Raw genomic sequence first — 56730 nt, forward strand, 5'->3', positions numbered from 1 at the left:
TGTTCCTGCTGTACGACTACTCGTTCCTGCCGTCCGGCTGCGCGACCAAGGACGAGGGACTGGAGTACGCCCACGGCACCGGTGTCGTCTGCACCGACGAGCGTCTGCTGCACCCCGACCCCTATCCGAGCCGGGAGGACTGGTGCCGGGCCCGGGTCGCCGCGACCGAGCGCCGGCTGGCCGAGGTGCCGGACGGCCTGCCGCTCGTCCTGGTCAACCACTGGCCGCTGCACCGCCATCCGACGGACGTCCTCTGGTACCCCGAGTTCGCCATGTGGTGCGGCACGGTGCTGACCGACGACTGGCACCGGCGTTTCCCCGTCCACACCATGGTCTACGGGCATCTGCACATCCCCCGCACCACCTGGCAGGACGGCGTCCGCTTCGAGGAGGTGTCGGTGGGCTATCCCCGTGAGTGGCGCAAGCGGGAACGGCCACCGGGGCGGCTGCGCCGGATCGTGCCGCGGGAGGACGGGGAGCGATGATCGAGGAACTGCTGCCGCAGACGGTGGTCTCCGTGGAGGCCTTCGGCGACGAGGGCGTCGACGCCCCGCTGTACCCCGAGGAGGAGGCGCTGGTGGCGCGGGCCGTCGCCAAGCGCCGCCGGGAGTTCACCGCCGTGCGCTCCTGCGCCCGCCGCGCCATGGTCAAGCTCGGCGTGCCCGCCGGGCCCGTGCTGCCCGGTGAGCGTGGCGCCCCCGTCTGGCCCGACGGGGTGGCCGGCAGCATGACGCACTGCCGGGGCTACTGTGCCGCCGCCCTGGTCCGCGCCGCCGACCTGGCGTCCCTCGGCATCGACGCCGAGCCCCACGCGCCGCTGCCCGAGGGCGTGCTGCCTGCGGTCGCGCTGCCGCAGGAGGCGGAACGGATCGTCCGGCTGGCCGGGGAACTGCCCTCCGTGCACTGGGACCGGCTGCTGTTCAGCGCCAAGGAGTCCGTCTACAAGGCGTGGTTCCCGCTCACCGGGAAGTGGCTGGACTTCCTGGAGGCCGACCTCGACCTCTTCCCCGACCCCGGGGAGCAGGGCCGCGGCGGCTTCCGCGCCACCCTGCTGGTGCCCGGCCCGCGCGTCGGCGGCCGGGTGGTGGACCACTTCACCGGCCGCTGGATCGCCGACAGCGGTCTGATCGCCACCGCGATCGCCGTCCCGCACAGCTGAGCGGCGACGTCCGTGGCGGCGGCGGCCGCCGCCACGGGACACCGTCTACGGCTCGGGGTGCCAGTCGCGCAGCATCCGGAAGAACTCCTCCTCGTTGCCGGTGATACCGGCCCGTGCCAGGGCGTTCTCCGCCTCGGCGAGCACGGCGGGCGGCACCATCGGGGCGCCCGGGGTGCCCGGCGGTCCCGACGGGGTGTCGAAGGCGGCGCGCACCGTGTGCAGCAGCCGCAGATAGGCCTGGACGGCGGTGCGCTCGCGGTCGGTCAGTACGGCGGTGGGCATCGCTCGGCTCTCCCCGTTGTCGCGGTCGGTGACGGTTCACCTCCAGCTTGCCGCCCACCACTGACAATCAGGTGCCGCCGCGGGCCGGTTCGGCCGCCCGGCGGGCACGTGCGCGGGGCGTGCCGGCCGGCCCCGTGGCCGGAGCGGCGACGAACGGTCTGGTCCCGTCCGGCACTTGTGCTCACCCGATCGCCACGACGTCCTGGTCCGCCGTGCCGTGCCGGGGCCCGCTCACGGCGACGGGCGGCAAGGACCTCCGTACGCGACGGCGCGGGAGGCGCCGGCTCAGGCCTGGGGACGCTGGACGCTCTCCAGGAGCATGTCCAGCCACTCCGCGACCTTGTCGCGGTGCTGGTCGGTGGGCAGTTGCGCGGCCCGCCAGGCGATCCCGCGCACGCCGTGGTCCTGCAGCAGCCGCTCCAGCGGGTCGTCGGCCGGCGCCGCCGCGGCCCGCTCCCGGTCCGCGAGCGTCTGCAGCAGCTCCTGCTCGGTGTGCTGGAGCGCGCCCGCGAGCGCCTCGGGGTCCTCGGCGGTGAGGAAACCCGCGTGCACCCGGAAGAACCGCTGGAGGGCGTCGCAGTGCTCCATGGTGGGCCGCCGGTCGCCGTTGATCAGGGCGCCGGCCTGCTGCCGGGACATGCCCGCGCCGTCGGCGATCTCCTGCTGGGTGTACTTGCGGCCGTTCGGCTTCAGCCGGGTGCGGCGCAGCAGGTCCAGCCGCTGCAGGAACCGCGCCTGCACATCGGGCTCGCCCGCGGAGCGGCCGCTCAGCAGCGCCTTGACCACGGGCTCCGGGACCCCCGAGGCGACCGACAGCCGGCCGGTGCCGAAGACCTCGGCGTGCGCGACGCCGAGCCGGTCGGCGAGTGCGGTGACGCGGGCGACGACGGCCGGCAGCGCGGTCGTCGGCGTGGCGCCCGAACCCTCGAAGCCACCCGTCACCGAAAGATCTCCTAGGTCTCTCACAGGCTTTTCACAAGCGACTGCCGTGAACTTCACGGAGACTAGCCGCTGCTTCGAACTCACATCCAGGTCTCGCCACAACTGTGGCCAATTTCAGCCGTCAACCGGCATGAAATGCCACGATAGTTGACACACCTCGGGTGCGGCCAGCAGGATCGGGGCGCCGCGTCAGGGCCGCACAGGCAAGAGGGGTGACCTCCCGATGGCATATCAGGCAGGAGGGCGGCGGCCGGCACCGCGGCCCGCCCCCGGGACCCCCGAGGCCCAGGCCTACCTCCAGGACTACGCCGTACTCATGGAAGCGGTCCCCTTCCCCTCGCTGGTGGTCGACCACCGCTGGGACGTGCTGCTCACCAACACTGCTTTCCGGACACTTTTCCAGGACGTGGAGCCGCATCCCACCGCGCTGCCCTCCGACAACTTCCTCCGGTTCGTGCTCTTCCACCCGGACGCCGCCGCGGTGCTCGGCGACCACGAGTCCAGCTGGTGCCTGCCGATGCTGGCCCAGTTCGCCGCGGCCGCGGAACGGTACGGCCACGACCGGGGGCTGCAGGCCATCCGCCGCGACATCGGGCAGGACCCGATCATGGAGGCCGCCTACCGGCACGGACTGCCGCACTGGCTGCGGGCGGTCGGCGAGCGGGCCGCGGAACCCGACGGCGCGGTACGGCCGTTGCTGCACCCCGACCCGCGCTGGGGCGCCACCGACTGCCGCATCGTCGCCGAGACGACCCCGACCCTCGCGGACATGGACTGCGTCCGGCTGACGATGGTCGTGCGCGAGACGCGCCGTGCCCCGTCCGGCAGCCGCGCCGCCCGCCGCGCCGCCTCCCATCTCAGGGTGGTCCCCGCCGCCGACTGAGCACCACCCGCGGCGGCGGAGGATTTGCGCAGTTACGCAAGCGGCTTGCGCTTCTTGCGTTATTCTTGCGCACATGACACGACGACTTGCTGTGGTGGCGAAGAAGGTCGGGGTCAGCGAGGCCACGGTCAGCCGGGTGCTCAACGGCAAGCCGGGGGTCTCCGAGGCCACCCGGCAGGCGGTGCTCTCCGCCCTGGACGTGCTCGGGTACGAGCGGCCGACCCAGCTGCGCGGTGAGCGGGCCCGGCTGGTCGGCCTGGTCCTGCCCGAGCTGCAGAACCCGATCTTCCCCGCGTTCGCCGAGGTGATCGGGGGCGCGCTGGCCCAGCTCGGGCTGACGCCGGTGCTGTGCACCCAGACCCGCGGCGGTGTCTCCGAGGCGGACTACGTGGACCTGCTGCTCCAGCAGCAGGTGTCCGGCGTCGTGTTCGCCGGCGGGCTCTACGCCCAGGCCGACGCGCCCCACGACCACTACCGCCGGCTCGCCGAACGCAACATCCCGGTCGTCCTCGTCAACGCCGCCATAGAGGACCTCGGCTTCCCCGCCGTGTCGTGCGACGACGCCGTGGCCGTGGAGCAGGCCTGGCGGCACCTGTCCTCATTGGGACACGAGCGCATCGGACTGGTGCTCGGCCCTGGCGACCACATGCCGTCGGCGCGCAAGCTGGCCGCCGCCCGGGCGGTCGCCGGGGAGGTGCCCGAAGCCCACGTCGCCCGCGCGATGTTCTCCATCGAGGGCGGCCACGCCGCCGCCTCCCGGCTGATCGAGCGGGGCGTCACCGGCTTCATCTGCGCCAGCGACCCCCTCGCCCTCGGCGTCGTGCGCGCCGCCCGCCGCAAGGGACTCGACGTCCCGGAACGGATCTCCGTCGTCGGCTACGACGACTCGGCGCTGATGAACTGCACCGAGCCCCCGCTCACCACCGTCCGGCAGCCCATCGAGGCCATGGGCAGGGCGGTGGTGGAACTGCTGAACGCGCAGATCAACGGCAGCACGGTGGCCCCCGACGAACTGCTCTTCGAACCCGAGCTGGTGGTACGGGGGTCGACCGCCCAGGCGCCTCGTTCCTGAGATCCACTCGTCTGTCGAATAATTTCAAAGTCTGCGCGACATCTTGCGGCACGATGTCGTCGGTGCTTGAGTGTGCCCCGCCCACCGCTCCTGTTCCGAGGGGTTCACTCACTCCTGTCCCGTAAGGGGTCCACCGATGAGAAGCACCGGGATCCGTCGTACCCTCGTCGCCCTGGGCGCCGGCGCCCTCGCGCTGACCGCCTGCGGCTCGGGCGGCGACGAGGCCGCCGGCGGCAAGACCCGCATCACCGTCAACTGCATGCCGCCGCAGAGCGCCAAGGTCGACCGGCGGTTCTTCGAGGAGGACGTCGCCGCCTTCGAGAAGAAGAACCCGGACATCGACGTCGTCCCGCACGACGCGTTCCCCTGCCAGGACCCGAAGACGTTCGACGCGAAACTCGCCGGCGGGCAGATGGAGGACGTCTTCTACACGTACTTCACCGACGCCCGGCACGTCGCCGACATCGACCAGGCCGCCGACCTCACCCCGTACCTCGGGGAGCTGAAGAGCTACGACACCGTCCAGCAGCAGCTGCGGGACATCTACACCGTCGACGGCAAGGTCTACGGCATCCCCCGCACCGGCTACTCGATGGGCCTGATCTACAACCGGGAGCTCTTCGAGAAGGCCGGCCTCGACCCGGACCGGCCGCCCGCCACCTGGGCCGAGGTCCGTACCGCCGCCAAGAGGATCGCGGCGCTCGGCGACGGCACCGTCGGCTACGCCGACTACAGCGCCCAGAACCAGGGCGGCTGGCACTTCACCGCCGAGCTGTACTCCCGGGGCGGCGACGTGGTGAGCGCTGACGGCAAGCAGGCCACCATCGACACCCCCGAGGGCCGCGCAGTCCTCCGGACCCTCCACGACATGCGGTGGAAGGACGAGTCGATGGGCAGCAGGCAGCTGCTCGTCATCAACGACGTCCAGCAGATGATGGGCGCCGGCAAGCTCGGCATGTACCTCGCCGCCCCCGACAACATCCCGATCCTGGTCAAGGAGAAGGGCGCCGCGTACGAGAACATCGCCCTCGCCCCCATGCCCGGCGGCCAGGGCACCCTCATCGGCGGCGACGGCTACATGTTCAACAAGAAGGCCTCACCCGAGCAGATACGCGCCGGCCTCAAGTGGCTGGACCACATGTTCCTCACCCCCGGCGACGGCTTCCTCGGCGACTACGCCCGCGCCGGCGAGCACGACGCACCGGTGGGCCTGCCCGAGCCCCGCCTCTTCACCGGCGCCGCCGACGACAGGGACCAGCAGGCCAAGAAGGCCAACGCCAACGTCCCCGTGGAGAACTACCAGTCCTTCCTCGACGGCAACCAGGAGCTGGAGATGAAGATCGAGCCGCCGCACGCCCAGCAGCTCTACTCCGTCCTCGACGGTGTCGTCTCCGCCGTCCTCACCAAGGAGGACGCGGACATCGACCGGCTCCTGAAGGACGCCTCCGGCAAGATCGACGGCATCCTGTCCCGGAGCTGACCGGTGACGAAGACGGCTGAACGGCCGCCCGCGGCCGTGCGGGACCGTCCCGCCGGGGCGCCGCTCCCGGCAGCGGACCGGAGACGGCGCCGCCTCGCCGACCAGCTGCGCGCCTACGCCTTCCTCGTCGGTGGCCTCGTCTGCTTCGCGCTGTTCTCCTGGTACCCGGCGATCCGCGCCGTCGTGATCGCCTTCCAGAAGTACACGCCCGGCTCCGACCCCGAATGGGTGGGCACCGCAAACTTCACCCGCGTACTGAACGACCCCGAATTCGGCGCCGCCTGGCGCAACACCCTCACCTTCACCCTGCTCGCCCTGCTCCTCGGCTTCGCCGTCCCCTTCGTCCTGGCGCTCGTCCTCAACGAACTGCGCCACGCCAAGGCCTTCTTCCGGGTCGTCGTCTATCTGCCCGTGATGATCCCGCCGGTGGTCAGCGCCCTGCTGTGGAAGTGGTTCTACGACCCGGGCGCCGGACTCGCCAACGAGGCGCTGCGCTTCCTCCACCTGCCCACGTCCAACTGGACCAACGGCGCCGACACCGCGCTGATATCCCTGGTCGTCGTCGCCACCTGGGCCAACATGGGCGGCACCGTGCTCATCTACCTGGCCGCCCTCCAGTCCGTCCCCGGCGAACTGTACGAGGCCGCAGAACTGGACGGGGCGAGCCTGCTCCAGCGCATCCGCCATGTGACCGTCCCGCAGACCAGGTTCGTCATCCTCATGCTGATGCTGCTGCAGATCATCGCCACCATGCAGGTGTTCACCGAACCCTTCGTGATCACCGGCGGCGGCCCGGAGAACTCGACCGTCACCGTCCTCTACCTCATCTACAAGTACGCCTTCCTCTACAACGACTTCGGCGGCGCCTGCGCGCTGAGCGTGATGCTCCTCGCCCTGCTCGGCGTGTTCTCCGCCGTCTACCTCCGTCTCACCCGCTCCGGAGAGGAGGCCGCATGAGCACCCGCACCCTGGTGTCCCCGGCCGTCCTGGCCCGCCCGCGCGGCAGAGCCGTCTACTGGGCCGTGTTCACCGGCGTCGTCGTGCTGTTCGCGCTCGCCTTCCTGTTCCCCGTCTACTGGATGGCGAGCGGTGCGATGAAGTCACCGGACGAGGTGGCCCGCACCCCGCCCACCCTGGTCCCGGAGAGCTGGAGCACCAGCGGCTACACCGACGCCTGGGAACTGATGCGACTGCCGGTCCACCTGTGGAACACGGTGGTGCAGGCGGCCGGCGCCTGGCTGTTCCAGCTGGTGTTCTGCACCGCCGCCGCCTACGCCCTGTCGAGGCTGCGGCCCGCCTTCGGCACGCTGGTCCTCGGCGGCATCCTCGCCACGCTGATGGTGCCGGCGCAGGCCCTGGTCGTACCGAAGTACCTGACCGTGGCGGACCTCGGCCTGCTGAACGACCCGCTCGCCATCTGGCTGCCGGCCGTCGCCAACGCCTTCAACCTGTACCTGCTCAAACGGTTCTTCGACCAGCTGCCCCGGGACGTGCTCGAGGCCGCCGAGATGGACGGCGCGGGGAAGCTCCGCACCCTGTGGTCGATCGTGCTGCCCATGTCGCGCCCGGTGCTCGGCGTGGTGTCGATCTTCGCCCTGGTCGCCGTGTGGCAGGACTTCCTGTGGCCGCTGATGGTCTTCTCCGACACCGGCCGGCAGCCGATCAGCGTGGCCCTCGTGCAACTGTCGCAGAACATCCAGCTGACCGTGCTGATCGCCGCCATGGTGATCGCCAGCATCCCCATGGTCGCGCTGTTCCTCGTCTTCCAGCGGCACATCATCGCCGGGATCAGCGCGGGCAGCACCAAGGGCTGACACCGCAGCCATCCACAGAAGAGAAAGGCACGCACCGTGGGACAGCCCACCCCTGCCCGCAACGACGACTGGTGGCGCTCCGCCGTCATCTACCAGGTGTACGTCCGCAGCTTCGCCGACGGCGACGGCGACGGCACCGGCGACCTCGCCGGCGTCCGCGCGCGACTGCCGTACCTCGCCGCACTCGGCGTGGACGCCCTCTGGTTCAACCCCTGGTACCTGTCCCCGATGAAGGACGGCGGCTACGACGTCGCCGACTACCGGGCGATCGACCCGGCCTTCGGCACCCTCGCCGAGGCGGAGAAACTCATCGCCGAGGCACGCGGACTGGGCATCCGCACGATCGCCGACATCGTGCCGAACCACGTCTCCGACCAGCACCCCTGGTTCCGGGCGGCGCTCGCCGGCGGGCCCGAACGGGAACTGTTCCACTTCCGGCCGGGCCGCGGTGAGCGCGGCGAACTCCCGCCGAACGACTGGCAGTCGGAGTTCGGCGGCCCCGCCTGGACCAGGGCGGCGGACGGCGACTGGTACCTCCATCTGTTCGCCCCCGAACAGCCCGACCTCGACTGGTCGCACCCCGCCGTCCGCCAGGAGCACGAGGACATCCTGCGGTTCTGGTTCGAGCGGGGCGTGGCCGGCGTCCGCATCGACTCCGCCGCGCTGCTGGTGAAGGACCCCCGGCTGCCGGACTTCGTGGCGGGCCGCGACCCGCACCCCTACGTCGACCGCGACGAACTCCACGACGTCTACCGGGGCTGGCGCGCCGTCGCCGACGAGTACGGCGGCGTCTTCGTCGGCGAGGTCTGGCTCCCGGACACCGAACGCTTCACCCGCTATCTCCGCCCCGACGAACTGCACACCGCGTTCAACTTCTCCTTCATGACCTGCCCCTGGGACGCGGCACGGCTGCGCGCCTCCATCGAGGACACCCTCGCCGAACACGCGCCGGTCGGCGCCCCCGCCACCTGGGTGCTGTGCAACCACGACGTCACCCGCACGGTCACCCGCTACGGCCGCGCCGACACCGGCTTCGACTTCGCCGCCAAGACCTTCGGCACCCCCACCGACCTCGCGCTCGGCACCCGCCGGGCCCGCGCCGCCGCCCTGCTCTCCCTGGCCCTGCCCGGCGCGGTCTACGTCTACCAGGGCGAGGAACTCGGCCTGCCCGAGGCGGAGATCCCCCGCGACCGCATCGAGGACCCGATGCACGCCCGCTCCGGGGGCACCGATCCCGGCCGCGACGGGTGCAGGGTGCCGCTGCCGTGGACGGCCGACGCCCCGCACGCCGGGTTCGGCGGCGAACCGTGGCTGCCGCAGCCCGCCGGCTGGGCGTCGTACGCGGCCGACCGGCAGGCGGGGGACCCCGGCTCGATGCTCGCCCTCTACCGTGCGGCGATCCGGCTGCGCCCGGCCTTCGGCGACGGACCGCTCACCTGGCTGCCCGCACCCGACGGCGTGCTCGCCTTCAGCCGCGGGGACGGCGGCCACCTGTGCGTGGTGAACCTCGCGGACGAGCCGGCCGCCCTCCCCGCCCACACCTCCCGCCTCCTGGGCAGCGCCCCCCTGGACCCGGACGGGCGCCTGCCGAAGGACACCGCGGTCTGGCTGCGCGCCTGAGACCGCACCCGCCTGTTCCCGCACCCCCACCACGAAGGGACCAGCACATGAGCGCCACCGGATCTGCTGTCAGGAGCATGTCGGCCATCGGTACGGCCGTCGCCGTCGCCGCCGGCATGCTCGTCGTCCTCGCGCCCGCGCCCGCCCACGCCGCCGCGGGCGCCACCCTCCCCTTCACCTCCGTCGAGGCGGAGGCGGCCGCCGGCACCGGCACGAGGATCGGACCGGACTACACCCAGGGCACCCTGGCGTCCGAGGCCTCCGGCCGCCGGGCGGTGCGCCTCGACGCCGGCCGGCGCGTGGAGTTCACGGTGCCGCGCGCCGCCAACGCCGTGAACGTCGCCTACAGCGTCCCCGACAGCCAGTCCGGCAGCCTCGCCGTGTACGTCAACGGCCAGCGGCTCGCCAGGACCCTCCCGGTCACCTCCAAGTACTCCTACGTCGACACCCCCTGGATCGCGGGCTCCAGGACCCACCACCTCTACGACAACTCCCGCATGCTGCTCGGGCGGAACGTCCAGGCCGGCGACACGGTCGCCCTGGAGGCCACCGGCGTCCAGGTCACCGTGGACGTCGCCGACTTCGAGCAGGCCCCCGACCCCGCCGCCAAGCCCTCCGGCGCCGTCTCCGTCACCGACAAGGGCGCCGACCCCGGCGGACAGGGCGACTCCACCCAGGCGTTCCGGGCCGCGATCGCCGCCGCGCAGGGCGGCACGGTCTGGATACCGCCGGGCGAGTACCGCCTCACCTCCTCCCTCAACGGCGTCCAGAACGTCACCCTCCGGGGCGCCGGCCACTGGCACTCGATCGTCCGCGGCTCCCGCTTCATCGACCAGACGAGTTCCTCCGGCAACGTCCACCTCAAGGACTTCGCGGTCATCGGCGAGGTCACCGAACGCGTCGACTCCAGCCCCGACAACTTCGTCAACGGCTCCCTCGGCCCGAACTCGTCCGTCTCCGGCATGTGGCTCCAGCACCTCAAGGTGGGCCTCTGGCTGACCGGCGTCAACGACGACCTCGTCGTCGAGAACAACCGCTTCCTCGACATGACCGCCGACGGCCTCAACCTCAACGGCAACGCGCGCGGGGTGAGGGTCCGCAACAACTTCCTGCGCAACCAGGGCGACGACGCGCTCGCCATGTGGTCGCTGAACGCCCCCGACGTGAACAGCAGCTTCGAGAACAACACCGTCTCGCAGCCGAACCTCGCCAACGGCATCGCGATCTACGGCGGCACGGACATCACCGTCCGCGGCAACCTGATCTCCGACACCAACGCCCTCGGCAGCGGCATCGCGATCTCCAACCAGAAGTTCCTCGACCCCTTCCACCCGCTCTCCGGCACCATCACCGTCGACGGCAACACCCTCGTCCGCACCGGCGCCATGAACCCCAACTGGAACCACCCGATGGGCGCCCTGCGGGTGGACTCCTACGACAGCGCCATCGAGGCGCAGGTGAGAATCACCGGCACGACCGTCACCGACAGCCCCTACAGCGCCTTCGAGTTCGTCTCCGGCAGCGGACGCGGTTTCGCGGCGAGGAACATCACCGTCGACGGCGCCACCGTGAACGGGGCGGGCACCGTCGTCGTCCAGGCGGAGACCCAGGGCGCCGCCGTCTTCCGCGACGTCACCGCGACCGGCGTCGGAGCGGCCGGCGTGTACAACTGCCCCTACCCGTCGGGCTCGGGCACCTTCACCGTCACCGACGGCGGGGGCAACTCCGGCTGGAACAGCACCTGGTCGGACTGCTCCAGCTGGCCGCAGCCCGGCCAGGGCAACCCGGACCCCGACCCGGACCGCAACCTCACCCGGGGCCGCCCGGCCACCGCCACCGGCTCCCAGGACGTGTACACCCGCGGCAAGGCGGTCGACGGCGACGCGAACATCTACTGGGAGTCCGCCAACCACGCCTTCCCGCAGTCCCTGACCGTCGACCTCGGCTCCGCGCAGGCGGTGCGGCGGCTGGTGCTGAAGCTGCCTCCGCAGACTGCGTGGGGGGCCCGCACGCAGACCCTGTCCGTGCAGGGCAGCACCGAGGGCTCGGCGTACACGACGGTCGTCGCCCCGAAGGACTACCGCTTCGACCCGGCCACCGGCAACACGGTCACCGTGAGCCTGCCCTCCGGCACCGCCCTGCGCCACCTGCGGCTGCACGTCACCGGCAACACCGGCTGGCCGGCCGCCCAGTTCAGCGAAGTGGAGGCGTACCTCCGCTGACGTCCACCGAGAGGCCGCCGGCCGCGCCGGCGGCCCTGGCGACCCCGGCCCCCTCGCCGGCCCGGGGCGCCGCCTGGATCCGTTCCTACACCTGGGGCCGCAGCTCGTCGTCCGCCGGGACCTGCTGCCGCACCTGCCGGCGACGGTCGCCCGGATCGACGCCGACATGAGGACGACCGGTCCGGCACGGGCCGCCGGTCACGGCGGCGCGACCTCGTGGAGCAGGGCGCCCGTTCCGGCAAGGGGGCTTCCGCCGGGAGACGGTCCGGTCCCGCCCGGGAAGTTACCCGTGCGTTCCGCACGGTGTAGTGGTGACGTCGGTGACTGTGCGGGGCGGCACGCCGCGTGACAGCGTCAAGCCCGTCAGCGATCGGCGGGAAGGAGCCGGCGTGAACAAGGGCTATGCCGTGTACTGCGACGCGGACCCGTACTTCTACGAGGCACCGCACCGCACGGTCTCCCCGGCCGGCACCGGGCGCTCCCGGTACGCCGTCGCCTCGTGGCCCGTCCCGGCGGGATGGCAGCGCAACGAGAGCGGGGACTGGCTCGCCCTGCGGCCGGCCGACGCCGAACTCCCCGACCAGGGATGGAAGATCCACGTCTCCGCCTGCCTGGACAACGCCGAGTCCGTGCTCGAGCGTGTCTGGCGGCACTGCGTCGACGGCGGCACCGCCTTCAAGTTCGTCCCCAGCCGCTATCTGCTGCACCAGCGCAACGCCAAGTACGCGGACCGGGCGGGCAGCGGCAAGTTCATCACCGTGTACCCGGCGGACGAGACGCGGTGCGAACGCCTCGCGGCCGAGCTGTCGGAGCTGCTGGCGGGCGAACCCGGACCGCACATCCTCAGCGATCTGCGGCTCGGCGACGGCCCCGTGCACGTCCGGTACGGCGGCTTCACCCGGCGCAACTGCTACGACACGCAAGGGGAGCTGCGGCCGGCCGTGACCGGTCCCGACGGGGTACTGGTGCCCGACCTGCGCGGCCCCGTCTTCCGCATACCGGACTGGGTGGAGCCGCCCGCCTTCCTGCGGCCGCACCTGCGGGCCCGGGACGCGCTGACCGTGGCCGGCCTGCCCTACGCCATCGAGTCGGCGCTGCACTTCTCCAACGGCGGCGGCGTCTACCTCGCCCGCGACTCCCGCACCGGGGCACAGGTCGTCCTCAAGGAGGCCCGCCCGCACGCCGGACTGGCGGCCGACGGCGCGGACGCCGTGACCCGGCTGCACCGCGAACGCCGGGCGCTGGAGCGGCTGTCCGGCCTCGACTGCACACCCGAGGTACTCGACCACCTGACGGTGGGGGAGCACCACTTCCTGGTGCTGGAGCACATCGACGGCAAGCCTCTCAACACCTTCTTCGCCCGCCGCCATCCGCTCATCGAGGCCGACCCCGGTGAGCGGAAGCTGGCCGAGTACACGGCCTGGGCCCTCGACGTCCACGCCCGGGTGGAACGCGCCGTTGAGGCCGTCCACGACCGGGGCGTGGTCTTCAACGACCTGCACCTGTTCAACATCATGATCCGCGAGGACGACAGCGTCGCCCTGCTGGACTTCGAGGCGGCGCACGAGGTCGGCGAAGCCGGCCGGCAGACCGTCGCCAACCCCGGGTTCGTGGCGCCGTCCGACCGGCGTGGAGTCGCGGTGGACCGATACGCGCTGGCCTGTCTGCGGCTCGCGCTGTTCCTCCCGCTCACCAGTCTGCTGGCGCTGGACCGGCGCAAGGCGGCCCATCTGGCCGATGTGGTGGCCGACCAGTTCCCGGTGGACCGCGCCTTCCTGGACGCCGCGGTCGCGGAGATCACGGGCGGCACCACGGCCGCCGCTCCCTCGGCGGCGCGGACGGACGGGCCGGTGGTGCCGGTCCGGCCGGACGACTGGCCCCGCAGCCGGGACTCCATGGCCGAAGCCGTCCGCGCGTCGGCCACACCGTCCCGCACCGACCGTCTCTTCCCCGGCGACATCGCGCAGTTCGCCACCGCCGGCGGCGGACTGGCCTTCGGCCACGGCGCGGCGGGAGTGCTCTACGCGCTGGCCGCAAGCGGGGCGGGGCGGGACGAGGACGGGGAGCAGTGGCTGCTGGAGCGGACCAAGCAGCCGCCGTCGGGCACCCCGCTCGGTTTCCACGACGGACTCGCCGGCATCGCCTGGACCCTGGAGCACCTCGGCCACCGCGATCGCGCCCTCGACCTCGCCGAACTGCTCCTCGACCAGCCCTTCGACCACCTCGCCCCGGACCTGCACAGCGGCACGGCCGGGCTGGGCCTGGCCCTCGACTCGCTGGCCGCGGCCACCGGCGAGACCGCCCTGCGCGCGGCGGCGCTGCGCTGCGCCGAGCTGACCGCCCGGAGCGTACAGGCCGGCGACGGGAGCACCGGACCGGGCCGCGCGGGCCTGCTGTACGGGGCGGCGGGACGCGCTCTGCTCTTCCTGCGGCTGTACGAACGCGACCGGGACCCCGCCCTGCTCGACCTCGCGCGGGACGCGCTGCGCCAGGACCTCGCGCGCTGCGTCCGCGGCGCGGGCGGCGCGCTGCAGGTCGACGAGGGATGGCGCACCATGCCCTACCTGGGCGCGGGCAGCGTGGGCATCGGCATGGTGCTCGACGACTACCTGGCGCACCGGGAGGACGAGCGGTTCGCGCGGGCGCAGGGCGAGATCGTCGCCGCGGCGCAGGCCATGTTCTACGCGCAGCCCGGTCTGTACCGGGGAGTGTCCGGCATGGTGCTGCACCTCGCCCGCACGACGGCGGGGGTGCCCGGCACCGGCCCGGAGGCCGTCCGGCGCCAACTCGACGCGCTGTCCTGGCATGCCATGTCCTACCGCGGCCGGCTCGCCTTCCCCGGTGAGCAGATGATGCGGCTGTCCATGGACCTCTCCACCGGCACGGCCGGCTGCCTGCTGGCCGTCGCCGCCGCCCACGGCGCCCCGTCCGCGCGGCTGCCGTTCCTTCCTCCGCCGCCGCCCCCGCGGCGGCCCCACGACTCGGCCCCCGCGGGGGTCGTGAGCAAAAAAGAGAACCCGTTGTCCTACGAAGGGAAAGCATCATGAACCTGTTCGACCTGCAGTCCATGGAGACCCCGAAGGAAGAGGCCATGGGCGACGTCGAGACCGGCAGCCGCGCGAGCCTGCTGCTCTGCGGCGACAGCAGCCTGAGCATCACCACCTGCAACTGACGCCCGCGTCGACCACCGCGGTGACGCGGTGAGTCACCTGGCTCGGTTCCGGCGCCCCGGGTTTCCGCCCGGGGCGCCGGTGCTTGTTCCGGCGGACGTCCGGCCCGCCGGGCCCGTGGCCGGCGTCCGGTCACGGTGGACGTACGGAAGGAGGCCGACGGGTGGTGACGACCGGAATCCGGGTACGGCGGGAGGGCGGCGCTCGGGACGGAGCCGACGGCGCGGGGCCGGGGCGCACGCCCGAAGTGCTGGTGCTGCTCTGCTCGGTCGGAGCGGCCGTGACGACGGTGGCCCAGCCCTTCGTGCTCGGCCGCACCCTCGACCTGCTGCTGCGCGGCGGGGACGGCGCCGCGGGGCGCTGGCTGGCGCTGAGCGTCGCGCTGCTCCTCGGCGAACTGCTGCTCGACAGCCTCACCTCGCTGTTCACCGGACGCTGCACCGCCCACTGGACGGCCTTCCTGCGCTCCCGCGCCTTCGACGGCCTGCTGCGCGCCGTGCCCGAGGGGGCACGGCCCCTCGCACCGGGGGACGTCGGGACCCGGCTGACCCTCAACGCCGCCGACGCGGGCGGCGCCCCGGCGGCCCGGGCGGCGCTGGCGGCCTCGGTGGTCACACCCGTGGGGGCGCTCGCGGCGCTGGCCCTCGTCGACGTATGGGTGGCTGCCTGCGTCCTCGCGGGGCTGCCCGCCCTGGCGCTGGTGCTGCGGAGCTTCGCCCGCGACACGGGCGCCTCGGTGGCCGCCTACCAGCGGACGCAGTCGGAGCTCGCGTCCCGGCTGCTGGAGGCCCTGGAGGGCGCGGCGACGATCGCCGCCGCGGGAACCGTCGGCCGGGAACGGGCCCGGGTGCTGGAGCCGTTGGACCGGCTCGCCGCCCTGGGCCGGCAGGTGTGGGCGCTGCACGGACGCGCCCTGGCCCGCAGCGGTGTCCTGGTCCCCCTGCTCACCCTGGCCGCCACGGCAGTCGGCGGCCTGCGTCTCGCGGCGGGCGCCCTCAGCGTGGGCGAACTGCTCGCCGTGTTCCGGTACGCGCAGCTGACGGCCGGTGTCGGGGGCGCCGCGTCCCTGCTGGGCGCGCTGGTCAGGGGCCGCGAGGCGCGGAAGCGGACGCTGGCACTGGCACGCCTGCCCGCGCTGGTCCACGGGACGGAGAGTCTTCCCCCGGCCGGACCGGGCGTTCTCGAACTGTGCGGTGTGCGGGTGGTGCGCGACGGCAGGCAGGTCCTGTGCGCCGACGGGGTGCGGGTGCCGGGCGGAGCCACCGCCGCGGTGGTCGGCCGCAGCGGAGCGGGGAAGTCCGTCCTGGCCGCCGTGGCGGGGCGGCTGATCGACCCCGACGAGGGACATGTGCTGCTGGACGGCGTCCGCCTGGACCGGCTGACCCGTGAGGCGCTGCGCACCGAGGTCGCCTACGCCTTCGAACGCCCGGCGCCGGCCGAGGGCACGGTCGCCGAAGCCGTCGCCGCCGGCCCCCGGCGGGTGTCGCCCGGACAGGTCCGGGAGGCCTGCCGTGCCGCGGGCGCCGACGGCTTCGTCCGCCGACTGCCGGGCGGCTACGACACCCCGCTGCCCGAGGCGCCGCTCTCGGGCGGCGAGCACCAGCGCCTCGGCCTCGCCCGCGCGTTCGCGCACGCCGGACGGCTGCTGATCATGGACGACGCGACGTCCAGCCTGGACACCGCCACGGAGCACGAGGTCGACCGGGCCCTGCGCCACTCGGTCAGGCCCGGAACCAGGCTGGTCGTCGCGCATCGCCCGTCGGTGGCCGCCCGGGCGGACCTGGTGATCTGGCTGGAGGACGGGGGAGTGCGCGCCGTCGCGCCCCATCGCCGACTGTGGGAAGAGGCCGACTACCGGGCGGTCTTCGGCGCCGGCGGGACCCCGCCCGGGGCACCGCGGGCGGGCACCGCGCGCCGCCCCGAACCCGAGGAGGCGCGACCGTGACGGACGTCGTGAAGCCGGCTGGGCGGGACACGGACGACGGGGCCGGGGCGCTGCGCCGTGTCGCGCCGCCCGCCCGCCGCTTCCTCGCCCGCCGCACGGGCGTCCTCGCGCGGCTCGGGCTGTGGTCGCTGGCCGAGACCGGGCAGGCGTTCCTCGTCGGCTACGGCGTCGCTCAGGCCGTCGACCGGGGGTTCCTCGCCGGTGACACCCGCCGGGGCCTGCTGTGGCTCGCGGTCGCGCTCGTCGCCGTGCTGTGCGGCGCCCCGGTGATCCGGGGCGTGTTCACCCAGCTGGCCGGGCTGACGGAGCCGCTGCGCGACGGTCTGGCCCGGCGCGCGGTCGACCGCTCCCTGGCCCGGGCCGCCGCGGGCGGTTCCGCCGGGGCGGACCGGGCGGCCGTCTCCCGGCTGACGAACCAGGTCGAGATCGCCCGCGACAGCTTCGCCGGTCTCGTCCTGACCCTGCGGTCCTTCGTCTTCACCGCCGCCGGGGCGCTGCTGGGGCTGCTGTCGCTCGACCCCGCCCTCCTGGTGGTGGTGCTGCCCCCGCTGACGGGCGGCCTGGCGCTGTTCCTGGCCACCCTGCGCCCCATGGCGGCGGCCCAGCGACGGGCCCTGGCGGCCGACGAGGCGCTCGGCGACCACGCGGGCCGCTCACGGGCGGCGCTGCGGGACCTGACCGCCTTCGGAACCGGCCCCGAGGCGGCGCGGCGCGGCGCGGAGCTGGTCGACGAGGCCGCCGCGGCGGCCCGCGCCCTGGCCGGCTGGGCCGCGGTGCGGACCGCGGCGCTCGGTGTCGCGGGACATCTGCCCGTCCTCGCACTGCTCCTTGCGGTGCCCTGGCTGCGCGGGCGGGGCGTGACGGCGGGCGCGCTGCTGGGCGCCTTCACCTTCCTCGTCCAGTCGCTGCTGCCCGCCCTGCACACCCTGATGACCGCCCTCGGCGCGGCGGGGTCCCGGTTGCTGGTCGTCCTCGACCGCGTCAACGGCCCGGAGCCGGCGGGAGCCCCGGCGCCCGGACGCCGCGCGGGGCCGAAGACCGCGCCCCTCCCGGCCCCCGGCGCCTCGGACGCCGGGCCGGCCGCGGCGGTGGAACTGCGGTCCGTGACGCTGTCCTACGGCGCCCGCGCGGAACCGGTCCTCGACTCGCTCGACCTGTGCGTCGCCCCGGGCGAGCACCTCGCCGTCGTCGGACCGAGCGGGATCGGCAAGTCGACGCTCACCCGCCTGGTCGCGGGGACGCTCGCGCCGAGCGCCGGCGAGGTACGGGTGGCGGGCCTGCGGGTGGCCGGGCGGACGCCCGCCGAACTCGCCGCGCTGCGCGTACTGGTGCCCCAGGAGGCGTACGTCTTCTCCGGCAGCGTGGTCGACAACCTCGCGTATCTGCGTCCGGACGCGGACCGCGCGGACGTCGACGCCGCCGTCGGGGCCCTCGGCCTGCGGCCGCTGGTCGAGCGCCTGGGCGGCCTCGACGCACCGGTGCGGCCCGCCGAACTGTCCCCGGGCGAACGGCAGCTCCTCGCGCTGGCACGCGCCCACCTGTCCGCGGCGCCCCTGCTGCTGCTCGACGAGGCCACCTGCCATCTCGACCCGGCGTCCGAGGCGCGGGCGGAGGAAGCCCTCGCGCGGCGCCCCGGAACGCTGCTGGTGGTGGCGCACCGGCTGTCGTCGGCCGTCCGCGCCGACCGGGTGCTGGTGCTGGACGGTACGGAGGCGGTGTGCGGCACCCACCAGGAGGTGCTGGACCGCTCACCGCTCTACCGCGATCTGACGGGCCACTGGAACGGCGGCCCGGCCCGGGGGACCTGACCGCCGCGGCCCGCCCCCTGACGGGTTCACCGCGCGGGGGGCATCACGTCCATCCCGCGCTCTGGAGTATGCGTATCGCGTCGACCCGGTTACGGGCGCCCACCTTCCGGATCGCCGTGGCCATGTAGTTGCGGACGGTTCCCCGGGACAGGTGCAGCCGGGCCGCGATCTCGGCCATCGGCGCGCCCTGGGAGGCCAGGGACAGCACGCTCAGCTCACGGGTGGTCAGCGGCATCTCCGCGCCCTCCAGCAGAGCGACCGTGAGCGTCTGGTCGAGGAAACGCTGCCCCTTGGCGACCGTGTGCACCGCCGTGATCAGCCGGTGGGCCGGGGCGTTCTTGTCGACCAGACCGAGAGCACCGCCGTCGAACGCCCGGCGGAGTATCCCCGGCCGCTTGGCCGTCGTCAGGACGACGAGCCGGTCGCCGCACCGCGAGCGGAAGGGCTCGTCGTGCGCCTGCCCCGGTCCCCACAGGCAGTCGCCGTCCATGACCCACACGTCCGTCGGCAACGCGTCCTGATCCGGCGGGCCGGCTCCGGGTGACATCGACGAGACCTCCAGCGTGCCCTCGGATCTGAGCAGTTGAACCAATGCGGACCGCATGAGTTCCTCGTCGTGCACCACGACAGTACGAACCATCTCCCCCACCTCATGTCAGCGGCTGCGCCCGAGCAGCCGACGGCACACTCCCCCCGCGCCACGGGCCGTGTGCCCCGTTCTGTCCCGGAACAACACGCCACGGACGCACGTGCGAACCTCATCGGACGCGATCGGCCGCCCCCGGCGCCCCTCGGGGAACGGAACGGCGACGCCCGCCCGGCCGAAAACGACCGCGCCGCACCCCTGCGGAGGGCGGCGCCCGCTCCGACGGAACGCGGCATTCGGCCGCCCCGCCCACACCGGCGGCCCTCGTCGCCCTGGTCACGGCGTGCGCCCGGCCGGCCGGAGCGGCCCGTACCCCGTCGTACGGGAGGCGGCGGACCGCGGAGCGCGCCCCGTCCCTACCACGGCCGGAAACCGCCATCGTCCAATCTGGCGCGATTCCCACCGCCCCGCGGACGGTCCACGCGGCCAATCCGGCCGCCGGCGGGCACCGGTGGACTGTCGGTGGGTGGCTCCGGTCTTTCGCCATCGTCACAGCGGGGCACCCCGGGTCCACGAACTCCAGCCCGGTGCCGCCCACCGCACCCGCGACGCCTTCGGCCGCCCCGCCCCGGGCGACCAGGACCGCTACCCCGCCCAGTGCCTCACCACGGCCGTCCACCTCGCCGGCACCGAGACGGCCCCGCGCCGGAGGAACCGGCACGCCTGAGCCGTTGTACCGACGACCTTCACACCGGCGCCATCGCACCCTTCCCCCGCGTTCGCCGCTCCTGGAACACTCCTGTCACGCGCATCCCGTCAGCATCCGGCACCGTACGAGAGGCTCCCCACGTGTCCGAGGTCAACCGGCGCCGATTCCTTCAACTCGCGGGCGCGACAACGGCGTTCAGCGCGCTCTCCGCCAGTGTCGAGCGGGCCGCCGCCCTCCCGGCGAACCACCGGTCGGGATCGATCGAGGACGTCGAGCACATCGTCGTCCTGATGCAGGAGAACCGTTCCTTCGACCACTACTTCGGCCGGCTGCGCGGCGTCCGCGGCTTCGGCGACCCGCACCCGGTCACCCTGGACGGCGGCAGGTCCGTCTGGCACCAGACCAAGAGCGACGGCACGGAGGTCCTGCCCTTCCACCCGGAGGCCGACGACCTCGGCATGCAGTTCCTGGAGGGACTGCCGCACGGCTGGTCCGACGGCCAGGACGCCTACCACGACGGCAAGTACGACCGCTGGCTGCCGGCCAAGGGCACCACCACCATGGCGTACCTGACCCGCGAGGACATTCCCTTCCACTACGCGCTCGCCGACACCTTCACCGTCTGCGACGCCTACCACTGCTCCTTCATCGGCTCCACCGACCCCAACCGCTACTACCTGTGGTCGGGCCACACCGGCAACGACGGCAGGGGCGGCGGCCCGGTCCTCGGCAACGACGAACTCGGCTACGACTGGACGACGTACCCCGAGCGGCTGGAGGCGGCCGGAATCTCCTGGAAGATCTACCAGGACATCGGCGACGGCCTGGACGCGGCCGGCCACTGGGGCTGGATCCCCGACGCCTACCGCGGCAACTACGGCGACAACTCCCTGCTGTACTTCAACAAGTACCGGAACGCCCAGCCCGGCGACCCCTGGTACGACAAGGCCCGCACCGGCACCGACGTCGCCGGCGGGGACGGCTACTTCGACCGGCTCCGCGCCGACGTCAAGGCCGGCCGGCTCCCGCAGATCTCCTGGATCGCCGCCCCCGAGGCCTTCTCCGAGCACTCCAACTGGCCGTCCAACTACGGTGCCTGGTACATCTCCCAGGTCCTGGACGCGCTCACCTCCGACCCGGAGGTGTGGGCGAGGACCGCCCTGTTCATCACCTATGACGAGAACGACGGCTTCTTCGACCACGTGGTGCCGCCGCTGCCGCCGAAGTCGGCCGCGCAGGGCCTGTCCACCGCCGACGCGTCGCTGGACGTCTTCCAGGGCGGCGCGACCCACCGCGAGGGCTTCTACGGGCTCGGCCCACGGGTGCCGATGCTGGTCGTCTCGCCGTGGAGCAAGGGCGGTTACGTCTGCTCCGAGACCTTCGACCACACCTCGGTCATCCGCTTCATGGAGCGCCGCTTCGGCGTGCGCGAACCCCACATCTCGCCGTGGCGGCGCGCCGTCTGCGGCGACCTGACCTCCGCCTTCGATTTCTCCAACGGCGACAGCCGGCCGGCCCGGCTGCCCGACACCGACGCCTACGAGCCGCCGGACCGCGACCGTCACCCCGACTACCGGCCCACACCCCCGGCCGACGCCCGTCTGCCCCGCCAGGAGCGGGGGACGCGCCCGGCCCGCCCGCTGAAGTACGCCCCGGCCGTGGACGGTTCCGCCGACCCGGCGGCCGGGACGTTCACGCTGGCCTTCTCCTCCGGCGCCGGGGCGGGCGCCGCGTTCCTGGTCACGTCCGGCAGCCGCGCCGACGGCCCCTGGACCTACACGACCGAGGCCGGGAAGGAGCTCTCGGACATCTGGAACTCGGCGCACTCCGGCGGCTCGTACGACCTGACCGTGCACGGCCCGAACGGCTTCCTGCGCGTCTTCCGCGGACCGAACGGGTCCGCGGGCCCCGAGGTCACCGCCCGCCACACCGGGGACGACGTCCGGCTCACGTTCGTCAACGGAGGTTCGGCCACGGCGCGGCTGCGGCTGGCCGACGGTTACGGGGGCCGGCCGGTGACCGTCACCGTCCGCCCCGGCGCCACCGTGCACCGCACCGTCGACCTGTGCGCCAGCCACCGCTGGTACGACCTGACGGTCACCTCCCCGGCCGACCCGGCCTACCTGCGCCGCTTCGCGGGGCACGTCGAGAACGGACGCCCGGGCGTCAGCGACCCGGCGATCCGCACGGACTGACCGCCGTTCCCGGACGCCGGTGACGCCTCAGGCCGCGCTGTCCGGGGCGGCCCCGGCCAGGCCGGGCGAAGGCGGCCCGGGAGCCGCCGGCACCAGGACACCGAGGCCCGGGGTAACCCCCGCCGGGCTCCGCCCCTCCGTCCCGGACATGCGCTCAGGGGCGGCGGGGACGGCAACGGAGACAGGGGCGGCGGGGGCGGCCGGCGCCGCCGGACGCGGTGCCGCCCGGCTCAGCAGGACCACTCCCCAGGACGCGAGCGCCGCGCCGGCCAGCGCCGCCAGGACGCCCGCCGGCCCGCCGCGCAGCCGTTCGCCGAGCAGGACGAGCCCGATCACCGCGGCCGCCAGCGGGTTCGTCAGCGTCACCACCGCGAGCGGCGCGCCCAGGCCGCCCCGGTAGGCGGTCTGCGACAGCAGCAGACCGCCGGCCGCGAAGCCGGCCACCAGCAGCGCCACCACGACCACCCGCACGTCGAGCAGCGGACCGGACCGGTCCGTCGCCGTGACCGTCACGGTCTGGGTGAGCGCCGAGGCCACCCCGGAGGCGGCGCCCGACGCGGTCGCGTGCCGCAGACCGGGCCGCGACCCCGGCCATGACAGCAGCCCGATCAGGGACGCCGTGCCGCCCGCGACGACCAGCGCCTCGGGCACGCTCAGCGCGTCGTCGGGTGCCGGGCCGGACGCCGAGGCCAGCACCACCGCCAGACCGGCGAGGGTGAACGCCGTGCCCCGCCACTCGGCCCCGCTCACCGGCCGCCCCGCGATCCGGGCCCCCATCGGCACCGCCGCGACCAGCGTGAGCGCGCCCAGCGGCTGGACCACGGTCAGCGGCCCGTACCTGAGCGCCACCACGTGCAGCAGCGCGGCCGAGGCGTTCAGCCCGACCGCCCCCCACCAGGCGCCGTCGGCCAGCAGCCGCAGCGTGCCGGTGTCCGAGGACCGGGAGGCGAGACGTTCCTGGGCCACCGCGGCGGCGGCGTAGGCGACGGCGGAGACGAGGGACAGCAGGACGGCCACGAGGACGGCGTTCACCGGTCCGCCCCCACCAGCGGCCGGTCCTTCGCCGGCACATGACGCGCCGCGATCCGCCCCGCCGCGGCCGTGCGTCGCGGCCGGCGCGCCACCGTGAGCGCGAGGCCGAGCAGCGCCGCCGCCACCCACGCGTCCAGCCAGAAGTGGTTCGCCGTCCCCACGATCACCAGCAGCGTCAGCAGGGGATGCAGCAGCCACAGCCACCGCCACCGGGTGCGCGTGGCGACGATCAGCCCGACCGCCACCATCAGCGCCCACCCGAAGTGCAGCGAGGGCATCGCCGCGAACTGGTTCGACAGCCCGTCCGTCTCCGGCGGCCCGTACACCGAGGGCCCGTACACCCGGGCGGTGTCCACCAGACCCGTCGCGGAGAGCATCCGCGGCGGGGCGAGCGGGAACGTCAGATGCAGCACCAGCGCGGCGGCGGTGACCGCCGCCAGGACCCGGCGCGCCCAGACGTAGTGGAGCGGCCGGCGCACGTAGAGCCAGACCAGGAAGGCGGCCGTGGCCGGGAAGTGGACGGCCGCGTAGTAGACGTTCGCGGCGTGCGCGAGCCCCTCGCCGTGCAGCAGCAGGGACTGCACCGCGCCCTCGCCGGGCAGCTGGAGCGAGCGCTCGAGGCGCCACACCCCGAGGCCGTTGCGGTACGCCTCGCCGCCGTGGCCGGCCGCCAGCTGCCGGCCGAGTTTGTAGACGAGGAAAAGCCCTGCCACCAGGAGGAGTTCACGGACCAGGGGAGGGCGCGCCGAGGCGTCGGGCCCCGCTGTCGCAGGCTCTTCGCGGGCATTCATCCCCGGCCCTTTCGCTGACGGTGGTGCTGCGGTGGTGCGGTGGTGCGCGGTACCGCACCTCAACGAAACGAGTTCGTACCGATACGTCAGTGTACCGATACGATTTCGTACCGGTACACTGGCGTATCGATGACGTGCCTCACTCGAGGAAGAAAGGGAGCCGAGCCGATGACGTCGCAGGACTCGGACCGGTCCGCACCGGCCGGAACCTCGCGCCGCTCCAAGATCACGCCGGAGCGTGAGCGGGAGTTCTTCGACGCCGTGCTGGACCAGATCCGCGAGTGCGGCTACGACGCGGTCACCATGGACGGCGTCGCCGCCAGCACGCGGTGCAGCAAGTCCACGCTGTACCGGCAGTGGCGGACCAAACCGCAGTTCGTCGCCGCCGCCCTGCGCTCCAACCGGCGCGCGCGGCTCGCCGGCGTCGACACCGGCACCCTCGCCGGGGACCTGCGCGAGGTGGCGCGGCTCGCGGGGGAGTGGTCACCGAAGGACACCACGCTGCTCCAGGCGCTCGGGCACGCGATCGTCCAGGACCGGGAGCTGGCGCGGGCGCTGCGTGAGGCGCTGGTCGACCCCGAGGTCGAAGCGCTGCGGGAGATCCTGCGGCGGGGCGTCGCACGCGGGGAGGTGGCCGCCGGCGACCCGGCGCTGGAGTACGTCCCCGCGCAGATCTTCGGGGTGCTGCGGATCCGGCCCATCCTGGACGGCCGCAACGCCGACCCGGACTACCTGGTCCGCTTCGTGGAGGCCGCCGTACTGCCGGCGCTCGGCCTCCCCTGAGACGCGGGCCGCCGTTCCCGGGACCACCGGACGGCGGCCCGGCCGCGCCGCACCGTGGGGACGGGGGCGGCGCCCAGCCGGCGGGGCGGGGCACCTCCTGAGCGGAGGGGTGCCCCGCCCCGCCGTCGTGTGCGGACGGGTCAGACGTCCTGGCCGTTGCCGCCGCCGCCCGACGACACCTCGATGCCCTCGGTGATCTCGTCGAGGACGTCCTGCTTCTGGTCGGTGTCCACCCCGAAGCGGACCACGACGATCTGCTGCGGCTGCGCGGGGGACGGGAAGGCGAGCGACTGGACGTACCCGTCGGAGCCCTTGCTGGTGACCGCCTTCCAGCGCACCAGATAACCCTTCTGCCCGGCCACCGTGACGGCCCTGGACGCGAGGACGTCGTGCGAGGTGATCTTCCCGTAAGCCTCGCCGCCGTAGCTCTCCTCGGCGTTGGCGGAGATGTCCGCCTTGGCGACCTCCTCGGCGGTGGAGCCGCGGGTGCCCATCGCCAGGGCCGGTGCCGAGTACGCCCCGCCCTTGGTGCAGGTCTTGGAGGTGTCGCCGGGGCACTTGTAGGATTTTTCCGACGTCACCGAGGCGCCCACCTGCAGCTGCTCGCCGTACCAGCCGTCCGGGATGGGGAGGCTGATCCCGCTCAGCCCGTCGGTCACCGAACCGCTCTCGATCCGCGGCGCCTCGGACCCTTCCGGCCCCGGCTCCTCGCCCCCGGACCCGCCCGAACCTCCGTCACGGCCGCCGGAGCCGCCGTCCGGTCCGCCCGAGTCGCCGAACGGCCCGCCCTCGCGTCCGCCCGGACCCTGCGAGGCCGTGGCGCCGTCGCCCCCGTCGTCGTCCGTCAGCGCGTACACCCCCACGCCGATGCTCGCCAGGACGGCGACGGCCGCGGCCACGGCTATCCCGTTGCGCACCGCCCGCCCCCGCCCCGAAGGCGCCGCGGCGGGGTACGCCGGGTAGGCCGGGTACGCCGTGGTGCCCGAACCGGCCGGCGCCGGGGGTCCCCAGGCCGCGGCCTGCCCCGTCGGGCGGACCTGGTCCGTCCAGGTCCCGCCGTCCCACCAGCGCTCGGTGGCCGGCCCGTCATTCGTCTGCCCGGGGTCGGGGTGCCACCCGGGAGGAGTCGCCTGCGTCATGCCCCCACCGTATGAGGCCTCGGTGAAAGCCGGATGAGAGAGCCCCGTCACACCTCCCGCGGATCCGCCCCGGAGGCGGGCATCTCCCCTCATATCGCCGGGCGTTGACCTTCGGCGGGCCTGGTGGAAGGCGGGACGCGTCGACCCCGGGAGGCGGTGTCACCCGTCACGGCAACACGTGGCGCGAGCGGGCACCGCTCGGACCGCCGGGGGACTACGCTCGGGGCCTGTACGTCATTCGGGCGACTCGGGGAGGCAGCGGGATGACGGAGATACGGCCCTCGGCCGCCCCCTCGGCCGCCCTGTGGGAGCGCGACGAGGAAGTCGCCGCCCTCGCCCGGGCCGTCGACACCCTCTGCGCGGACCGCTCCTCGCCCGGCGGCCTGCTGGTGCTCCGCGGCGAGGCCGGACTCGGCAAGACCGCGCTGCTCGCCGAGACCCGCCGCATCGCCGAACGGCGCGGCTGCACCGTGTGGTCGGCCCGCGGCGGCGAGACCCTGCGCTCCGTCCCCTTCAACGTCGTGCGCCAGCTCCTGCAGCCCGCACTGGTGTCGATGCTGCCGGAGGAGGCCCGCGAGTACCTCGGAGACTGGTACGACATCGCCGGACCCGCCCTCGGCATCACCGACCCCGGCGACCGGCACGCCGACCCGCAGGGCGTCTGCGAGGGACTGGTCGCCGCCGTACGCCGGCTGGCCCGCAGGGACTGGCCGCTGGTGCTGCTCATCGACGACGCCCACTGGGCCGACCAGGAGACCCTGTACTGGCTCGCCGCCTTCGCCGAACGGCTGGCCGACCTGTCCGTCCTCGTCGTGGTCGCCCGCCGGCCCGGCGAGATCTCCGGAGTGAGCGCCGGACACCTTGACGCCGTGGCCGCCGCCGGACTCACCCGGGCCACCCTGGGCGAGAACGCCGACGCCGCCTTCTGCCGCGAGGTGTGGGCCGTCACCGGCGGCAACCCCTACGAGACCGTCGAACTCCTCGCCAAGGTGCAGGACAGCGAACTCGAACCCGTCGAGGCCCACGCCGGCGAACTGCGCGACCTCAACCGCTCCGCCCGCGGCGGCGGACTCGTCGCCCGGCTGGAACAACTCGGCATCGACGCCACCCGGTTCGCCTGGGCGGCCGCCATTCTCGGCAACGACATCACCGTCGCGCTGGTGGCCCGGCTCGCCACGCTGAACGTCGACGACGCCGCCCGCTGCGCCGAACTCCTGCGCAGCGCCCGCATCCTCACCGCTCCCGACCCGGCCGCCGGCCGCGCCGGGACGGCCGACCTCGAGTTCGTCCACCCGCTGATCGCCACCGCCGTCTACAACTCCATCCCCGACGCCCTGCGCCGCGCCATGCACGGCATCGCCGCCCGCATCGTCACCGACTCCGGGCGCGGCGCCGCGTCGGCCGCCCGCCACCTCCTCGAAGTGCACCCGGACGACGACGAGGAACTCGTCTGGCAGTTGCGCGAGGCGGCCCGCGAACACCTCGCCGTCGGCGCCCCCGACGCGGCCCGCCGCTGCCTGGAACGCGCCCTGGAGGAACCGCCCCGCCCCGAGGTCCACGCCCACGTCCTCTACGAACTGGGCTGCGCCACCTTCCTCACCGCACCCGCCCGCACCATCGGCCATCTGCGGACCGCCCTCGGCATGCCCGGCCTCGACGGCGACCGCCGGGTGGACGCCGTGGTCCGCCTCTCCCAGGCCCTGCTCCACAACGACCAGATGGAGGAGGCCGTCCGCACCGTCGAGGCGGAGGCCGCCCGGCTGGAACCCGGCCCCGCCCGGATGCGGCTGCAGGCCGTGCGGTTCATGTGGGAGGGGCTCGTCGCCGGCGAGACCGGCTCACCCGGCCGCTCCGAGCGCCTCGCCGAACTCGCCGCCACCTGCACCGGCCGCGACAACTCCGAACGCGCGCTGCTCATCCTGCGCGGCTTCGACGCCATGATGCGCGGCGAGAACGCCGAGGAGGTCGTCGAGGTCTGCGACCGCGCCCTGGTCAACGGCCGCCTGGCACCGGGCCTCGGCTGGACCGACTCAGAGTGGGGCGTCGAGCTCCTGCTGATGCTGGCGAGCGCCTACGCCTACACCGACCGCCTGGACCGCGCCGACAGCCTCTACAACGAGGCCCTGCACGCCTACGAGACGGCCGGCTGGAGCGGGGGCCACCTGGTCCTGGCCCACGCCTACGTGGGGCTCGGCCACCGCAGGCGCGGCCGGCTGGAGGCGGCGGAGCAGTCGCTGCGCGAGTCCCTGCGCCTGGCCGAACGCGTCGGCCGCGGACTGCCCTTGTACTGGACGGCCACCTGCAACCTCGTCGACACCCTGCTCGCCCGCGGCCACGCGGAAGCGGCCTGGGAGGTGGCGGAACGCCACGGCTTCGCACCGCCCTACCCGTCCACCATCGTGCTGCCCGACCCGCGTTCGGTGCGCGGCCGGCTGCTGCTCGCCGTCGGCCGCACCAAGGACGGCGTCAACGAGCTGGAGGCGGCCGAGAAGGCGGCCGCCGCCCGCGGCCACCACAACCCGGTGCACCTCTTCGCCGCCGCGGACCTCGCCCGGGCCCTCGCGGCCGAGGACCCGGCCCGCGCCGCCCGGCTGGCCGTCGACCTCCGCCGCAGGGCCGAACGCCTCGGCACGGACACCGCGATAGGCGAGGCCCTGCGCGTCGCCGCCGCACTGGAGACCGGCCAGCGCGCAGTCCGCCTCGCCGCCCAGGCGGTCACCTACCTGGAGTCCTCACCCTGCCAGTACGAACACGCCGCGGCCCGCGTCGAGTACGGCATCCTCGCCCGCTCCGTCCCCGACCTCGAACGCGGCCTCGCACTGGCCCGCTCCTGCGGCGCGGACGGCCTGGCGAAGCGCGCCCGCGAGGAACTCGGCACGAGTGCGGGACTGCGTTAGAGGAGATCCCCCGGCTACTCGTCCTCCTCCGCCAGCACCCGCTGGGCGGTCGCGAAGGCCGAGTTGGCCGCCGGGACGCCGCAGTACACGGCCGTCTGCAGCAGCACCGCGCCGATCTCCTCGGGGGTGAGCCCGTTGCGGCGTGCCGCGCGGACGTGCAGGGCGAGTTCGTCGTAGTGACCGTGGGCGACCAGCGCGGTGAGCGTGATCATGCTGCGTTCGCGGCGGGTGAGCGCCGGATCGGTCCAGATCTCGCCCCAGGCGTAGCGGGAGATGAAGTCTTGAAAGCGCGCCGTGAACGGGGTCTGCCGGGCCTGCGCCCGGTCCACGTGGGCGTCGCCCAGCACCTCCCGGCGCACCTCCATCCCGCGCCGGGCGGCCCCGCCGAAGTGCGTCCGCAGCGCCGCGAGCACCGCCTCGGGGCGCTCCGCCGGCGCCAGGTGCGAGGCCCCCGGGATCTCCACCAGCGCGGCGTCCGGCACGGCGTCCGCGATCTCCCGCAGATGCCCGGGCGGCGTCGCCGGGTCCTCCCGGCCGGCCACCAGCAGCGTCGGCACGGAGATCTCTGCGAGCCGCTCCCGCAGATCGAACGCGGCCAGCGCGTCGCAGCAGGCGGCGTACGCCTCCGGGTCGGCCTCCCGATGGTCCCGGACCAGCCGCGGAACGGTGAAACCGGGGGTGAACCAGCGGGCGTCCGCGCCCTCCGCGAGCCCGGCGAGCCCCTCGTCCCGCACCCGCGCGGCCCGCTCCCGCCACGGCCCGGCGCCGTTGAAGTGCGCCGAGGAACAGATCACCGCCAGCGACGACAGCCGCTCCGGACGGTGCACCGCCAGATGCAGCCCCACCGCGCCGCCCAGCGAGACGCCCGCGTAGGCGAACCGTTCGACGCCGAGCGAGTCGGCGAGCGCGAGCACCAGATCGGCGAGGTCGCCGACGGTCGCTCCCGGACCGATCAGCCCCGGCGCCGAACCGCCGTGTCCCGGCAGGTCCCAGCGCACCACCCGGTGGGCGGCGGACAGTTCGGGCGCCACCTTGTCCCACAGGGCGTACGAGGTGCCGAGCGAGGGGCCCAGGAGCAGCGGGGGAGCGGAAGCGGGGCCTTCGGCACGGTGGTCGAGGAGGGTGTCGGTCAACGTCGCTCCAGGGCAGAGTCGGTGAGGGCTCCCGCGGAGCCGGTGTAGCGGGCGGGGTCGGTCGCGTCGGCGAGGTCGACGCCGAGTTCCTCCGACTCGGTCTCCCCGGCGAGCAGTTCGGCGAGGGGACGGCCCTCCTCGGGGGCCCGCCGCGCCACCCGGGTGAGCAGCTCCTTCGCACGGGCGCGGCCGAGGACCGGCGCCAGTTCGGCGGAGAGCCGCTCGGAGACGATCAGCCCGTGGGTGAGTCCCAGGTGTTCGCGCATCGCCTCCGGGCGCACCCGCAGCCCCTCGGTCAGTTCGGCCGCGTCCCGGGCGGCGCCGCCCACCAGACGCAGCAGGTCCCGCAGCGGCTCCCACTCGGCGTGCCAGGCCCCGGCCGGCCGTTCGTCCTCGGCCACCAGCGAGCCGTACAGGGTGGCCGCGAGCTGCGGGGCCCGCCGGGCCGCCGCAGCGATCAGCGTCGAGCGGACCGGATTGGCCTTGTGCGGCATGGCGGAGGAGCCGCCGCCGCTGCCCTCGGCGACCTCCGCGATCTCGGTGCGGGAGAGGGTGAGGACGTCCACCGCGAATTTGCCCAGGGCGCCGGCGGCGAAGGCGAGACAGCCGGCCAGGTCGGCGACCGGCGTACGCAGCGTGTGCCACGGCAACGGCGGTTCGACGAGCCCCAGTTCACGTGCGTACGCGCCCGGCAGCGCGGTGGCGTCCGCGGCCCCGTACGCGGAGAAGGCGGCCAGCGTGCCGGCCGCGCCGCCGAGCTGGGCGGGCAGGGAGGCGCGCACCGCGGTCACCCGGTCCCGGGCGTCCAGCACCAGCGACCGCCACCCGGCCGCCTTCAGCCCGAACGTCGTCGGCACCGCGTGCTGGGTGAGGGTGCGGCCCGGCATCGGGGTGTCACGGTGCTCGGCGGCCAGCGCGGCCAGGGCCCGCCCGCAGCGTTCGAGGTCGGCGAGGACCGGGCCGAGCGCGCGGCGGGCGACCAGCATCATCGCCGTGTCCATGATGTCCTGGCTGGTCGCGCCCCGGTGCACATACGGGCCGTACTCCCCGCCGGCCGCCCGGGTCAGCTCCGCGACCAGCGGGATCACCGGATTCCCGGCGGCGCGCGCCCGCCCGGCGAGGGACGCGATGTCGAAACCGTCCGGGCCGGCCGCCTCCGTCACCGCCGCGGCCGCCTCCGCCGGGGCCAGCCCCAGCGCGGCCTGCGCACGGGTCAGCGCGGACTCCGCGTCGAGCAGCGCCCGCAGGAACGCCGCGTCCGACGTCTCGGCGGCGGCCGGGGAACCGGCCCAGCCGGGGGCGAGCAGACCGGCGCCGTGATCGGCTGATGTCACTGGAACTCCAGGAAGACCGTCTCGCCTTCGCCCTGAAGGCGGATGTCGAAACGGTACGTGCCCGCGCCCTCCTCGCCCGCGACCAGCGTGTCGCGACGGCCGGTGCCGAGCCGGGACAGCAGCGGGTCCGCCGCCAGCGCCGCCTCGTCGCCCGGCAGGTAGATCCGGGTGAACAGGTGCACCAGCAGCCCGCGCGCGAAGACGCACACACTGAGGTACGGGGCGCTCCGGCCGCGCGCCCCGGGGCGCAGGGTGCGGGCGTACCAGTGGCCGTTCGCGTCGGTCTGGATCCGCCCGAAGCCGGTGAACTCCACGCCGTTGCGGCCCAGGAAGCCGCCGCTCGCCGGATCCCGCCGCATCGAACCGTCCGCCGCCGGCACGTTCCCGCCGGGGTCCGGCCCCCACAGCTCCAGCAGCGCGTCCGGCAGCGGCCGGCCCTCGCCGTCGTACACGTACCCGTGCACGGTGACGGTGTCCGGGTGGCCGGCGGGCGCGATGTCCTCGCCGCCGGGGAACGGCAGCGCGTACCCGTAGAAGGGCCCGACGGTGTGCGAGGGGGTGGGCGGCACGTTCCCCGGGCCGGTGGTGTCGATCCTCGTCATGGTGGTCAGCGCCCTTCTTCCGTCCAGGTGGCCCGCGGCCCGTCCAGCACGATGTCCCAGTGGTAGCCGAGCGAGAACTCCGGCACCGAGAGGCTGTGGTCGTACGTCGCGACCAGCCGCTGCCGCGCCGCGTCGTCGGTCACGGACTGCAGGATCGGGTCGTACGGGAAGAGCGGGTCGCCCGGGAAGTACATCTGCGTCACCAGCCGCTGGGTGAAGGCGGAGCCGAAGACGGAGAAGTGGATGTGCGCCGGGCGCCAGGCGTTGACGTGGTTGCGCCAGGGGTACGGGCCCGGCTGGACGGTGGTGAAGCGGTAGAAGCCGTGGTCGTCGCTGAGGGTGCGGCCCACACCGGTGAAGTTCGGGTCCAGCGGGGCGTCGTGCTGCTCGCGCCGATGGGCGTACCGCCCGGCCGAGTTGGCCTGCCAGACCTCCACCAGCTGGCCGCGCACGGGGCGGCCGTCCCGGTCCAGCAGCCGGCCGGAGACGGTGATGCGCTCACCGACGGGCTCACCGGTGTGCTGCCGGGTCAGATCGTTGTCGGTCTCGGTGATGTCGCGCTCCCCGAAGGCGGGGGACGACAGCTCCACCAGCTCCGGGTCCTGCGAGACGTCGATGGCGACCGGCGGCCGCGACGGGTGGCGCAGCACCGAGGAGCGGTAGGGCGCGTAGCCGCGGCGCGGATGGTGCTCGACAGGCGCGCGGCCGGCGACCCGCTTCTCGTACGCGGCGTGCTCGGCCGCGATCTCCTGGTCGATGTCGGCTTGTGTCAGCACGTCGGTCACGACAGGCCCTCCCCGAGGGTGAGTTCGGCTCCGGTCTTGGCGGTGATCTCCCCGGCGGAGACGCCGGGAGCGGTCTCGGTGAGGACGAGGCCGTCGCCGGTGACGTCGAGGACGCCGAGGTCGGTGATGATGCGGTCCACGCACCTCTTGCCGGTCAGCGGCAGCGTGCACTCCGCGACGATCTTCGGCGAGCCGTCCTTCGCGGTGTGGGTCATCACCACGATCACCGTGCGGGCGCCGTGCACCAGGTCCATCGCGCCGCCGATGCCGGTGACGAGCCTGCCGGGTATCGCCCAGTTGGCCAGGTCACCGCGTCCGGACACCTGCATCGCGCCGAGGACGGCGACATCGATGTGCCCGCCGCGGATCATCGAGAACGACAGCGCCGAGTCGAAGAAGGAGGCGCCGGGAAGGACCGTGACGGTCTCCTTCCCGGCGTTGATCAGGTCCGGGTCGACGGCGTCCTCGGCCGGGTACGGGCCGGTGCCCAGGATGCCGTTCTCGCTCTCCAGCACCACCTCGACACCGGGCGGGAGGTGGTTGGGGATCAGCGTGGGCAGGCCGATGCCCAGGTTGACGTACTGGCCGTCGCGCAGTTCGCGGGCCGCCCGCGCGGCCATCTCCTCCCGTGTCCAGGCCATCAGCCGCTCACCGTCCGCCGCTCGATCCGCTTGTCCGCCGCCTGTTCGGGCGTGAGGGCCACCACCCGCCGCACGAAGACGCCCGGCAGGTGCACCGCGTCCGGGTCGAGGGCGCCGGGCTCGACCAGTTCTTCCACCTCCGCGACCGTCACCCGGCCCGCCATCGCGGCGAGGGGGTTGAAGTTGCGGGCGGACTTGCCGAACACCAGGTTCCCGTGCCGGTCCCCCCTGGCCGCCCGCACCAGCGCGTAGTCGGTGCGGATGCCCCGCTCCAGCACGTACTCCGTGCCGTCGAACTCCCGGACCTCCTTCGGGGGCGACGCGAGCGTCACCCCGCCGGAACCGTCGTAGCGCCAGGGCAGCCCGCCCTCGGCGACCTGGGTGCCCACCCCGGCCGGCGTGTAGAACGCCGGGATGCCGGCGCCCCCGGCGCGCAGCCGCTCCGCGAGGGTGCCCTGCGGAATCAGCTCCACCTCCAGCTCACCGGAGAGGTACTGGCGCGCGAACTCCTTGTTCGCGCCGATGTAGGAACCGGTCACCCGGGCGATACGGCCCGCCGCCAGCAGCACCGCGAGCCCGGACTCCAGGGCCCCGCAGTTGTTCGAGACGACCGACAAGCCGCCGACGCCCCGCTCGTGCAGTGCCTGGATCAGCACGTTCGGCACACCGCTGAGGCCGAAGCCGCCCACCGCCAGCGACGCGCCGTCCGGCACGTCGGCCAGCGCCTCCGCGGCGGAGGCGAAGACCTTGTCCATCCGAGGAACCCCATCCCTTGCCAGGCGACCCGCTCAGCATTTAGTCAGCGCACTGAGTATCTGCACGAGATGATGCCCCTGTCCAGTACTGTTCAGAGGTCCCATGAAAATCAGTGCACCGATGAAATGACCGGGGGAGCGCTCATGGCCGCCGTGGATCTCACCACCCATCCCGGGCATCTGGCCCGGCGGCTCCAGCAGGCGCACCACCTGCTGTGGAACACGATGGTCTCGGAGGAGACCACCTCGCCGCAGTTCGCGGTCCTCAACGCGCTCGTCGCCGAGCCCGGGCTGGACCAGCGCACCGTGGGGGAGCGGGTCGGGCTGGACCGCTCCACCGTCGCCGAGGTGATCGGCCGGCTGATCCGGCGCGGACTGCTGGACAAGGTCCGCGACCCGGGGGACGGCCGCCGCTTCCTGCTGCGCCTCACCGGCGACGGTGAGCGCACCCACCGGAGGCTGACCGTGCGCACCGCGCGGATGAACCAGGTGCTGCTGGCCCCCCTCGACCCGGGGGAGCAGGCGGTGTTCATCGACCTCATCCGGCGCGTGGCGGACGCGGCCGAGGGGCTGCGCGACCCCGCCCCCTCCCTGACCGCCCCCGCTGACCCGGCGGACCGCTCCGGTCAGTCCGCCTCCGCGTACACCACCCACACCTGACCGCGCGCGAAGTTCAGCGGGGCGCCCCCTCGGGTGGTGAACGAGGTGCCGTCCGCGGCGGCGGGGCGGTCCCAGCGCGCCTCGTACGTCCGTCCGCCGCGCGCGACGGTGGCCTTCCCCGAGCCCACCGTCTCTGTGTACGGGGTGTTGCTGCCGAGGAAGTCCCGGTATCCCGACGGGCGCACGGTCACGTACTGCACGACGACCGTGGCGGGCGCGAGCCGCTCGCCCTCCGGGGTGACCGCGGGGGCGCCGTCCATCGAGACCAGCCAGCGGTCGCGCGAGCCCGACCAGGTGAAGGTGAAGCGCGCCGCCGGATAGCGCACCGTCAGCTGGTTCTCGGACCTGCCGTCCGCCGGGGGCCGGCCGTAACGGAAGCCTGTGGTCAGGGCGGCCTCACCGGGCGGCCGCGCCATGACCCGCTCCGGCCGCGCGTAGAGGTTGTGCGGGACAGGGCGTGCGGTGTTCCTGAAGAACGCGGCGGCATCCGACTCGGGCGTCACCGCCTCCAGCGGTGCCCGGTCGATCACCGGCAGCAGCTTGCTCTGCGCCCCGGAGAAGAGCAGCACCGGCCGGTCGAACTGGCGCAGCAGTTCCAGATCGGACTCACGGGCGCTGCGCACCGGCCCGACCGACCCGGGCAGCTTGCCGGCGTACACCGCCATCAGCCGGCTCAGACCGCCCTCCACCTGCTCGGCGTACACCACGTCGGCGGAGTCCAGACCCGTCTGGGGCCGGGCGGCGGGGGCGTTGTCGATCTTCACGGCGAGCGCCGGGGGGCTCTTCGCCCCGCCCGGTTCCCGCGACTGCGTCGGCGACGGCCGGGGCGAGCCGCGTCCGTCGTCGCCGGGCCCGTCCGACGCCGTGCATCCCGCGGCCAGACCGGCCGCCAGCACGGCGGCCAGCACGGCGCCTGCCACCGGGCCGCGCCGCCGGCGTGCCCTTCGTTCCGTGCCCACCGCTGCCACCGCGCCTGCCTCATGTCATCCGGTGTCTCGATTGTGCGCTTTTCTGATTGTCGTTGGCCATACCTGATCAGAGGTGGTCCCGCGCGGTGTGGTCCGCCGATCGGCGCAGCGCCCCGCGGTCCGGCCCCGAGGCGGGCGGTTGGGCACCGGCCCGCTCGGGTACCCGGACGCCCACCGCACGAGCGACACACCGGCCACCACGGAGGGAGCGGGCGGAGATGAGGGCACTGACCTGGCAGGGGAAGCGGGACGTACGGGTGGAGAACGTGCCCGACCCACGGATCGAGGAGCCGACGGACGCGGTCATCCGCATCACCTCCACGGGGCTGTGCGGGTCGGACCTGCACCTGTACGAGGTGCTCACCCCGTTCATGACCCCCGGCGACATCCTCGGCCACGAACCGATGGGCATCGTCGAGGAGGTCGGCGCGGCGGTGCCGGACCTCCAGGCGGGCGACCGCGTCGTGGTGCCGTTCCAGATCGCCTGCGGCAACTGCTGGATGTGCCTGACGGGACTGCCCACCCAGTGCGAGACCACCCAGGTCACCGCCGAGGGCATGGGCGCGGCCCTGTTCGGCTACACCCGGCTCTACGGCGCGGTACCGGGCGCCCAGGCCGAGTACCTGCGCGTTCCGCAGGCACAGTACGGTCCGATCAAGGTTCCCGAGGGACCCTCGGACGACCGGTTCGTCTACCTCTCCGACGTGCTGCCCACCGCCTGGCAGGCGGTCGCGTACGCCGGCGTCCCGCAGGGTGGCAGCGTCGCCGTCCTCGGACTGGGCCCCATCGGCGACATGGCCTGCCGGGTCGCCCAGGCCAAGGGCGCCGGGCGGGTGTTCGGCGTGGACCTGGTCCCGGAGCGGCTGAACCGGGCGCGCGAGCGGGGGGTGGAGACCTTCGACCTGCGCTCCTTCGACGACGAGAAGGAACTCCTCACCGCGGTCCGCGACCAGACCGACGGCCGCGGTCCGGACGCCGTGATCGACGCCGTCGGCACCGAGGCGCACGGCAGCGCCGCGGCCCGGATGGTGCAGAACGCCTCGGCGCTGCTGCCCCGCAAACTGAGCGGCCCCATGGCGGAACGCTTCAGCGTCGACCGGCTCGCCGCCCTGCACACCGCCATCGAGATGGTGCGCCGCGGCGGCACGATCTCGATCGTCGGCGTCTACGGCGGCATGGCCGACCCGATGCCGATGCTCACCCTGTTCGACAAGCAGATCCAGATGCGCATGGGGCAGGCGAACGTACGCCGCTGGAGCGACGAGATCATCCCCTACCTCACCGACGACGACCCGCTCGGCGTCGACGACTTCGCCACCCACCGGATGCCGCTCGCCGAGGCGCCCCAGGCCTACGAGATGTTCCAGAAGAAGCGGGACGGCGCCGTCAAGGTGCTGATGCAGCCCTGACTCACGAGGAGCCGAGGATCTCGGCGAGGTCGTAGCGGACCGGCTCCTCCAGTTGCCCGTAGACGCAGCTCTCGGGGGTGCGGTCCGGACGCCAGCGGCGGAAACGGGCGGTGTGCCGGAAGCGCCGCCCGTTCTCCATGTGGTCGTAGGCCACCTCGGCCACCCGCTCGGGCCGCAACGGCACCCAGGACAGATCCTTCCGCCCGGACCAGCGGCTCGGCGCTCCGGGGAGCCGCGCCGACTCGTGGGCGCTCTCGTCCGCCCAGGACGCCCACGGATGGCCCGTCACGTCGTCCATGCGCAGCGGCTCCAGCTCCTCGATCAGCTCCGCGCGCCGTTTCATGGAGAACGCGGCGGACACGCCGACGTGCTGGAGCCGGCCCTCGTCGTCGTACAGCCCGAGCAGCAGCGAGCCCACCACCGGGCCGCTCTTGTGCAGCCGGTACCCGGCGACGACCACGTCGGCCGTGCGCTCGTGCTTGATCTTGAACATGGCGCGCTCGTCCTGCCGGTAGCGCAGCGCGGGCGGCTTGGCGATCACGCCGTCCAGGCCCGCCCCCTCGTACTGCTCGAACCAGCCCCGCGCCACGTCGATGTCCGTCGTCGCCGGCGCCAGGTGCACCGGCGGACGCACCCCCTCCAGCACCCCGGCCAGCCGTTCCCGCCGTTCGGTCTGCGCAACCTCCAGCAGCGACTCGTCCCCCAGCGCCAGCAGGTCGAAGGCGACGAAGGACGCCGGCGTCCGCCCGGCCAGCGTCCGCACCCGCGAATCGGCCGGATGGATGCGCTCGGTGAGCGCGTCGAAGTCCAGGTGGCCCTCCCGCGCGATGACGATCTCCCCGTCCATCACGCACCGCTCCGGCAGCCGCTCCCGCACCGCCTCCACCAGCTCGGGGAAGTACCTGGTCAGCGGCTTGCCCGTGCGGCTGCCCAGCTCGACCTCGTCCCCGTCACGGAACACGATGGCCCGGAAACCGTCCCACTTGGCCTCGTACTGCATGCCGGGCGGGATCCTGGCCACGGACTTGGCGAGCATCGGCTTCACGGGCGGCATCACCGGCAGATCCATGGTCCGATTCTGCGCGCTGACGGCCGTCGCCGCCCGTTGCCGCCCGGTGTGCGAGGTGTGCGCGCTCCGCCTACCGTGGCTCGCATGGCGGAAGCGGTGGAACTGGAGGTGGGCGGCCGGACCGTGCGGCTGTCCAGTCCGGGCAAGGTCTTCTTCCCGGAGCACGGCTACACCAAGCTCGACGTGGCCCGCTACTACCAGGCGGTCGCCCCCGGCCTGCTGCGCGCGCTGCGGGACCGGCCCACCACCCTGCAGCGCTACCCGGACGGCATCACCGGCGAGTGGTTCTACCAGAAGCGCGCGCCCAAGGGCATGCCCGACTGGATCCCCACCGCCCACATCACCTTCCCCAGCGGCCGCAGCGCCGACGAGATGTGCCCCACCGAGGAGGCGGCCGCGGTGTGGGCCGCCCAGTACGGCACGCTCGTCTTCCACCCCTGGCCGGTGCGCCGGACCGATGTCGACCACCCCGACGAACTCCGCATCGACCTCGACCCGCAGCCCGGCACCGACTACGACGACGCCGTCCGCGCCGCCGGTGAACTACGCGCCGTGCTCGACGAGTTCGGCGGTCTGCGGGGCTGGCCCAAGACGTCCGGCGGCCGGGGCCTGCACGTCTTCGTGCCCATCGCGCCGCGCTGGACCTTCACCCAGGTGCGGCGGGCCGCCATCGCCGTGGGGCGCGAGCTGGAACGCCGGATGCCGGAGCAGGTGACCATCAAGTGGTGGAAGGAGGAGCGCGGGGAGCGCATCTTCGTCGACTACAACCAGACCGCCCGCGACCGCACCATCGCCTCCGCCTACTCCGTGCGCCCCCGCCCGCACGCGCCCGTCTCGGCGCCGCTGCGCTGGGAGGAGGTCGGCGTCGCGCGTCCGCGGGACTTCGACATCACGACCATGCCCGCGCGCTTCGCCGAACTCGGCGACGTGCACGCGGACATGGACGCTCACGCGTTCTCGCTGGAGCCCCTGCTCGAACTCGCCCGCCGCGACGAGCACGACCACGGCCTGGGCGATCTGCCGTACCCGCCCGAGTACCCGAAGATGCCGGGAGAACCCAGCCGGGTGCAGCCGAGCCGGGCCAGGAAGCCGAAACCCTCGGCCTCCTGACCCGCCGGGCCCTACAGCTCCCTGATCCGGACGTCCCGGTAGGAGACGACGTCCGTCGTGCTGTGCACCTGCAGTCCGATGTAGCCGGAGGCGAACCGCCGCCCGTCCGTGCCCGGGTCGTCCGAGCGCGGCGGGGTGAACTCCTGGCCGCCGGTGTTGTCGAACTCGTTGATCAGCACACCGTTGCGGTAGACCGAGTAGTGCTGGTCCACCACCCGGATCTCGTAGTCGTTCCAGGTGCCCTTCTGCGTCACGCCCGCGCCGGCCAGGCCCACCCGGTCGAAGCCGTAGACCGAGCCCGTCTTGTACATGTCGCCGGTGGGCGAGTCGAACACCTGCACCTCGTGCCCGTACTTGATGGCGACCCACTCCGGCCGTGACTCCTCCGGGTGGTCGTGGGGCTGCGGGAACCGCACGAACACACCGGAGTTGGCGTTGACGGCGCCCGGGCCGTCGTCACGCCACTGGAGCTTCAGCGAGAAGTCGCCGTACTTCCGCTCCGGGAACCACAGCATGCCCAGGCCGCCCCGGGTGGTGCCGGAGGTGATGGAGCCGTCGGGGTTCAGTGCGAACGAACCGCCGCCCACCTGCTCCCACTTGGCGTACGACCCCGCCGTGCCGTCCATGATCTTGCGGTAGCCCTCGGTCTGGCCGGGCTTGCCGATGCCGGACTGGCGGGCCGCCTGGTTGACCGCCCGGTACTCCCGCTTGTCGATGACCCCTTCCTTCTGCAGCGTGTCCAGGACCGCCTTCACGTGCTTCAGGAACAGCGCCTGGGAGGTCCATTCCTTCTCGTCCTCGATCAGCTCGCCGATCCGGCACCGGTTGTTGGTGACCCGGTTCGGCACGCCCGAGTCGACCGTGCCGACGATCACCGTCAACCGCTCGTCGTACTCCGGGCAGTTGGGCGCGGGCACGCCGCCGTCCGCGACGACCGTGAAGCTCACCGTGCGCGGCTCCGAGGTGTTGCCGGCCTTGTCGCTCGCCCGGTACGCCACGGTGTGCCTGCCCGCCCGGTCCACGATCACGGGCCCGGTGTAGGCCAGGTAGGGCCCGCCGTCGAGCGAGTACTCGATGGCGGCGACGCCGGACCCTCCGTGCCCGTCGTCCGCGCTGAGGGTCACGGTGGCGTCACCGACGTAGGCGCCGTCGGAGTTCCTGGTGCCCTCCACGGTCGCGCCGGTCGCCGGCGGGGTGGTGTCCTGCGGGGGAGCGGCGACGACGGAGAACTCCACGCTCTTCTCCGCCGCCGTGTTGCCCGCCCGGTCGGTGGCGCGGTAGCGCACGGTGTGCGTGCCCACCTGGTGCACCATCACCGGTCCGGTGTACGGCTGCCAGGCGCCGTCGGCCCCGATCGCGTACTCGATGGTGTTGACGCCGGAGCCGGTGTCCGACGCGCTGACGGTGACCGTCGCCATGTCGATGTAGGCGCCGTCGGCGTTCTTCTCGCCGTCCACCGTCGCCGAGGTCTCCGGCGGGGTCGAGTCGTCGGTCGGCGGCGCGACGACCGTGAAACCGACGGTCTTCTCCTCCGAGACGTTGCCCGCCTTGTCCAGTGCCCGGTAGCGGACCGTGTGCGTGCCGACCTGGTCGACCACGACCGGCGCGGTGTACGGCTGCCAGGCGCCGTCGGCCCCGATCGCGTACTCGACGCGGTCCACCCCCGAGCCCTCGTCGGTGGCCTCGACCGTCACGCTCGCCGAACCGACGTACGCGCCGTCCGCGTTCTGCGAGCCGGTCACCCTCGCCGTGGCCTCGGGCGCGGTGGTGTCCTCACCGCCGCCCTCGGTCACGGTCAGGATGCCCTGCATCTCGCCGTGGCCGGGGATGGTGCAGTGGTAGAAGTAGCGGCCCGGGGTGAGCGTCACCTCGGCGGTGTGCTTCCCGCCCTGGGCGTCGGCCGGGTTGGCCAGGATGTTCAGCTGGACGTCGTTGTTGAACTCCGGGTCGGAGGTCACGAACGTCAGTGTGTGCGGCATTCCCGTGGTGTTGCCGGTGGCCGCGCTGTTCTCGAACACGATGGTCGCGGCACCGGCCACCGCGGTCTTCGGCACGGAGGTGTACTCCGTGATGCTGTCGCCGGCGGTCCAGGTGAGTACCTGCTCCGCCGCCGCTCCGGCCGTGGATCCGTTCTCGCCGGCCGCGGACGTCGCCGTCTGCAGTCCCAGCGTCATCAGCAGGGCGGCCAGCAGACCCGCCCACACGCGTCGTTGCCGTATCAGTGGTTTCATCCGGCCTTCCTCGCCAGCTGACCGGCGGCCGGGGTGGGCCCGCCGCCCGTGTAGGTGACCCGCCACAGGGCGGACTTGGCGTCGGAGGTGAAGAAGCCGCGGCCGTAGTCGAGGACGTACAGCGAGCCGTCCGGGCCGAACTTCCAGCCCATCAGGTTCTTGATGCCGTCGTTGCCCACCGGCACGATCTTCTTCAGGGACTCCGCGTGCACCGGAAGACCGCCGTCCCCCTGTGTCCCCGGGTCCATCAGCACCGCGTTGCGCGGCTGGTCGGCGTCGTAGAAGTCACCGACGAACCACTTGCCGTCCCAGTACTCCGGCCACTTGACCTCACTGGCGCTGCCGGCGTCGTAGCGGTACACCGGGCCGTTCATCGCGGCCTGGCCGCCGCCCTTCAGCCAGGGCAGCCGGTAGGTGGCCTCGTCCTGCTCGTACGACGGGACGCCGTTCTCGTCGCGCGGGTAGTCCGGGCCGCCGCCCTGCGGCGAGTACCAGATGTTGTTGCCGGTCACCGGCGGCAGATTGACCAGACCGTCGTTGTTCGGCGACTCGTTCTTCGGCGCGTCGCAGTCGTACCAGCCCAGCGGCTTCGAGGGGTCCGGAAGGTTGCGGTCCCGGTAGGGCTGCTTGTTGCCCATGCAGTACGGCCAGCCCCGGTTGGACGCCTCGGTGATCACGGCGAACGTGTCGTACTTCGCCGGACCCCAGGTCGGCGACGGGGAACCGGCGTCAGGGCCGACCCAGCCCGCGTAGAGGACGTCGGTCTTCTTGTCGACGGAGATGCGCGCGGGGTTGCGGACACCCATCACATAGATCTCGCCGCGCGTCTTGCCGCCGCCCTCGGCGGTCTCCTTGCCGGTGAACAGGTTGCCCTCGGGGAGGGTGTACGTGCCGTCCGGCTCCGGGTGGATGCGCAGGATCTTGCCGTTGAGGTTGTTGGTGTTGCCGGCGGTGCGGCGCGCGTCCGCGAAGGACACGCCCTTGAAGTTGGGCTCCGGGTTGTTGCCCGAGTAACCGCCGCTGAAGCCACTGGAGTTGTTGTCACCGGTGGCGATGTACAGGTTGCCCTTGGAGTCCCAGGCCATCCCGCCGCCCGAGTGGCAGCAGCTGTGGATCTGCACCGGCCACTCCAGCAGCACCTTCTCGCTGCCCATGTCCAGCTTGTCGGTGGCCGGGTCGAGCGTGAAGCGGGAGACCCGCCGCTCGGCCATGTGCGTGTCCCGGTTGATCTCCGAGTGCGGGGTGTAGTGCAGATACACCCACCCGTTCTCCTCGAACCGCGGGTCCAGTTCGATGCCGAGCAGGCCCTCTTCGACCTTCCGCAGCTCGTCGCCCCCGCCCTTGTTGCCGAAGACGGTGAGCGCTCCCGCGAGGGTGACCTTCTCGGTCTCCGGGTCGTAGACGTGGATCTCGCCCCTGCCCTTGCCGATGTCGGGGTCGTTCCAGTCGGTGACCACCGGCTGGGACGAGTCGGCGCCTCCCCGCCCGATGTAGAGGACCCGGCCGTCGGGTGCGGTGACCAGTCCGTGCGGCTCGCCGATCTGGTCGTTCTGCCCCGGCTGGTTGGGCCGGGTCAGCCGCTCCGCCTTGTAGTTGCCGGTGATCGTCGCCTTGCAGTCGGCCCGCACCAGCCGGGTGGTCCACAGCAGGGCGCCGCGCAGATGGTCACGGAAGTCGGTCTCGTCGTACGACGACACCGTGCCGCCCATACCGGTGTAGAAGGACCGTCCGCCGTCGTAGTCGCGGCACCAGCTGACCGGGTGGTCCCAGCCGTTGGCGCCCGCACCGGGCGCGTACGTCGATTCCCGCACCCTGGCGACCGTGTGCACGTCGCCGGACGGGTTCTTCACCCAGTTGAGCCACTTGTCGGGCCGCTTCCACTGCTGGGGCAGGCCCTTGGTGGCCGGATGCGTCCGGTCGCCGACCTCGACGGTCGCCCGCTGCGCCCTGTCCGGCGAGGACGCGGCCGGCCGGGCGCCGATCAGACCGGTGAACCAGTCCGAGTACGGCTCCGCGCGGGCCGCGTCGTGCAGGCCGAGGAAGCCGCCGCCGGCCTCCATGTACGCCTCGAGGCCCGCCTCCTGGTCCGGGTCGAGGACGTCCCCGCCGCCGGTCAGGAACACGATGGTGTTGAACCGGCCCAGCTTCTTGGCGTTGGTGAAGACCGAGGCGTCGTCGGTGGCGGTGACGGCGAACCGCTGGTCCGCGGGGCCGGACAGCCCGATCCGCTCGATCGCCTCGATACCGGCGTTCACCAGCGGTGACTCGTCACCGCCGGCCGCCGAACCGTGGAACAGCAGCACACGTACGTTGGCGCCGCCCGGGGGCGACTTGATGGACATCGTTGTCAGGGACGGATCCGGAGCCGGGCGCGCGCTGGCGGCGGGACCCGACAGCAGCCCGGCGGTGACGGCGCCGGCGGCCACCGTGGCCGCCCAGACGCGTCGTCTCGTTCTCGTCCTTCGCGCGTTCACGGCGCTTCTCGTGCTCAACCCTCGTAAGCGCATGGGTTCGTGATGCGATGTGGACCGCATGTGGCCACCCACCCCTCCTCGGTCGCAGCGACAGCGTCAAGGAAGCTAGACCTCTTTGCGTCACACGCCAATACCTATCGCAGGAATGAAACGAACTTTGTCCTGAGTGTGGATAAACCAGGGGGTGGCCGCTACGGTTTCACAGGTTCATGACAGCCACGTGGGGAGTTCGGCATGGACAGACGCGGTTTCAACCGGCGGGTACTGCTGGGCGGCGCTGCCGTCGCGACATCGTTGTCCATCGCGCCCGAGGCCGTGAGCGCGGCCAGACCGGCGAAGACCGCGCCCGCCGGCGGCGAGGTGCGGCGCGTCAAGATGTACGCCGAGCGGCTCGACGGCGGACGGATGGGCTACGGATTCGAGAAGGGCAAGGCGTCCGTCCCCGGCCCGCTGATCGAGCTCAACGAGGGGGACACGCTGCACATCGAGCTCGAGAACACCATGGACGTGCCCGCGAGCCTGCACGTCCACGGCCTGGACTACGAGATCTCCAGCGACGGCACCAAGCAGAACAACAGCCACGTCGAGCCCGGCGCCACCCGCACCTACACCTGGCGCACCCACAAGCCCGGCAGACGGTCCGACGGCACCTGGCGGGCGGGCAGCGCGGGCTACTGGCACTACCACGACCACGTCGTGGGCACCGTGCACGGCACCGGCGGCATCCGCAACGGGCTGTACGGGCCGGTCGTCGTGCGCCGCAAGGACGACGTACTGCCCGACGCGACCCACACCATCGTCTTCAACGACATGTCGATCAACAACAGGCCCGCGCACACCGGTCCCGACTTCGAGGCCACCGTGGGCGACCGCGTCGAGATCGTCATGATCACGCACGGCGAGTACTACCACACCTTCCACATGCACGGTCACCGCTGGGCCGACAACCGCACCGGCATGCTCACCGGCCCCGACGACCCCAGCCAGGTCATCGACAACAAGATCTGCGGTCCGGCCGACTCCTTCGGCTTCCAGATCATCGCGGGCGAGGGGGTCGGGGCGGGTGCCTGGATGTACCACTGCCACGTCCAGAGCCACTCCGACATGGGCATGGTGGGCCTGTTCCTGGTCAAGAAGCCGGACGGCACGATCCCGGGCTACGACCCGCACGAGCACGCCCACGGGGCGGCGGCAAAGGAGGGCCAGGAGCACGCGCACTGACGCGCCGGAGGTGATCCGGGAGCGCCCTCGCCCGCCGGCGGCCCGGGGCTATCCTTGCCCGCAACCGCAGGTGAGGAGCCCCGAAGTGACCGAGACAGCGCCGCGTCCCACGCTGGAGGCCGTGGCCGCGCGGGCCGGGGTCTCCCGGGCCACGGTCTCCCGCGTGGTCAACGGCTCCGAGGGGGTGCGCGAACGCCTGGCGGAGCGGGTCCGGCGGGCGGTGGAGGAACTGGGGTACGTGCCGAACCAGGCCGCGCGCAGCCTGGTGACGAGGCGGCACGACGCCGTCGCCGTCATCGTGGCCGAGCCGGAGACGCGGGTCTTCGCGGACCCCTTCTTCGCCCGGCAGCTGCGCGGCATCAGCAAGGAGCTGACCGCCCACGACAACCAGCTCGTCCTGCTGCTCACCGAGGACCGCGACGACCACGAGCGGGTCGGCCGCTATCTGGCCGGCGGGCACGTCGACGGCGCCCTGGTGTTCTCCCTCCACATCGACGACCCGCTGCCCGGACTGATCCAGCGGGCCGGACTGCCGACGGTGTTCGGCGGGCGGCCCGACTGGAGCGGCGGCCGGGGCGACGTCGTCTACGTCGACAGCGACAACCGGGGCGGCGCCCGTGACGCCGTGCGCCATCTGCTCGGCCTGGGCCGCAGCCGCGTCGCGCACATCACCGGAGCCCTGGACCAGACCTCGGCGGTGGACCGGCTGGACGGTTACCGGGACGTCATGGCCGGCGCCGATCCCCGGCTGGTCGTGGAGGGCGACTTCACCGCCGCGAGCGGCGAGCGGGCGATGCGGGAACTCCTCGGCCGCTGCCCCGGCCTCGACGCGGTGTTCGCCGCCAACGACCTCACGGCGGCGGGCGCCCTGCGTGTGCTGCGCGAACACGGGCGGCGGGTGCCGGAGGACGTGGCCGTCGTCGGCTTCGACGACATGCTGCCGATCGCCGAGCAGACCGAACCGCCGCTCACCACCGTCCGGCAGGACATAGAGGAGATGGGCCGCCTGATGGCCCGCCTCCTGCTGCGCGAGCTGGACCGCACCACCGGCACGGACGGCCCCCCGTCCGGCGTCGTCCTCCCGACCACCCTCGTCCGCCGCGCCTCCGCCTGACGCCGGCCCCTCGCCGGATCCGGCGGGAGGGGGTGCCGTGCACGGTGCCCACGACGTGGTCGCGACAGCCGGTAGCCCGCGCCGCCCGCCCGCCAGGTGCCGTCGGACCGTCTGCCGGGCTTGTGGGTGCGCCAGTCCGTGGTGCCCTGGCGGTGCGGGCGGGTTCGCTGTGCGGCCGTCCGGGTGCAGGGACGGTGAACGCCGGCGGGCGGTGGAAGACTCGGCAGAGCAGGCGACGGGACCTCTCGGAGGAGGCACGATGCTCACCACCCGCTTCGTCGACGGCGCACCGGACTGGATCGACGTCGGCACGTCCGACATCGACGGCACCGCGTCCTTCTACGGCGGCCTGTTCGGCTGGGAGTTCGGCCCGGCGGGCCCCGACGCCGGAGGCTACGGCTTCTTCCGGCTGGCCGGCCGGATCGTCGCCGGCGGCATGCGGACCACCCCGGAGCAGGGCCCGCCCGCCTGGACCGTCTACTTCCAGAGCTCCGACGCGGACGCCACGGCGCAGTCCGTACGGCAGGCCCGGGGCAGCGTGGTCGTGCCGCCCGTGGACGTGCGGGAGCTGGGCCGGACGGCCCTGCTCGCCGACCACGCGGGCGTCCCCTTCGGCATCTGGGAGCCGGCGCTGCTCAAGGGCATCGAGGTGGCTGGCGAGGCGGGTGCGCTGTGCTGGGCCGAGCTCCACACCCCGGACATCGCCCGCGCCGCCGCGTTCTACCGCGCGGCCCTCGGCTGGGAGACCTCCGCGGTGACCTTCCCCGGCGGCGTCTACACCTCCGTCAACCCCGCCGGGACGGGCGAGGACGCCATGTTCGGCGGGCTGGTGTCGCCGGCCGACGACCCCACCGAGGCGGAGTCCGGCCGTCCGCACTGGCTGCCCTACTTCGCCGTGGGCGACACGGACGCCGTCGTCGCCCGGGCCGTCGAACTGGGCGGCAGGGTGCGGCTGCCCGCCACCTCCCTCGCCGGCGTGGGCCGGCTGGCCCGCCTGGAGGACCCCTACGGCGCACGGTTCGCCGTCCTCAGGGGCGACCCGCGCCAGACCTGACACCCCGGCGCGCCGCCGTGCGCGGCGGAACCCGCGGCGTCATCATCGTGCGGTCGCCGGGGCCCGGAGGACGCCTTCGTTGAGCCGGCGTTGATCGAACGTTTTTCGCCGCACGGCACGCTTCCGGGCATGCAGACCGACACGATCCCGTTGCCCGACCTCACCTGGCAGGAGGAGGCGCTGTGCGCGCAGACCGGTGGAGACTTCTTCTTCCCCGAGCCCGGTAGCTCGGTCCGCGAGGCCAAGCGGATCTGCGGCCTCTGCCCGATCCGCGCAGCCTGCCTCGACTACGCCATGAACAACGACATGCGCTTCGGCGTCTGGGGCGGCATGTCGGAGAAGGAACGCCTGCAGCTGCGCCGCACGGCACGGTAGTTCCGCCGGCCGGGGAGCCCGGAAACGCCGGGGGCGGGGCGGTGGGACACGCACCGGCGTGTCCCACCGCCCCGCCCCGGGGCGAAGCGGTTCCTCAGTGGCCGGCGCGGGCCGCCATCCGCGCCTTGCGCGCCGCCAGCTTCTCGTCGAACTTCGCGGCCTCCGCGTCCAGACCGCCCATGAACAGGCCCAGTTCCTCCTGGGCCTTGAGACCCTCGGGGCCCAGCCCGTCGATCTCCATGATCTTCAGGAAGCGGAGCACCGGCTGGAGCACGTCGTCGTGGTGGATGCGCAGGTTGTACACCTCGCCGATCGCCATCTGCGCCGCCGCCCGCTCGAAGCCCGGGATGCCGTGTCCGGGCATCCGGAAGTCCACGACGACGTCGCGGACCGCCTGCATGGTCAGGTCGGGCGCGATCTCGAAGGCCGCCTTGAGTAGGTTGCGGTAGAACACCATGTGCAGGTTCTCGTCGGTCGCGATGCGCGACAGCATCCGGTCGCAGACCGGGTCACCGGACTGGTGGCCGGTGTTGCGGTGGGAGATGCGGGTGGCCAGCTCCTGGAAGGCGACGTAGGCGACCGAGTGGAGCATCGAGTGCCGGTTGTCCGACTCGAAGCCCTCGCTCATGTGGGCCATGCGGAACTGCTCCAGCTTGTCCGGGTCCACCGCCCGGGAGGCGAGCAGATAGTCCCGCATCACGATGCCGTGCCGGCCCTCCTCGGCCGTCCAGCGGTGCACCCAGGTGCCCCAGGCGCCGTCACGGCCGAACAGCGTGGCGATCTCGTGGTGGTAGCTGGGGAGGTTGTCCTCGGTCAGCAGGTTCACCACCAGCGCGATCCGGCCCACCTCGGTGACCTTGGACTGCTCCTTGCCCCAGGCCTCGCCGTCCTCGAAGAAGCCGGGGAAGTTGCGGGCGTCGCTGAACGGGACGTACTCGTGGGGCATCCAGTCCTTGGCGACCTGCAGATGCCGGTTGAGCTCCGTCTCGACCACTTCCTCCAGCGCGTACAGCAGCCGGGCGTCGGTCCAGACGGAAGGGCTGCCGAGATGGGGAGAGGTGATCGACACGGGTGACTCCAGGGGACGGTGACATGGGGCAGCTCCCGGCGAGCGGGCCGGGAAACCTACGGAATCGTAGGCTACGAACCCGTAGGTTACGTAGCCGTAGGTTAAGGGTGTCGTAAAGGCCCCTGATCAGCGGGGTTCCCATGGCGAGCCGTACCGGTCCGGAGGCGTGCCGAACCGCAGGTCACTACACCGTCCGGGTGACGGCCCCTCCCTCAGGCATACAGCTCCCGCAGGCGCACCGAGAGGCACGTCACACAGCCCGCCGGCTTCTCGAACTCCCCGATGTCCGCCGGGACCGGCTCTTAGCCGGGTGGAGTGGCCGGATGCTTCCGGGTGCCGGCCCCGCCATCATGCAGGGCGGGATCGGGCCCCGGCCACCCCCCCCGGGGCCCGCTAGGCCCCCTCGACGGCCTCCTGCGCGGTCTCCCTCAGCTCTCCCTCCTCCATCAGCAGCCACCGGGTGATGCCCAGGGACTCCAGGAACGGCAGATCGTGACTGGCCACGATCAGCGCTCCCTCGTACGACTCCAGAGCCGTGGTGAGCTGCCGGACGCTCGCCATGTCGAGGTTGTTGGTCGGCTCGTCCAGCATCAGCAGCTGCGGCGCGGGCTCCGCCAGCATCAGCGCCGCCAGCGTGGCCCGGAAGCGCTCGCCCCCGGAGAGCGTCGCCGCCTTCTGGTCGGCCCGGGCGCCCCGGAACAGGAAGCGGGCCAGCCGGGCCCGGACCCGGTTGTTGGTGGCGCCCGGCGCGAACCGGGCCACGTTCTCCGCGACGGACAGCTCGCCGTCGAGGACGTCCAGCCGCTGCGGCAGGAACCGCAGCGGGACATGCGCCGTCGCCCCGCCCGACACCGGTTCCAGCTCACCGGCGATCGTGCGCAGCAGCGTCGTCTTGCCCGCGCCGTTGCGGCCGATCAGCGCGACCCGCTCGGGGCCGCGCAGGTCGAAGCCTCCCTTCACCCGTGCGCCGTAGGCCAGTTCCAGGTCCATGAGGGTGAGGACGTCACGGCCCGGCGGTACGGCCGTGTACGGCAGGTCGACGCGGATCTCGTCGTCGTCCCGTACCGCCTCCACCGCGTCGTCGAGGCGCCCCCTGGCCTCGGCGAGCCGCTCCTCGTGCATGATCCGGTGCTTGCCCGCGGACTCCTGCGCCGCGCGCTTGCGCGCCCCCATGACGATCTTCGGCTCGCGCTTCTGCTCGAACATCTTCTGTCCGTACCGCTTGCGGCGGGCCAGCTTGACCTGTGCGTCGGCCAGTTCGCGCTTCTGCTTGCGGAAGTCCGCCTCGGCGACGCGCACCATCCGCTCGGCGGCCTCCTGTTCGACGGCCAGGGCCTCCTCGTACGCCGAGAAGTTGCCGCCGTACCAGGTGACCTCCCCCGAGCGGAGATCCGCGATCTGGTCGACCAGCTCCAGCAGTTCACGGTCGTGGCTGACCACGACCATGACGCCCGGCCAGTTCTCGACGGCGGTGTACAGCCGTCTGCGGGCGTACAGATCGAGGTTGTTGGTGGGTTCGTCGAGCAGCAGCACGTCCGGACGGCGCAGCAGCAGCGCCGCCAGCCGCAGCAGCACCGACTCGCCGCCCGACACCTCGCCGACGGTGCGGTCGAGACCGATGTGCCCCAGGCCGAGTTCGCCGAGCGTGGCCAGGGCGCGCTCCTCGACGTCCCAGTCGTCGCCGACGGTCTCGAAGTGCTCCTCGGCCACGTCGCCCGACTCGATGGCGTGCAGCGCGGCCCGGCGGGCGGCGATGCCGAGCGCCTCGTCGACCCTCAGCGCGGTGTCGAGCGTGACGTTCTGCGGCAGGTGGCCCACCTCGCCGGCGACCCGGACGGAGCCGTCGGCCGGCCGGAGCGCACCGGCGATCAGCTTCAACAAGGTCGATTTTCCTGACCCGTTGACGCCGACGAGCCCGGTGCGGCCGGGGCCGAAGGCGACGTCGAGGCCCTCGAAGACGGCGGTGCCGTCGGGCCAGGTGAAGGCCAGGGACGTACAGGTGATGGATGGTGTCATACGGGTCTCCGCGGTTGCTCGGGGCGATCAGGGGCACACGCGTATCGAGACACCGCGGGACGAGACCGGCAGTCGGAGGGAAGGCCCGGGCATGAGAAAAGCCCTGTTCCGCAGGGACCACGAGGACGGCTCGAACGCCGAGGTCGCACGCGACGTACACACCCGTACGGTGTGACGCGGTGTCTCAGAACCTCAGACGAGCAACGTCCTTCTCCCATCGACGGCAACAGAACCGCTGCACACGTTAGGAGTGCCCCGGAAGGGCTGTCAACGGCTTTTCGGAGCACGACGTCACGGTCCCGAGGAGGCCCCGTGCCCAACGGTCCGCTCTCGCTCCCGGCCCGCCTCTGCCTGCTGGCCTGGGACACCAACCGGGGTGAGGCGGCGCCGCCGCTGGTGCGCGCCGGCGCCCTCGCCGAGCTCGCGCAGCGCGGTCTGCTGATCGACGACGACGGCGTCGCCACACCGGTCGACCTGGACTCCCGTACCGGCGACGCCGCCCTCGACGGGCTCCTGGAGCTGGTCAGCGAGTCCCGCCCGCACCACTGGCGCACCTGGGTGACGCTACGGGCCCGCCACACCTATGACGCGGTCCGGGAGCAGCTGGTGGCCGAGGGGGTGCTGCGCGCCGAGAAGCACCGGATCCTCGGGGTCTTCCCGTCGGTGGAGTACGTGCCGGCCGACGCGGGCCGGGTACGGGCCCTGCGCCGGCAGGTGCGCGGGATCCTGGAGGGGCCGGTGCCGCCCGAGGACGTCCCCGAGCGGGACGCGGCCGTCGTCGCCCTCGGGGCGGCGGCCGGTCTGAAGGCCCTCCTCCCGGGCGGCGCGGGCCCCGCGTGGGAGCACCGCGTCGAGTGCCTGGCCGCCCGCGCGGCGGCACCCCCGACGGCCGGGATCATCCGCGAACTCCGCACCGCCCTGACCACCGCCGCACAGACGCCACCCCTCCCCGCCGGCGCCTGAAGCCCCGGGAGGATCAGGTCGGACACTCGCCGGCGGACGCCGCCGTCCGCTGATGGAGTGCGGGCACGACGAACCCCAGCAGCCTCCTGCGGGAGCACGCCCTCGCCTTCCGCTCCCTGCACGTCCCCGGGCGCCCGCTGATCCTGCCCAACGCCTGGGACGTCGCCAGTGCCCGTCTGGTCGAGGACGCGGGCGCCGGCGCCGTGGCGACCACCAGCGCCGGCGTCGCCTGGGCCCTGGGCGCGGCGGACGGTGAGCGGCTGGACCGCGAGCGGGCGCTGGCCGTGGTCGCGGGGATCGCCGGGGCCGTCCGGGTGCCCGTCACCGCCGACGTCGAGAGCGGTTGGGCCGATGCCCCGGCGGGAGTCGCCCGCACGGTGCGCGCGGTGCTCGCGGCGGGAGCGGTCGGGGTGAACATCGAGGACGCCCTGCACGGACCCGGCCCGGCGCCCCTGCGTCCGGTCGCCGAGCAGGCCGCCCGCATCGCCGCCGCCCGCGGGGCCGCCGACGCGGCGGGCGTGCCGCTGTTCGTCAACGCCCGGGTCGACACCCTCCTGCGGGGCGCGGGAGGCGTGGGCGACACCCTGGAGCGTGCCTCCGCCTACCTCGCCGCGGGCGCCGACGGGATCTTCGTCCCCGGGGCCGTCGACCCGGAGACGGTGAGGGAGCTGGCAGGCGGCATCGACGCGCCGCTGAACGTGATGGCCGGTCCCGGAGCCCCGCCCGCCGGGGAACTGGCCGCCCTGGGCGTCGCCCGGGTGAGCGTCGGTGCCGGCATCGCGCAGGCCGCGCACGCCCTCGTCCGCCGCGCCGCGCGGGAGCTGCTCGGCACGGGGACGTACGGCGCACAGGACGCCGGACTGGACTACGGCACGCTCAACACACTGATGGGTGAAGGGCGCTGAGGGTCACGCGTCGCGCATCAGCTCCGCGAGACCGTGGTCCAGGTCGAGCCGGAGGTGCTCCAGCCCCGCCGGCACCAGCTCGTCGGCGGCCGCCAGGAACCGGCGCAGCTCTCCTGAGCGGACGTGCACGACGGCGGTCCCCTCCGGGGCGTGGAACTCCAGAACGGTGCGGTCGTAGCCGTAGGGGCGCACCCGTACGTCGCCGTGGCCCTCCGGTTCCTCCATGCCCGCGGCCAGCAGCTCGCGGGCGAAGGTCCAGCACACCTCGACGCCCTCCAGGGTGGCGGGCGCGGGGAAGGTCATACGGACGGCGAACGGGTCGTCGCGGTCGTAGTGCAGGGTGGCGGGAATGCTCGGCATCCGCGGCGCGGCGGCGACGAGACGGGCCTCGACGGTCTGCTCGATGACGGTGGACAACGACTTGCTCCCTCGTGACGGCTGGACGGGCTTGCGGGGGCGGATCGGGTCGGCTACTGGATGAGACGACGGAATCAGCCACTCCGTGCACACGAAGGGCGAGTGACCTCTGTCACCGCCTTCATGCACACGAGTGACACGGCTCTCCCCGGGTGTCCGACGGGGGCACGCGTGCCGCGTTCCGGAACTCCCGTCACCCGGCACGGCCCCCTGGACGGCACCGGGGCGGTGGGCTAGCTTCACCCGCCATGAGGCGCTCGGGAAGCACGCGGCCGACGGGACGGACGAGACGGACACGACGGCGGGTGACCGCGGTGGCGGTGTGCGCGGCGGCCCTCGCCGCCTGGACGGCCGTACCCGCCCAGGCGCACGGACCGGACCCGCAGGCGCCGCCGCACTGGTCGCTCAAGGACACCGGCGCCCCGGACGTCCGCTTCCGCGGGCTGGCCGCCGTCAGCCGCGACACGGCCTGGCTGGCCGGGACCCGCGGCACCGTCCTGCGCACCACCGACGGCGGCGGGAGCTGGCGGAACGTCTCCCCGCCGGGCGCGGCGGAGCTGCAGTTCCGGGACATCGAGGCGTTCGACGCCCGGCGGGCCGTGGTGCTGGCCATCGGCGAGGGCGAGGCGTCCCGGGTGTACCGCACCGACGACGGCGGAGCGACCTGGACGGAATCCTTCCGCAACACCGACGCCCGCGCCTTCTACGACTGCCTCACCTTCTTCGACGCCCGCCACGGGCTGGCGATGAGCGACCCGGTGGACGGGAGGTTCCGGATCCTGTCGACCCGGGACGGCGGCCGTTCCTGGACGGTGCTGCCGGACACCGGGATGCCCCCCGCGCTGGAAGGAGAGGCCGGCTTCGCGGCGAGCGGCCAGTGCCTGGTGTCCGCCGGACCGAAGGACGTCTGGCTCGCCACCGGGGGAGCGGCACGCGCACGGGTGCTGCACTCCGCCGACCGGGGCCGCACCTGGACGGTCACCGGCACCTCGGTCCCCGGCGGCGACCCGGCGCGCGAGATCTTCGCCCTCGCCTTCCGCGACCGCGTCCACGGACTCGCCGTCGGCGGCGACTTCCGGCCCGAGCAGACCTCGCCGGACGCGGCCGCCCGTACCTCCGACGGCGGCCGCACCTGGCGCCCCGCCGGGACCTCGCCGCCGGCCTACCGCTCCGGTGTCGCCTGGCTCCCGCACAGCCGTACCGCCGCCCTGGCGGTCGGGCCCACCGGCACCAGCCTGACCACCGACGCCGGCCGCACCTGGCGGACCGTCGACACCGGCTCGTACGACACCGTCGACTGCGCCCCCGGCCACGGCTGCTGGGCGGCGGGGGAGCGGGGACGTGCCGCCCGCCTGGAGCACTGACGCGGGCGGTGCGCTCTGAACACCGCCGGCCTGGGTACCCGTTCTCCGTACCTGAGAGGAAGGGAGCGGACATGCCACGCGGTGCGAGCCCCAAGCGGGAGCGTCAGTACGAGCACATCAAGGAGAGCGCCGAGGACCGGGGCGAGAGCACCGGACGCGCCGAGGAGATCGCCGCGCGGACGGTGAACAAGGAACGCGCCCGGTCCGGCGAGTCGAAGACGGCGAGCCGCACCTCCACGCAGGACATGTCGTCCGGCGAGCGCGGCGGCCGGCGGTCCGGCAAGGGCCCCCAGGGACCCACCCGCGACCAGCTCTACGAGGAGGCCAGGAAGCGGAACGTGGAGGGCCGTTCGAACATGAACAAGAGCGAGCTCAAGCGCGCGCTCGGCAAGTGAGCCGCCCCCGCGCGGAGCGTGCCCGCCCCGTAGGCTCAGGGGCACCATGACGACCGTACGCACACCGGCCGACTGGCCCGTGACCGAGGAAGAGGCCCGCGCCGTCCAGGACGGACTCCGCGCGCGGGTGGTGCTCGACGAACCGGGCCCGCCGCCCGGCACGGGCCGGATCACCGGCGTCGACGTGGCGTACGACGACGAGCGGGACGTCGTCGCCGCCGCGGCCGTCGTCCTGGACGCGGCGACGCTGGACGTCGTCGCCGAGGCGACGGCCGTGGGCCGGGTCTCCTTCCCGTACGTCCCCGGCCTGCTCGCCTTCCGTGAGATCCCCACGGTGCTGGCCGCCCTCGACGCCCTGCCCTGCCCGCCCGGCCTGGTGGTCTGCGACGGCTACGGCCTCGCCCACCCCCGCCGCTTCGGCCTGGCCAGCCACCTCGGCGTGCTCACCGGCCTGCCGGCCATCGGCGTCGCCAAGAACCCCTTCACCTTCACCCACGACGAACCGGACGCCCCGCGCGGGAGCACCTCCCCGCTGCTCGCCAAGGGCGGGGACGGTCGCGAGGAGGTCGGGCGCGCCCTGCGCACCCGGCACGCCGTCAAGCCGGTCTTCGTCTCGGTCGGCCACCGCGTGAGCCTGGACAACGCCTGCGCCCACACCCTCGCGCTGACCCCGGCCTACCGCCTCCCGGAGACCACCCGCAGGGCGGACGCCCTGTGCCGCCGCGCACTCGGCGCGATCTGAGCACCGGCGCCGGGCAGCCGTACCGACGGCCGGCGGCGCACACCCCGGCAGGCCCCCGCGCGGGACGACGGGCGGCTCCTGGCCGGCTCGCCGCGATGATCCGCACGCCGGCTCCATGGCCGGTGCGGCTCCCGCCCGGCCGGGCCGTCAGCGGGTCGCGGCGACGCGGAAGCGGATGCCCGCCGCCCGCAGGCGGGCGGTCAGCGCGTCGCCCATCGCCACCGCCGTCGTGACCTGCCCCGCCGTGGGCGGGAGGTCGTCCAGGGCCAGGCAGAGCGCTCCCTCGGCGAGCATCTTCGCCGTCTCGTCGTAGCCGGGGTCGCCGCCGGAGACCTCCGTGTACACCCGCCGTCCGCCGCCCTCGCCGACGAAGCGGACGGAGAACCAGCTCCTGGCGCGCTTCCCGGCGTCCGGCCCGTCGCCCGGAGCGAGCCGGCCGGAGAGCCGGCGCCGCAGCGACGGCAACTGGGCCGCGGTGACCAGCGCGCCGACCGCCGCCACCCCGCCCACCGCCACCGGAAGGCGCCGGACGGCGGCGTAGTGCCGGTAGCGGAAGTCGGGGCCGTACCGGTCGAGCGCCCTCGCCGAACTGCGCACGATCGCGGCGTCGACGGTCGGCAGGGGGAGCGCCCAGGCGCCCACCTCGGGCGCGTAGCGCGGCGCCCCCGCGGTGGCCGACGCCCGGCGGTCCAGCAGCCGGGGTTCGTGGCGCCGGCGGTCCCGGGCGGCGGCCCGCAGCTGCCGCGGCCGGGCGAACTGGTTCAGCGCGGAGGCGAAGGTCCCGCCCGAGAACGCCGCGTCGGCGCTCACGAAGCCGTCCACGGTCAGCGGCACCCCCTCCGGCAGTTGCCGCACGGTGAAGTGAACGCCCAGGTCGTGCGGCACCGAGTCGAAGCCGCACGCGTGCACCAGCCGCGCCCCGGTCTCCCGCGCGCGTGCGTCGTGACGGACGTACATCAGGTCCACGAACTCGGGTTCACCCGTGAGGTCGACATAGTCCGCCCCGGTGTCCGCGCAGGCGGCGACGAGCTCCTCGCCGTACTCCACGTAGGGGCCCACGGTCGTGGCGACCACGCGCGCCTGCTCCGCGAGGGCGCGCAGGGAGGCCGGGTCGGAGACGTCCGCCCGCAGCAGCCCCGCCTCCGCGCCGCCGGGCAGCCGCTCCCGCAGCCGCTCCAGCTTCTCCGTGTTCCGGCCCGCGACCGCCCACCGCAGCCCGGCGGGGGCGTGGGCGGCGAGGTACTCCGCGGTCAGGGTCCCGGCGAAACCCGTCGCCCCGAAGAGCACGATGTCGTACGGACGGTCCGTCCTGCTCAGCCTGCTCATGGCAACCCCTCGGTCGTGCAGCCGCGCCGCTGTCGGTGGCCGAGGCTAGCGTGAGGGGTGCGGAGCCCC

The 56730-nt window shown here is 73.4% G+C and carries 49 protein-coding genes and 1 pseudogene (1 of these 50 running past the window's edge); 29 read left to right on the forward strand and 21 right to left on the reverse strand.

What is annotated here, in order from left to right; genetic code table 11:
- Together CNQ36_RS30725 and CNQ36_RS30730 are read left to right on the forward strand one after the other, a co-directional pair.
- A protein-coding gene (locus tag CNQ36_RS30725) for a metallophosphoesterase family protein (protein ID WP_040905590.1) crosses the window boundary here: on the forward strand, positions 1-485 show its 3' portion. It extends 373 nt beyond the left edge of the window; 485 of the gene's 858 nt are visible here — the last part of the coding sequence; its start codon lies beyond the left edge, outside the window; it ends in the stop codon at positions 483-485.
- Positions 482-1159 (forward strand): 4'-phosphopantetheinyl transferase family protein, encoded by a 678-nt coding sequence (locus CNQ36_RS30730; RefSeq protein ID WP_121548766.1) that lies wholly within the window; start codon positions 482-484, stop codon positions 1157-1159. Before CNQ36_RS30725 ends, CNQ36_RS30730 begins: the two co-directional genes overlap by 4 nt.
- A gap of 45 nt (positions 1160-1204) precedes the next feature.
- Here the strand turns inward: CNQ36_RS30730 and CNQ36_RS30735 are convergent, their stop codons facing one another.
- Together CNQ36_RS30735 and CNQ36_RS30740 are read right to left on the reverse strand one after the other, a co-directional pair.
- On the reverse strand, positions 1205-1441 hold the full coding sequence (locus CNQ36_RS30735; protein WP_121548768.1) for a hypothetical protein: 237 nt from the start codon (positions 1439-1441) through the stop codon (positions 1205-1207).
- Positions 1442-1726: 285 nt separating this feature from the next.
- Positions 1727-2383 (reverse strand): helix-turn-helix domain-containing protein, encoded by a 657-nt coding sequence (locus CNQ36_RS30740; protein WP_004922548.1) that lies wholly within the window; start codon positions 2381-2383, stop codon positions 1727-1729.
- Positions 2384-2606: 223 nt separating this feature from the next.
- Between CNQ36_RS30740 and CNQ36_RS30745 the strand changes: the two genes are divergently transcribed.
- From CNQ36_RS30745 to CNQ36_RS30800, 11 genes are all read left to right on the forward strand, one after another.
- Positions 2607-3266, forward strand: a complete 660-nt coding sequence (locus tag CNQ36_RS30745; RefSeq protein ID WP_121548770.1) for an MmyB family transcriptional regulator — start codon at positions 2607-2609, stop codon at positions 3264-3266.
- Between the two features lie 73 nt (positions 3267-3339).
- Complete coding sequence (locus tag CNQ36_RS30750) at positions 3340-4338, forward strand: LacI family DNA-binding transcriptional regulator (protein WP_176118989.1); 999 nt, start codon at positions 3340-3342, stop codon at positions 4336-4338.
- A gap of 136 nt (positions 4339-4474) precedes the next feature.
- Positions 4475-5818 (forward strand): ABC transporter substrate-binding protein, encoded by a 1344-nt coding sequence (locus tag CNQ36_RS30755; protein ID WP_121548772.1) that lies wholly within the window; start codon positions 4475-4477, stop codon positions 5816-5818.
- 3 nt (positions 5819-5821) lie between these two features.
- Positions 5822-6775, forward strand: a complete 954-nt coding sequence (locus tag CNQ36_RS30760; protein WP_121548774.1) for a carbohydrate ABC transporter permease — start codon at positions 5822-5824, stop codon at positions 6773-6775.
- A complete protein-coding gene (locus CNQ36_RS30765) occupies positions 6772-7632 on the forward strand; it encodes a carbohydrate ABC transporter permease (protein ID WP_121548776.1) in 861 nt (286 codons plus the stop codon). Before CNQ36_RS30760 ends, CNQ36_RS30765 begins: the two co-directional genes overlap by 4 nt.
- A gap of 36 nt (positions 7633-7668) precedes the next feature.
- Entirely contained in the window at positions 7669-9252 is a 1584-nt protein-coding gene (locus CNQ36_RS30770) for a glycoside hydrolase family 13 protein (RefSeq protein WP_121548778.1), read from the forward strand.
- A gap of 47 nt (positions 9253-9299) precedes the next feature.
- Positions 9300-11474 carry a discoidin domain-containing protein gene (locus CNQ36_RS30775; RefSeq protein WP_121548780.1) on the forward strand — a complete coding sequence of 725 codons (2175 nt, stop codon included), beginning with the start codon at positions 9300-9302 and terminating at the stop codon, positions 11472-11474.
- Positions 11475-11863: 389 nt separating this feature from the next.
- Positions 11864-14521: a class III lanthionine synthetase LanKC gene (gene lanKC, locus CNQ36_RS30785; RefSeq protein ID WP_121548782.1), complete on the forward strand. Its 2658-nt coding sequence runs from the start codon at positions 11864-11866 to the stop codon at positions 14519-14521.
- The gene (ramS, locus tag CNQ36_RS30790; RefSeq protein ID WP_003972313.1) at positions 14518-14646 is read left to right on the forward strand and encodes a mycelium formation morphogenetic lantipeptide SapB; all 129 of its coding nucleotides are present in this window, start codon (positions 14518-14520) and stop codon (positions 14644-14646) included. Before lanKC ends, ramS begins: the two co-directional genes overlap by 4 nt.
- Positions 14647-14807: 161 nt before the next feature.
- Positions 14808-16589, forward strand: a complete 1782-nt coding sequence (locus CNQ36_RS30795) for an ABC transporter transmembrane domain-containing protein (protein ID WP_121548784.1) — start codon at positions 14808-14810, stop codon at positions 16587-16589.
- Positions 16586-18397 (forward strand): ATP-binding cassette domain-containing protein, encoded by a 1812-nt coding sequence (locus CNQ36_RS30800; RefSeq protein WP_240659559.1) that lies wholly within the window; start codon positions 16586-16588, stop codon positions 18395-18397. Before CNQ36_RS30795 ends, CNQ36_RS30800 begins: the two co-directional genes overlap by 4 nt.
- A 43-nt stretch (positions 18398-18440) precedes the next feature.
- Here the strand turns inward: CNQ36_RS30800 and CNQ36_RS30805 are convergent, their stop codons facing one another.
- A complete protein-coding gene (locus CNQ36_RS30805; protein WP_121548785.1) occupies positions 18441-19037 on the reverse strand; it encodes a response regulator transcription factor in 597 nt (198 codons plus the stop codon).
- A gap of 472 nt (positions 19038-19509) precedes the next feature.
- Here CNQ36_RS30805 and CNQ36_RS30810 point away from each other — a divergent pair, with 472 nt between their 5' ends.
- Both CNQ36_RS30810 and CNQ36_RS30815 read left to right on the forward strand, forming a co-directional pair.
- Positions 19510-19710, forward strand: coding sequence for a hypothetical protein (locus CNQ36_RS30810; RefSeq protein ID WP_121548787.1), 201 nt, complete (start codon positions 19510-19512; stop codon positions 19708-19710).
- 122 nt (positions 19711-19832) lie between these two features.
- Positions 19833-21887, forward strand: a complete 2055-nt coding sequence (locus CNQ36_RS30815) for a phosphocholine-specific phospholipase C (RefSeq protein ID WP_121548789.1) — start codon at positions 19833-19835, stop codon at positions 21885-21887.
- Between the two features lie 27 nt (positions 21888-21914).
- On the opposite strand, the gene CNQ36_RS30820 is transcribed toward CNQ36_RS30815, so the two are convergent.
- Entirely contained in the window at positions 21915-22919 is a 1005-nt protein-coding gene (locus CNQ36_RS30820; RefSeq protein WP_167499296.1) for a DMT family transporter, read from the reverse strand.
- The gene (locus CNQ36_RS30825; protein WP_121548791.1) at positions 22916-23710 is read right to left on the reverse strand and encodes a phosphatase PAP2 family protein; all 795 of its coding nucleotides are present in this window, start codon (positions 23708-23710) and stop codon (positions 22916-22918) included. The genes CNQ36_RS30820 and CNQ36_RS30825 overlap by 4 nt, the downstream gene beginning before the upstream one ends.
- 168 nt (positions 23711-23878) lie before the next feature.
- Here CNQ36_RS30825 and CNQ36_RS30830 point away from each other — a divergent pair, with 168 nt between their 5' ends.
- A complete protein-coding gene (locus CNQ36_RS30830) occupies positions 23879-24493 on the forward strand; it encodes a TetR/AcrR family transcriptional regulator (RefSeq protein WP_121548793.1) in 615 nt (204 codons plus the stop codon).
- A 140-nt stretch (positions 24494-24633) separates the two neighbouring features.
- Here the strand turns inward: CNQ36_RS30830 and CNQ36_RS30835 are convergent, their stop codons facing one another.
- Positions 24634-25632 (reverse strand): DUF2510 domain-containing protein, encoded by a 999-nt coding sequence (locus tag CNQ36_RS30835; RefSeq protein ID WP_121548794.1) that lies wholly within the window; start codon positions 25630-25632, stop codon positions 24634-24636.
- A 263-nt stretch (positions 25633-25895) separates the two neighbouring features.
- Between CNQ36_RS30835 and CNQ36_RS30840 the strand changes: the two genes are divergently transcribed.
- Complete coding sequence (locus CNQ36_RS30840; protein ID WP_121548796.1) at positions 25896-28529, forward strand: ATP-binding protein; 2634 nt, start codon at positions 25896-25898, stop codon at positions 28527-28529.
- Between the two features lie 14 nt (positions 28530-28543).
- Here CNQ36_RS30840 and pcaDC read toward each other — a convergent pair whose 3' ends face one another.
- The 6 genes from pcaDC to CNQ36_RS30870 are packed head-to-tail and all read right to left on the reverse strand — an operon-like array spanning position 28544 to position 33779.
- Positions 28544-29662, reverse strand: coding sequence for a bifunctional 3-oxoadipate enol-lactonase/4-carboxymuconolactone decarboxylase PcaDC (gene pcaDC, locus CNQ36_RS30845; protein WP_121548798.1), 1119 nt, complete (start codon positions 29660-29662; stop codon positions 28544-28546).
- Positions 29659-30996: a 3-carboxy-cis,cis-muconate cycloisomerase gene (gene pcaB, locus CNQ36_RS30850; RefSeq protein ID WP_121548800.1), complete on the reverse strand. Its 1338-nt coding sequence runs from the start codon at positions 30994-30996 to the stop codon at positions 29659-29661. Before pcaB ends, pcaDC begins: the two co-directional genes overlap by 4 nt.
- Positions 30993-31598: a protocatechuate 3,4-dioxygenase subunit alpha gene (pcaG, locus tag CNQ36_RS30855; RefSeq protein ID WP_121548802.1), complete on the reverse strand. Its 606-nt coding sequence runs from the start codon at positions 31596-31598 to the stop codon at positions 30993-30995. The genes pcaB and pcaG overlap by 4 nt, the downstream gene beginning before the upstream one ends.
- A 5-nt stretch (positions 31599-31603) precedes the next feature.
- Complete coding sequence (gene pcaH, locus CNQ36_RS30860) at positions 31604-32383, reverse strand: protocatechuate 3,4-dioxygenase subunit beta (RefSeq protein WP_121548804.1); 780 nt, start codon at positions 32381-32383, stop codon at positions 31604-31606.
- The gene (locus CNQ36_RS30865; RefSeq protein ID WP_121548806.1) at positions 32380-33024 is read right to left on the reverse strand and encodes a CoA transferase subunit B; all 645 of its coding nucleotides are present in this window, start codon (positions 33022-33024) and stop codon (positions 32380-32382) included. Before CNQ36_RS30865 ends, pcaH begins: the two co-directional genes overlap by 4 nt.
- Positions 33024-33779 carry a CoA transferase subunit A gene (locus CNQ36_RS30870; protein ID WP_121548807.1) on the reverse strand — a complete coding sequence of 252 codons (756 nt, stop codon included), beginning with the start codon at positions 33777-33779 and terminating at the stop codon, positions 33024-33026. Before CNQ36_RS30870 ends, CNQ36_RS30865 begins: the two co-directional genes overlap by 1 nt.
- 144 nt (positions 33780-33923) lie before the next feature.
- Here CNQ36_RS30870 and CNQ36_RS30875 point away from each other — a divergent pair, with 144 nt between their 5' ends.
- Positions 33924-34439 carry a MarR family winged helix-turn-helix transcriptional regulator gene (locus tag CNQ36_RS30875; RefSeq protein WP_121548809.1) on the forward strand — a complete coding sequence of 172 codons (516 nt, stop codon included), beginning with the start codon at positions 33924-33926 and terminating at the stop codon, positions 34437-34439.
- Here the strand turns inward: CNQ36_RS30875 and CNQ36_RS30880 are convergent.
- Positions 34406-35407, reverse strand: coding sequence for a DUF3048 domain-containing protein (locus CNQ36_RS30880; RefSeq protein ID WP_163013447.1), 1002 nt, complete (start codon positions 35405-35407; stop codon positions 34406-34408). The genes CNQ36_RS30875 and CNQ36_RS30880 overlap by 34 nt on opposite strands.
- A 218-nt stretch (positions 35408-35625) precedes the next feature.
- On the opposite strand from CNQ36_RS30880, the gene CNQ36_RS30885 reads away from it, so the two are divergent.
- The gene (locus CNQ36_RS30885) at positions 35626-36816 is read left to right on the forward strand and encodes a zinc-dependent alcohol dehydrogenase (protein ID WP_040905571.1); all 1191 of its coding nucleotides are present in this window, start codon (positions 35626-35628) and stop codon (positions 36814-36816) included.
- Position 36817: 1 nt separating this feature from the next.
- Here the strand turns inward: CNQ36_RS30885 and CNQ36_RS30890 are convergent, their stop codons facing one another.
- The gene (locus tag CNQ36_RS30890) at positions 36818-37885 is read right to left on the reverse strand and encodes an ATP-dependent DNA ligase (RefSeq protein WP_121548813.1); all 1068 of its coding nucleotides are present in this window, start codon (positions 37883-37885) and stop codon (positions 36818-36820) included.
- An 84-nt stretch (positions 37886-37969) separates the two neighbouring features.
- Here CNQ36_RS30890 and ligD point away from each other — a divergent pair, with 84 nt between their 5' ends.
- On the forward strand, positions 37970-38995 hold the full coding sequence (gene ligD / locus CNQ36_RS30895; RefSeq protein ID WP_121548815.1) for a non-homologous end-joining DNA ligase: 1026 nt from the start codon (positions 37970-37972) through the stop codon (positions 38993-38995).
- Positions 38996-39006: 11 nt separating this feature from the next.
- Here the strand turns inward: ligD and CNQ36_RS30900 are convergent, their stop codons facing one another.
- Positions 39007-41226, reverse strand: coding sequence for an OmpL47-type beta-barrel domain-containing protein (locus CNQ36_RS30900; protein ID WP_420857174.1), 2220 nt, complete (start codon positions 41224-41226; stop codon positions 39007-39009).
- Entirely contained in the window at positions 41223-43733 is a 2511-nt protein-coding gene (locus CNQ36_RS30905; protein WP_399205488.1) for a ThuA domain-containing protein, read from the reverse strand. Before CNQ36_RS30905 ends, CNQ36_RS30900 begins: the two co-directional genes overlap by 4 nt.
- 201 nt (positions 43734-43934) lie before the next feature.
- On the opposite strand from CNQ36_RS30905, the gene CNQ36_RS30910 reads away from it, so the two are divergent.
- The 4 genes from CNQ36_RS30910 to CNQ36_RS30930 all read left to right on the forward strand — a co-directional run bounded on the left by CNQ36_RS30910 (position 43935) and on the right by CNQ36_RS30930 (position 47464).
- Positions 43935-44921, forward strand: coding sequence for a multicopper oxidase domain-containing protein (locus CNQ36_RS30910; RefSeq protein ID WP_004922484.1), 987 nt, complete (start codon positions 43935-43937; stop codon positions 44919-44921).
- An 85-nt stretch (positions 44922-45006) separates the two neighbouring features.
- Positions 45007-46035, forward strand: coding sequence for a LacI family DNA-binding transcriptional regulator (locus tag CNQ36_RS30915; protein WP_040905565.1), 1029 nt, complete (start codon positions 45007-45009; stop codon positions 46033-46035).
- A gap of 259 nt (positions 46036-46294) precedes the next feature.
- Complete coding sequence (locus CNQ36_RS30925) at positions 46295-47089, forward strand: VOC family protein (protein ID WP_121548821.1); 795 nt, start codon at positions 46295-46297, stop codon at positions 47087-47089.
- 129 nt (positions 47090-47218) lie between these two features.
- The gene (locus CNQ36_RS30930) at positions 47219-47464 is read left to right on the forward strand and encodes a WhiB family transcriptional regulator (protein ID WP_040905562.1); all 246 of its coding nucleotides are present in this window, start codon (positions 47219-47221) and stop codon (positions 47462-47464) included.
- Positions 47465-47558: 94 nt separating this feature from the next.
- On the opposite strand, the gene CNQ36_RS30935 is transcribed toward CNQ36_RS30930, so the two are convergent.
- The 3 genes and pseudogenes from CNQ36_RS30935 to CNQ36_RS30945 form a co-directional block, all read right to left on the reverse strand.
- Entirely contained in the window at positions 47559-48533 is a 975-nt protein-coding gene (locus CNQ36_RS30935) for an acyl-ACP desaturase (RefSeq protein ID WP_121548823.1), read from the reverse strand.
- A 212-nt stretch (positions 48534-48745) separates the two neighbouring features.
- Positions 48746-48835: pseudogene (locus CNQ36_RS30940) on the reverse strand (N(G),N(G)-dimethylarginine dimethylaminohydrolase); the annotation flags it as partial.
- 91 nt (positions 48836-48926) lie between these two features.
- Positions 48927-50549: an ABC-F family ATP-binding cassette domain-containing protein gene (locus CNQ36_RS30945; RefSeq protein ID WP_121548825.1), complete on the reverse strand. Its 1623-nt coding sequence runs from the start codon at positions 50547-50549 to the stop codon at positions 48927-48929.
- A gap of 312 nt (positions 50550-50861) precedes the next feature.
- Here CNQ36_RS30945 and CNQ36_RS30950 point away from each other — a divergent pair, with 312 nt between their 5' ends.
- Both CNQ36_RS30950 and CNQ36_RS30955 read left to right on the forward strand, forming a co-directional pair.
- Complete coding sequence (locus CNQ36_RS30950) at positions 50862-51512, forward strand: GOLPH3/VPS74 family protein (protein ID WP_163013448.1); 651 nt, start codon at positions 50862-50864, stop codon at positions 51510-51512.
- An 86-nt stretch (positions 51513-51598) separates the two neighbouring features.
- Positions 51599-52417, forward strand: a complete 819-nt coding sequence (locus CNQ36_RS30955) for an isocitrate lyase/PEP mutase family protein (protein ID WP_121548828.1) — start codon at positions 51599-51601, stop codon at positions 52415-52417.
- A gap of 3 nt (positions 52418-52420) precedes the next feature.
- Here CNQ36_RS30955 and ssgD read toward each other — a convergent pair whose 3' ends face one another.
- A complete protein-coding gene (gene ssgD, locus CNQ36_RS30960; protein WP_004922459.1) occupies positions 52421-52834 on the reverse strand; it encodes a spore wall synthesis regulator SsgD in 414 nt (137 codons plus the stop codon).
- Positions 52835-53139: 305 nt separating this feature from the next.
- On the opposite strand from ssgD, the gene CNQ36_RS30965 reads away from it, so the two are divergent.
- From CNQ36_RS30965 to CNQ36_RS30975, 3 genes are all read left to right on the forward strand, one after another.
- The gene (locus CNQ36_RS30965) at positions 53140-54198 is read left to right on the forward strand and encodes a WD40/YVTN/BNR-like repeat-containing protein (RefSeq protein WP_121548830.1); all 1059 of its coding nucleotides are present in this window, start codon (positions 53140-53142) and stop codon (positions 54196-54198) included.
- 71 nt (positions 54199-54269) lie between these two features.
- Positions 54270-54593, forward strand: coding sequence for a plasmid stabilization protein (locus tag CNQ36_RS30970; RefSeq protein ID WP_121548832.1), 324 nt, complete (start codon positions 54270-54272; stop codon positions 54591-54593).
- A 46-nt stretch (positions 54594-54639) separates the two neighbouring features.
- Entirely contained in the window at positions 54640-55335 is a 696-nt protein-coding gene (locus CNQ36_RS30975; RefSeq protein ID WP_121548834.1) for an endonuclease V, read from the forward strand.
- A 147-nt stretch (positions 55336-55482) separates the two neighbouring features.
- Here the strand turns inward: CNQ36_RS30975 and CNQ36_RS30980 are convergent, their stop codons facing one another.
- Complete coding sequence (locus CNQ36_RS30980; protein WP_121548836.1) at positions 55483-56661, reverse strand: saccharopine dehydrogenase family protein; 1179 nt, start codon at positions 56659-56661, stop codon at positions 55483-55485.
- Between the last annotated feature and the right edge of the window lie 69 nt (positions 56662-56730).

This window comes from Streptomyces fungicidicus (assembly GCF_003665435.1).
Lineage (GTDB): Bacteria > Actinomycetota > Actinomycetes > Streptomycetales > Streptomycetaceae > Streptomyces > Streptomyces fungicidicus.

Excerpts from the sequence above, each read along its gene's own strand:
- CNQ36_RS30730 (WP_121548766.1), top strand. The coding sequence starts at position 482 with ATGATCGAGGAACTGCTGCCGCAGACGGTGGTCTCCGTGGAGGCCTTC.
- CNQ36_RS30735 (WP_121548768.1), bottom strand. The coding sequence starts at position 1,441 with ATGCCCACCGCCGTACTGACCGACCGCGAGCGCACCGCCGTCCAGGCC.
- CNQ36_RS30745 (WP_121548770.1), top strand. The coding sequence starts at position 2,607 with ATGGCATATCAGGCAGGAGGGCGGCGGCCGGCACCGCGGCCCGCCCCC.
- CNQ36_RS30750 (WP_176118989.1), top strand. The coding sequence starts at position 3,340 with ATGACACGACGACTTGCTGTGGTGGCGAAGAAGGTCGGGGTCAGCGAG.
- CNQ36_RS30755 (WP_121548772.1), top strand. The coding sequence starts at position 4,475 with ATGAGAAGCACCGGGATCCGTCGTACCCTCGTCGCCCTGGGCGCCGGC.
- CNQ36_RS30765 (WP_121548776.1), top strand. The coding sequence starts at position 6,772 with ATGAGCACCCGCACCCTGGTGTCCCCGGCCGTCCTGGCCCGCCCGCGC.
- CNQ36_RS30775 (WP_121548780.1), top strand. The coding sequence starts at position 9,300 with ATGAGCGCCACCGGATCTGCTGTCAGGAGCATGTCGGCCATCGGTACG.
- ramS (WP_003972313.1), top strand. The coding sequence starts at position 14,518 with ATGAACCTGTTCGACCTGCAGTCCATGGAGACCCCGAAGGAAGAGGCC.
- CNQ36_RS30805 (WP_121548785.1), bottom strand. The coding sequence starts at position 19,037 with ATGGTTCGTACTGTCGTGGTGCACGACGAGGAACTCATGCGGTCCGCA.
- CNQ36_RS30825 (WP_121548791.1), bottom strand. The coding sequence starts at position 23,710 with ATGAATGCCCGCGAAGAGCCTGCGACAGCGGGGCCCGACGCCTCGGCG.
- CNQ36_RS30830 (WP_121548793.1), top strand. The coding sequence starts at position 23,879 with ATGACGTCGCAGGACTCGGACCGGTCCGCACCGGCCGGAACCTCGCGC.
- CNQ36_RS30835 (WP_121548794.1), bottom strand. The coding sequence starts at position 25,632 with ATGACGCAGGCGACTCCTCCCGGGTGGCACCCCGACCCCGGGCAGACG.
- CNQ36_RS30840 (WP_121548796.1), top strand. The coding sequence starts at position 25,896 with ATGACGGAGATACGGCCCTCGGCCGCCCCCTCGGCCGCCCTGTGGGAG.
- pcaG (WP_121548802.1), bottom strand. The coding sequence starts at position 31,598 with ATGACGAGGATCGACACCACCGGCCCGGGGAACGTGCCGCCCACCCCC.
- CNQ36_RS30865 (WP_121548806.1), bottom strand. The coding sequence starts at position 33,024 with ATGGCCTGGACACGGGAGGAGATGGCCGCGCGGGCGGCCCGCGAACTG.
- CNQ36_RS30870 (WP_121548807.1), bottom strand. The coding sequence starts at position 33,779 with ATGGACAAGGTCTTCGCCTCCGCCGCGGAGGCGCTGGCCGACGTGCCG.
- CNQ36_RS30875 (WP_121548809.1), top strand. The coding sequence starts at position 33,924 with ATGGCCGCCGTGGATCTCACCACCCATCCCGGGCATCTGGCCCGGCGG.
- CNQ36_RS30885 (WP_040905571.1), top strand. The coding sequence starts at position 35,626 with ATGAGGGCACTGACCTGGCAGGGGAAGCGGGACGTACGGGTGGAGAAC.
- CNQ36_RS30890 (WP_121548813.1), bottom strand. The coding sequence starts at position 37,885 with ATGGATCTGCCGGTGATGCCGCCCGTGAAGCCGATGCTCGCCAAGTCC.
- ligD (WP_121548815.1), top strand. The coding sequence starts at position 37,970 with ATGGCGGAAGCGGTGGAACTGGAGGTGGGCGGCCGGACCGTGCGGCTG.
- CNQ36_RS30900 (WP_420857174.1), bottom strand. The coding sequence starts at position 41,226 with ATGAAACCACTGATACGGCAACGACGCGTGTGGGCGGGTCTGCTGGCC.
- CNQ36_RS30905 (WP_399205488.1), bottom strand. The coding sequence starts at position 43,733 with ATGCGCTTACGAGGGTTGAGCACGAGAAGCGCCGTGAACGCGCGAAGG.
- CNQ36_RS30910 (WP_004922484.1), top strand. The coding sequence starts at position 43,935 with ATGGACAGACGCGGTTTCAACCGGCGGGTACTGCTGGGCGGCGCTGCC.
- CNQ36_RS30925 (WP_121548821.1), top strand. The coding sequence starts at position 46,295 with ATGCTCACCACCCGCTTCGTCGACGGCGCACCGGACTGGATCGACGTC.
- CNQ36_RS30930 (WP_040905562.1), top strand. The coding sequence starts at position 47,219 with ATGCAGACCGACACGATCCCGTTGCCCGACCTCACCTGGCAGGAGGAG.
- CNQ36_RS30945 (WP_121548825.1), bottom strand. The coding sequence starts at position 50,549 with ATGACACCATCCATCACCTGTACGTCCCTGGCCTTCACCTGGCCCGAC.
- CNQ36_RS30970 (WP_121548832.1), top strand. The coding sequence starts at position 54,270 with ATGCCACGCGGTGCGAGCCCCAAGCGGGAGCGTCAGTACGAGCACATC.
- CNQ36_RS30975 (WP_121548834.1), top strand. The coding sequence starts at position 54,640 with ATGACGACCGTACGCACACCGGCCGACTGGCCCGTGACCGAGGAAGAG.
- CNQ36_RS30980 (WP_121548836.1), bottom strand. The coding sequence starts at position 56,661 with ATGAGCAGGCTGAGCAGGACGGACCGTCCGTACGACATCGTGCTCTTC.